The sequence below is a fragment of the Pseudomonas neustonica genome, assembly GCF_003797945.1.
Lineage (GTDB): Bacteria > Pseudomonadota > Gammaproteobacteria > Pseudomonadales > Pseudomonadaceae > Halopseudomonas > Halopseudomonas neustonica.
In genome coordinates this window covers 1-45,975 of record NZ_RKKU01000030.1, presented here as the reverse complement: position 1 = coordinate 45,975, position 45,975 = coordinate 1, and the positions used below count along the sequence as shown (strand labels likewise).

The window sequence follows — 45,975 nt, the reverse complement described above, 5'->3', positions numbered from 1 at the left end:
TTGCCGGACGCAAACCAGGGCGACTACGAAGAACTGCCCGATTATCTTAAACAGGGCATGACGATCCATTTCGCCACTCATTTCCGTGATGTAGCCAAGAAGCTTTTTGACTAAAGCGAAACGCAGGCACAAAAAAGGGCGATAATTATCGCCCTTTTTTACGTCCTGTTGGTGATCTCACAAGAGCCTTTAAAGGCACTCGACTCAGTCGTCTCGGCTGCCTCGAGGGGGGTCTGATGTCACACTGAAACGATGATCTTCATCAAGCTCTTCGATTACCGGAAATTCATGCAAACTGCTCTCGAAGTCGTCGTCGACCTCCTGCGGCTCAGCGGGCTTTTTGTCAGCTGACTTGCGAGCAGGTGTCGGCGATAGACCCTCAATCAGGTCCCAATCAGGATCCAGGGTAAAATCGTTGAGATTGAGTCGGGTGTCAGCCAAGGTTTCATCATCAGCCAGCACATCTTCAACCGTATCGACAGGTGCGGCTGCAAAACTATCCGCCTCGAGCTGCGGGAAACGCGCCTTCAACTGATCGACTCGGGCCATATCACCACCAAGCGACTCAATTACCCGCGCCTGCTCAGCAAAGCCGTCTGCATCACCCAACTCGCCCATAACGCGCGCCTGCTTGTAGCGCAGCTCCAAACGCTCGGGGTCTTGTGCGATGGCCTTATCCAGCATACTACGCGCCTCAGGGAAGCGGCCGTAGGTAATATAAAGCTCTACACCATCCATATCGTCCAGGCGATCAACCGGTGGCTCTGAGGCCTGCACCTCGGCGAGCGCCTGCTCTTTTTCGACCTTCTGCTCACGCGGTGATGCCATACCAACCGCACCCGCTACGACCGGCGTGGCTGGCTGCGGCTCATGGGCCTCACGCTTACCCATTGCACGCAAACGAGCAATAACCCAACCCAGCAGAAACGCCAGGGCAATCAGCGGCAGCGACCACCAGCTGAACCAGGAGCTGGACTGCGCAGAGCTTTCTGGCTGATCACTCGCCTCAGCAGGCAAGACGTCGGCAGATACCGCACCGGCAGCAGGCTCATCGCTGCCATTCGCCGATGCGTCCACGCCGCCATTACCCAACCCTATTGTTCCAACGGCAGCCGCACTGGCAACCGCTGCCTCATTCTCCGCCTCGCGCGCCGCACGCAGCACGTCAAGCTCGGCCTGCAGGCTGGCGATCTTACGATCGCGGTCATCCAGCTCACTCAGCATGACGTTGAAACGGCTTTCCAGTTCCGTCAACCTGCCGCGCATTTCGCCCGTTTCAGTCTGCGTCTCAGCAATATCAGTCTCTTCAATTCGCAGGCGTGCTTGCATACCGTCATTTGCAGCCACGGATGCTTGATCAGCCAACGCCTGCTCTTGCTCAGTGGCAGTATCTGCATCGGTCAGTGCGGCCTGATCCCGCGCAGCAGTCTGCGGCTGACGGACTACATCTTGTTCAGCAGCGCTCTGAGCCGCGCCTGGCGGACTCACTGACACGCCCAACTGCGCGGCCGTCGGCAGGATCAATGTTTGTCCCAGCTTTAGCCGATTTCGATCGCCGTTAATAAACGCTGCTCTGTTCAGCGCGTGAATGGCAATCATAGTGTCAGCAACACTGGCGCTTTCAGCCGGCCGGCTGCGATTAGCTATATCCCAGAGTGTATCGCCCGATACCGTGGTGTACTGTTTTGCGCCAGCTTGTGGCTGCAGGTCTGGCAGCGGCTGGGCGACCGGCGCCGCAACCGGAGCGGGCGCTCGGGCTGCCGATTGAACCCGTGCCGGCGGCGCGGCCTGCGGCATGCTTGGCGCGCGCGCGTTATTCCCGTAGAGCGGCGGATCAAGCAGCAAGGTGTACTCGCGCAACAGGCGCCCATTGGGACGACGCAGCTCTACCAGGAAGTTAAGGTAGGGCTCGCGCACGGGCTCGCTCGATTGCACCTGAATGGCTAGCTTATTACCCCGCAAGACGGGTTTGAAGCGCAAATCGGTCAGGAAGAAAGGTCGATTAATACCAGCATCATCAAATGTAGCGGCATCTGCCAGAGAAACCAGCACATCATCAGGCGACAGGCCCTCTGCACCCTGCAACACAATGATCGCGCTAAGTGGCTGATTAAGCGCAGAATTCAACTGCATCTCGCCTAGCCCCAGCGCACTGCTAACTCCTACGTAGAGTGCCGCCAAAGATGCGGCTCCCAGGACTATCTGGCGCTTAACAGCCATACCTTCTTCCTCATTTCCTGTGAGTTTCGACAGCCTGTTGCGACATCGAAAATCTGCTATCCGTTGCTTGTTATGATCACTCAAACAAAAAACACAATGGGTGCGCGACTAGCTGCCTGCGGTCATTATGCCATTACGAAAATTAAAAAAATAACCCGCAAAGAGTTTATGACAGAAAATAGACTCTAAAACCTCAATCACGGAACAAACAGTCATTAATTTGACCCATTTTTTGGGCGCGACGCATATCTGTTAGTCAAGCAATCACTTGCCATACCTGTCAAGGCGACGGAGTTACGCTAGAATAGCGCGCTCGTTTCTGTATTCGGAATATCGGCATGACCGACCTCGACAACCTCTTCGCCAGCCCTTTCAGTAAGGTGGCCGACTTCGCCTTTGACGAAAACGTAGCCCGCGTCTTTCCAGACATGATCAAGCGCTCGGTGCCAGGCTACCCCACCATTATTGAAAGTATTGGACTAATCGCAAACCAATACGCGCGTCCCAACTCAATCATCTACGATTTGGGCTGTTCACTCGGTGCGGCCACTCAGTCCATGCGCCGCCATGTCAGCAGCGAAGGCTGTCGAATCATCGCCATAGACAATGCGCAGGCCATGGTCGAGCGTTGCCGCGAGTATCTGGTGGCGCAGGACGCCATGATTGAGGAAGCCATTCCGGCTGAAGTCATTACCGGTGATATCGTCGACTACCCACTGCAGGCCTGTTCTGTGGTCGTACTCAACTTCACGCTGCAGTTCATCAAGCCAGGCGAGCGACTGGCCTTACTACGGGCTATTCGCCAAGCCCTATTGCCCGGTGGCGTGCTGATTCTGTCGGAAAAACTCAACTTTGCCGAGCCCAGCACTCAAAACAGTCTTGAAGAGCTGCATTACGCGTTTAAGCGTGCCAACGGGTACAGCGAACTGGAAATTGCACAAAAGCGCAGTGCAATCGAAAACGTTATGTTGCCCGACACCCTCGAGCAGCATCAGCAACGGCTACAGCAGGCTGGTTTTGAGCACAGCCATATCTGGTTTCAATGCCTCAACTTTTGCTCAATGATTGCTCGCACGTGATTGATTACACAGGCTTTCTCGACAGTTTGAAAAGCGGACCACTGGCCAAGTGGCGGCACCCCATCAGCCAAGGGCTGGAGCAGCGCCTGGATAGCCTGCAGCACGGCGACCTGGAACGCTGGCAGGCTAGTCTGGACAAGCTGCCGGCACTCACTCACGTTGAAGCCGACATGTCATCAGGCGTTTCTCTGCGAAGCGATCAGACACTCAGTGAGGAAGCTCAGGACAAGCTAACCGAAGGCCTGCAGGGACTTCACCCCTGGCGCAAGGGGCCATTCGACCTCTTTGGTGTGCATATCGACACCGAATGGCACTCCGACTGGAAGTGGCAGCGCGTCTCGCCGCATATTGATCTACGTGACCGTCGTGTGCTGGATATTGGCTGTGGCAACGGCTATTACATGTGGCGCATGTGGCAAGCGGGCGCCAGCATGGTGATAGGAGTAGATCCTAACCTGCTGTTTCTTAACCAGTTTGAAGCGGTCAAGCGCTACCTGCCGAGCGCGCCCGTATGGCAACTACCCTTCACCCTCGAAGCGCTGCCCGAACCCAGTGATGCCTTCGATACCGTCTTTTCGATGGGTGTGCTATACCACCGACGCTCACCTATTGATCACCTCTTGCAGCTCAAGGCCTGCTTGCGACCCGGCGGCGAGCTGGTGCTGGAAACCTTGGTAATTGAGGGTGATGAGAGTCGCTGCCTGCTACCAGAGGATCGCTACGCGCAAATGCGTAACGTCTGGTTTCTACCGTCAGTACCTATGCTGGAGCGTTTTCTGGCCCGTGCGGGCTTCAGTGATATTCGTTGCGTAGACCTCAATCGTACCAGTATCGAGGAACAGCGCAGCACCGACTGGATGCGTTTTCAATCCCTGCCGGACTTTCTTCAACCCGATGACGCAAGCAAGACATTGGAGGGACATCCTGCCCCCTTGCGCGCCACTCTCATCGCAGTGAAGCCTGGCCCTTAAACCCGGCCAGGCGGACGCCAGTATCAACCAAACACAGTAACCGTCTGGCGACTGATAGCGACCAGTTCACCCGACTGACTCCAGATCATTGCGGCGACATGACCATAGCCATCTCGCGCATGCTCAATACTGGCCTTGTACAAAAACCAGTTATCTTTGCCCAGTTCTGGCTGCGGCTGCACGAACTCAATAGTCCAGGTCAGCGAGCTCGCCGGGGCTCGCTCTTTCAGGTGCGGCAGTACCGCTGGTGGCCATACATCAACCAGTCCAACAAGATGCTCCGTATCAAAAGACGCCACAGTTTCATCAATACGCATCCAGCCGCCCATTTCCCGTTTGCGACTGTTGGTGCAGGGGTAATCACCGAAGGTCCAGCGCACATCAAAATAACGCATAAACGAAGGCATTACGCCTTCGATATAAGGCATACGCTCACACAGCTCTGGTGCCGGAACGGTTGGCGCAGGCTCTGCAGCCACATCCACAACGGACTCACGACCAGCGCCGAAACTACCCTGGATAATGCACATGGTTTGACCATTCTGCATGGCCCTGCCTAAAACCTGACTGACAGCCTTACCCTCTCGAAGTACTTCGGCTTCAACCGACATGCTCTCGCCCGGTGTTACCGGCCCAACAAAGGTTATTGCCAAGGATCGAACAGGGCGTCCGCTGGCAACTTTGGCACGCATGCCCGCGAAGACTAACGCCGCAACCAGTCCGCCATACCCGGCCCGCCCCTGCGCCCAACTGGTCGGAATGGTGAGGCTGTTATCGGGAGATGCAGCGAAGGCGTTTAGCAGTTCAGCAAATGTCATGTCAGTATCCTGAGAAAACCAGCCGAACATACTAATTTAAAGCGCTAGCGGATCACCAGCTGTAAACACGAAAAGTAGTAGCTTGAGTGCGAAGGCAGTCACTCAGCACGCGTTAGCCGTAAACCGCACAGCCAGCCTATGGCAAACCACGCCGGGGGCATATCAGGCCAGTCGGCGTCGTTGAGGTCTGTCAGGGTAAAATCAGCAACGCCCGCTCGGGCCATCAACCGCTCATACCACCACACCACATAATAGCCGTGGCCAGTGCTGTGCTTGTTGGCTAATTGGCTACGCAAACGCATGGGTAGCGAGGCAAACAGCAACTGATCCAGCGCGACAAAAATTCGCTTTTCATTTTCAAGATAGGCCGCCTCTGCCGCAACCTTGCATTCCATCTGGTTTGCCAGCACCACTAGCTGCGCGGCGTACTCCCAATGACTTTTCAACGGGTTCAATTGACTACGCCAGTCCAGCTGTTGGCGCTCCAAGGCATCAATTAATGTATTGCTACCCGCCATTGGCGCGCCCAGCAAAGCGGCTAGCCAGCGGCGCTGAAACAAGGGTAACTGATCTACCCAGAGCAATAGCTCGGCGCTACTGCTACCCGCCACGGGCTGCCATCCACCTACCTCACCGTCTGGAATATGGCCTGCCTGCGCCATGCGCTCAGGCCAACTCGCCGACACAAATTGCTGCTGAAACAGAGTCCATTTCCCGTTCAGAACGGCTTTGCGTTCTTTTAACCAGCGCTCGGCCAACCAACGTCGCCGCGATTTATAACTTGTCATCCGATGTACGTCCCAGCCGTTCCTTCATGGTTCTGATAATCCCTTTGTTATCTTCCAGCAATGCACCCGTTTCAGACAAGGGCACCGCACGACATAAGTCGAGGGTAAAGTGCCCCAAACGAGCGCTGTAAAGGCCGATCCCCATACCCTGCCCTATGCGCGCCGCCAGCTTTTCCAGCAAGCCTGACAACAGCGAGTCACTCAGCGCACCCATCGCCATCTCGGTACCGCCCGCGAGCGCTATATTACGCAATACGTGACGCGCCAAACGCCAGCGACTCAAGCGGCCAATGGGCAGTCCGTAACACACCGCGATGCGTTGCATCATGCGGATATTGCGCCACACCACCAGCATAAGGTCGACAGAGACCCACGGACTTGAGGCCACCAGCAGACCTGTACCCACTGACTCGTTGCGCACTATCTGCCGCGCCTGCTGGTCGATAGCCTGATAAAATTGCAGATTCAATCTGCGCGACACTTCTTCCGCATCGTGGGCCGCATCCAGGTCCGCGCAAGCAGCGCTGAGTCTTGCGGCCAGCGGTGTTGCCGCATAGACGTGGGCCAGCCGATCCAGCCAGTCTACCGCCAGGCGTTGGCTGGGATCTTTCAAAGCGGACTGCATTTCATGACGTAACTGCTCAAGCTCACTGAGCCGATGACGTTGACGGCGCAGATCACGCAGGGCAAACAAGCCCACAGCACCAAGCAACGCGCCCGCCCCCGCCACCAGGCCTCCAGCAACCGGGTGCCATTGCCAGCTCGCCCAAGCCCACTGACTCCACTGCAAAGCAGCGCCACCAAGCGCGACCATCACACCGAGTTTTAACAAACGGCTCGGCCACCGGCTTTGCGGCGGCGCGTTCAAGGTTCCCGGCAAAGGCACTTCGCTGGCCGTTGCCTGCATCTGTACGGCGTGAACGTCGCCCAGCAGCTCGGTTACTCGAGCCTCGCCGGTCTCATCCGGGATGTCCCAGCTGTCCAGGATGCGTGTTTTGTTTTCATCTTTCACAGGCGCTCTCCACCCAGTAACCAGGCTACCAGGTCGTCCATACGATAGTGCGGGAAAGGTTCATTGCGGTGCAGGCCAGGAGGCGGTCTTAACGGCAGCAGCTCGGGACTGTTAACCTCTAACGACTGCGGCAAGTGCGCGGGAATATCGCCCGGCTGGTAACGTATCCAACCGGTTTTACCCTGCAAACCAGCCACTAATGACTCGCCCTCTTGCCGGGTAGCACGAATAGCAGACAGCGGAATACCCTTGATCTCCACCCCGCCGTGCCGCACGTCCGCCAGACGATCTACCATAAGGTCTTCAAGGCACTGTTGTACCGCCCTCTGCTGACGCGGCCCCACCTTATCCACCTTGGTAGCGCACAGTGCCAGACGTCGAATACGCGGGCGAAAACGCAGCAAGCGAGCCAGAAGACCATTCTGACCATAATGAAAGCTTTCAAGCACCGCTTCCATGGCATCCTTCAAATCGGCCAAAGCAGCTTGACCGGCGTCCATCGGCCCCAGCATATCGACCAACAACACCTGCTGATCAAGATGCCTGAAATGTTCATCATAAAAACCACGTACGATAAAATCGCGGTAGTAATTAAAGCGCGCTTCACAGAGCGCCCACCAGGTACCAGCAGCAGCCTCGGTGTGCTGGTTGGCTTGCAGCAGGGGCACAAAGTGCAACATTTGCGCTGCCACATCGCTGCCAGGCTGCAGGAATCGCGCGGGTTGGTTGCGTGAAAGCCCCGCCTCAGTTCGGCAACGCTGCAGGAAAAGCGTCCAATCAGCCGCCAGCTGGGCCAAGCTTTCTGTATCAGCCAGCGCCGTCGGATCGATCGCCTGCAAGCGAGCGCGTAACTCGGCCGCCAACTCGTCACGCGGTGGGCGGTCAAGCCATTGCGCCATCTGCTCGCACCACTGACCGTAACTGAGGTTCAGCAAAGGCAAATCAAGCAGCCACTCTCCGGGATAATCAAGAATTTCGATACTGAGTTCGCGTGCGCCCTGAAGCTTGCCCAGCAGCCCCTGAGGTTTAAAACGCAGATCCAGAAGCACTCTCGAAAAGTCAGCGGTCGAGTCCGGCCAGGCCGCTGGCTCGGCTGACAACGCGGCAATGGAGTCCAGGTAGGGAAAGGGGCGTTCAACATCATCACGACGCCAACGCACTGACTCCAAACGATCAAAGGGCGCACGTTGAGCCAGCAGCCCTTTTCTATGATTCTCCAGCTGGTTAATCAAACTGGTAATAAAGGTGGTTTTACCCGCGCCACTAAGGCCGGTCACACCCACGCGCAAATGCGAGCGGCGCAACGGATTTCTGGCTTTTGCGGGTTGCTTGAACCAGTTCGCACTTTTATTTCCCACGGTGCGGGCACTCCCCAAATCATTTATGGTCTATGACGAGTATTACATAACCAACTGACGGAACGGAGGAGCACACCCCCATGGCCTATTCGGACACTCACAGCAAAGCTATCGGATATCTACTTTGGATATTCGGCTTTATGGGGGCTCATCGGTTTTATTACGGAAAGCCTATTACTGGCACGCTGTGGTTCTTCACGCTGGGGTTTTTCTTCATCGGTTGGATTGTCGACTTCTTCCTTATTCCTTCCATGGACCGTAGTGCCGACCGCCGGTTCCGTACCGGACCGATCAACTTTAACCTGACATGGATCCTGCTGACTTTTCTTGGCATTTTTGGCGCTCACCGCCTCTACATGGGCAAGTGGGTCACAGCCATCATCTACTTCTTTACCGTGGGTTTGTTTGGTGTCGGTATTCTTTATGACTACTGGACGCTAAACGAGCAGATTTCGGTCAAAAATATGCAGCGTGACTGGTAAGTACAGGACCCCTTCTGCGACTGGGGAAAGGTGGGGGAAAACCAGGGATCGCAGGGCACAGCAAGGCGTAAAACCAAGCCAGCTTAAAACCCAAAACCGGCGTCTACCGCCGGTATAGACCTTGCCGGTCAGACAGGATCGTTGCGAGTCAGCAACTCGTCAGGAAGATGCACAATATAATCGTCCTCCTGCGGTGGCATCTGCACGTGGTACCCCTGCTCCCGAAGATTGAGCAGCACCTTGCCGATATCTTCCTGGGCAAGCTTGCGCTCTTCAGTGAGCACCAGATCCATTGCGTGTTCGGCACGCCCGAACAAAGTCTTCAGCTCAGCGGGCACCTCCGCCAAGCCTTTTTCTCTGGGCACATACAAGTACATCCCCATTTTCTTGCTGCTACGGTAAATGGAGCAAAGCACCTTCATTGCGCTTCCTCAGTATGGTCGTTGGCAACCGCCAAGAGCGCGTCGCCCATTAGGTCCCTGCGCCAACCAGTGAGCTCTTCCGGCAACTGATATGGTCCGTTAGGAAAGCCCGTGCGCAGCATCGCTTCCAGTACTTTCTTGCGCAGTATGATCTCGGGAGCAATATTCAACCTGTCCGCCTCAGCCTGCCCTACTTTGCGCATCAGTTTTAACAGACGGTTAGCCGCTGCGGGCAAGGGTTCCGGCAAGCGCTCTGGGTAGTCTGTAGGATCGGCAGCCTGACCTTCACGAATAAGTCTAAGCAGCGTTTCGCCATCCTGGCGGACGGTTCGTGGGTGCATATCCTCGATCCGAGATAGCGCCTGCAGGTTATCAGGCTGCTGCTGCGCCAAAGGGCACAGTGCGCGCTCGCGCACCAGCCGGTTGCGTGCCTGGTCGCGCTGACGCGCCTCGGTTTCACGCCAAAACGCCAAGCGCTGCAAAATAGCCAGCTGCGGCGGATTAAGGCGCCAAGCCTGTTTTACCTGCTGATAAGCCAACTCAGGATTCGTCGTCTGACCGCTGGCAGCAACCTGGTCTGCAGTATCTGCAAACAACCATGCCTCAACACCTGCCTCGGCAATCCGCGGTGCGAGTATCTGATACACCTCCGCCAGGTGCTGAGCATCTCGCGCCGCATACTCGATTTGCGCTGCGCTAAGCGGTCGCTGGACCCAGTCCGAGCGGGTTTCCTCCTTGGGTAGGTCAATATTCAATAGCGCACTGACCAATCTCGAGTAACCCATCGAAAAATCCATACCCAAAAAGGCTGCTGCCAGCTGGGTATCAAACAGGGGCAATGGATGCACGCCACAAAGGCGAGAAAAGACCTCAAGGTCTTCGCTGCAGGCGTGCAGCACTTTAACTACATCAGGCGCCTGCAGCAGCTCAACCAATGGTGCCCAATCCGTTATTGCCAAGGGGTCAATCAGGTAAGCGCGCTCGCCATCACCGATCTGAATCAAACCGGCGATAGGATAGAAAGTCTCGGTACGAACAAACTCGGTATCAACGGCAACGTAGGGTAGTGTCAGCCAATGCGCGCACCAGGTTGCCAGCTCGGCATTTTGGTCGATCATCAGCGGTGGAACCAACGGGCTATTCATGGGAAGCCTTTTCAATAAATTGTCGCCAGTATAACTGATCTGTAACCGCTCTGCCCCGGCGACATTTTGCTGTAATGCACTATCAAGTTTGATCAGGATCAACCGATAAACAAAGAGTATTGATCATACTGTAAGCTGCTACGCACAAGCGCTGTCAGCCATCACCATCAACTGCAAATTTGGAGTATGCATGCAATTTCTTCAGCACCTGCCACTGAAGTACAAATTCTGGGCAGTCAATAGCGTCGCATTTATCTCAACGCTCTTGCTGGTTCTGGTGGCTGTAGGGATAGAGCAAGACAGCATTCAGACACACCGCATGCAGTTAGGCAAAGCGCTAATCACGCAAGAGACGCCTGAGCGCCCGGTACTGCCCGGTTTGCGCTGGGTAAACAACGCTGCGCTGGGCTCCGCTACCGGAGCATCGGCAACCTGGTATGCAGCAGCCGAGCTACCAGCAGGCCTTCCCGCTGACCTGCATGGCGTATGGGTGAAACAAGATCGTGCGCTGGGTATTGAAAGCCAGAACTACATTGATCTGCTGTTCCAACGCGCTCCCTTTTATGCTCTGGTGGTTTCCGTGCTGATGGTGCTGGTATTGGCCGTGTCGCAGCTGCTTATCCTGTTTATTACCCGGAATATTATCAGTTTGCGCGATACCATGACCCAAGTGCAAAACACGGGTGACCTGACTTTGCGCGCCAAGGCTACCAGCCGTGACGAAGTAGGCTCCATGGCAACCGCCTTCAATGCGATGCAGCAAGCACAACAACAAGTGGTGTCGGCTGTACGGCAGGCATCGCTTGAGCTTGACCAGGGTGCAAGCAACCTTGCCAACTTGATGAGTCAGGTACGCGATGGCATGGTGCAACAACAGGGGCAAACTGATCAGGTAGCCGCGGCCGTTAACGAAATGAGCGCCACCGTGCAGGACATCGCCGGTAATACCTCTACCACCCGCGATCAATCAACCCAGGCAGACACACTAGCCAGCGGCGGCCGTGATCAGGTCGAGCAGGTACGCCGAACTATCACCGGACTGGCCACCAGCATTGAGCGTTGCACACAGCATATGCAGACACTGGCGGAAAACAGCGAAGATATCAGCGGTGTTGTCCAGGTCATCCGCAGCATTGCCGAGCAAACCAATCTGTTGGCACTGAACGCCGCTATTGAGGCCGCTCGTGCGGGCGAGTCTGGGCGAGGTTTTGCTGTGGTAGCTGATGAAGTGCGCGCCCTGGCCCAACGGGTGCAAAACTCGACCGACGATATCCAGCGCATGATAGAAACGCTGCAGACCGGCACGCAGGTGGCCGTACAGGACATGCAAGCCAGTTCCGGCCTGACTCATGATTCCGTAGAACAGGTCGCTCAGGCAGGTGAGTCGCTACACGAGATCGCCAGTGCGGTGAGCCAGATCAGCCAGGGCAATAGCGAGATCGCTTCCGCGGTTGATCAGCAAAGCCAGGTGGCTGAAGCAATCACTCAGAGCATCGTAGAAATACGCGATGTGACCGAGCGCACCGTAGACCAAACCATGCAGAGCGCCGCCACAAGTGACCAGCTGGCGAAACTGGCGCACCAATTGAAGCTTTCAGTCAGCAAATTGAAATCATAAAAAACGGCCCTAAGGGCCGTTTCAATGAACAAGTGTGACTCACTCCAGCTCAATACGATCACTATTGTTGGCCAGTGTGCTCGGGCCTATACCCTTGACCGCAGTCAGACCTTCTACTGAAGTGAAGGCCCCATTCTGCTCACGGTAATCAACTATCGCCTGTGCTTTGGCAGCGCCCACACCCTGCATGACTTCGGCAATTTCATCAGCACTGGCTGTATTGATATTGACGCTGACCAACGGTTCCGTGGCCGCAGCCCCGGTTTCATCGGCGAATACCGGTGACATAAGACAGCAGGATAAAACCAGGCAGAACGCGGTAACGAGTTTACGCATGTGACTCTCCTTAGCATTGTTTGAATGTGCCGCACTGAAGGAACGCACTTCAGCAGCATTGCTCGCTGTCCCTGCGGCATCAAAAACACTAAAGCAAAGGCCGGCCGAGTAAAAACCCGGCCGGCCTTGAATGTGACACCAATCTCGTTTGCCTTGCTAATTAGTTCAACGCTGAGCGTCCAGGCCGCGCTGCAAGTCAGCCTTGAGATCTGCAACCTCTTCCAGACCAATAGCCAAACGAATCAACCCATCACCAATCCCGGCCGCTGAGCGCGCCTGCGGCGTCAGCCTGCCATGCGTGGTAGTTGCCGGATGCGTGATGGTGGTTTTGCTATCACCCAGATTCGCGGTAATTGACAGCAAGCGGGTAGCATCAATGAAGCGCCAGGCTGCATCACGGCCGCCTTTTAACTCGAAGCTGACAACCGCGCCAAAAGCGGACTGCTGCGCTTTAGCCAGCTCGTGCTGCGGATGGCTTGGCAAGCCAGCGTAATAAACGTGCTCAACTTCAGGCTGCTGATTCAACCATTCGGCAAGCGTCTGAGCAGACTCACAATGGGCACGCATGCGCAGGCGCAAGGTTTCCAGCCCCTTAAGAAATACCCAGGCATTGAACGGGCTGAGTGTCGGTCCTGCCGTACGCAAAAAGCCGACCAATTCCTGCATGTGCTCTTTTCGCCCACACACAACGCCGCCCAGGCAGCGGCCCTGCCCATCAATGTACTTGGTGGCTGAGTGCACGACGATATCGGCACCCAGGGTCAACGGCTTCTGCAATGCAGGCGTACAGAAACAATTATCTACCACCAACAACGCACCCTGCTGCTTGGCCACGCCAGAAAGCGCGCGGATGTCCGCCAATTCAGCCAGCGGATTGGACGGCGATTCAAGAAACAGCATCCGCGTATTGGGCTTGCATGCGCTTTGCCAGGCGCTCACATCCGACAGCGGGACGTAGTCCACCTCAACGCCAAAGCGCTTAAGATACTTTTCGCAGAGGGTTACCGTGGAGCCAAACACACTGCGCGAGACCAGGATATGATCACCCGCGGAGCAGAGGCTCATGACAGTCGCCAGAATAGCCGCCATTCCAGAGGCTGTCGCAACCGCTTGCTCAGCCTCTTCCATCAACGCAATGCGCTCCTCAAAGGTGCGCACTGTGGGATTCATGTAACGTGAATAGACGTTGCCATCCGACTCACCAGCAAAGCACGCAGCCGCTTCTGCGGCGCTGCGAAACACATAGCTGGACGTCAGGAACAAGGCCTCTCCGTGCTCGGCTTCAGGGCTACGGCGTTGCCCGGCGCGCACCGCCAATGTGTCAAAGCCGACCCCTTCCAGATCACTGTCGAGACGACCTGCCTGCCAATCTTGCGTCATGCTAAAAACCCCTTGTACTGCGCCTTGGAGCTAAAGCGCAGGCATTACTGTCAGTTGTTATGCAGATCGATGACTGCGTCCGCACTTTCAGCACTGGATTTAGCCGAATCGTTACGCGCCTGTTCAATCTTGCCGAGGTAGGCCTCACTCACATCGCCGGTCACGTATTCGCCGTTGAACACCGAGCAATCATAGCGCTTGATGTCCGGGTTGCCCTCAGACACAGCATCAATCAAGTCGTGAAGATCCTGATAAATCAGCCAGTCAGCGCCAATCAACTCAGCCACCTCTTCGGTGGTACGCCCATGGGCAATCAGCTCATGCGGTGTCGGCATGTCGATGCCGTAGACATTGGGGTATCTCACCGCAGGCGCGGCCGAGCAGAAATAGACACTAGCCGCACCGGCTTCGCGAGCCATCTGGATGATCTGCTTGCAAGTGGTCCCGCGCACAATGGAATCATCTACCAGCAAAACGTTTTTACCGCGGAACTCCAGATCGATCGCATTCAATTTCTGACGTACCGATTTCTTACGTGCGGCCTGCCCAGGCATGATAAAGGTTCGGCCAATATAGCGATTCTTGACAAAGCCTTCACGGAACTTGACGCCCAAGTGATTAGCCAGCTCCACTGCAGACGTACGACTGGTGTCCGGAATCGGGATAACCACATCGATACCGTGGTCAGGACGTTCGCGCTCAATCTTTTCAGCCAGCTTCTCGCCCATGCGCAAGCGCGCTTTGTAGACCAACACCTTGTCGATCATGGAGTCGGGGCGCGCGAGATAAACGTGCTCAAAAATGCACGGAGAGTATTCCTGGTGAGTAGAACACTGGCGGGTGAAAAGCTCGCCCTTGTCGGTGATGTACACCGCTTCACCGGGTCCCAGATCACGAATCAAGTCAAACCCGAGCACATCCAGAGACACGCTTTCTGATGCAATCATGTACTCAACGCCGTTCTCGGTTTCGCGCTTACCAAAAACGATAGGTCGAATAGCGTTTGGATCGCGGAAGCCGACGATCCCGTACCCGGTAACCATAGCCACCGCAGCATAACCACCACGACAGCGCTCATGCACTGCCCTTACCGCATTGAAGATGTCATCTTCGCTCGGCTGCAGCTTGCCGCCGCGCGCCAACTCGTGGGCGAACACGTTCAGCAAGACCTCAGAGTCAGACGTCGTATTCACGTGGCGCAAATCGGACTCGTAAATCTCACGAGATAGCTGCTCGACGTTGGTCAGATTGCCGTTGTGCGCCAGGGTTATACCGTAAGGCGAGTTAACATAAAACGGCTGAGCTTCAGCAGAGCTGGAGGAACCAGCGGTTGGGTAACGAACATGACCAATGCCCATGTTGCCGACCAGGCGCTGCATGTGACGCTGATGAAAAACATCGCGAACCAAACCATTATCCTTGCGCAGGAACAGACGTCCCCGATCGCAGGTCACAATGCCGGCGGCGTCCTGGCCGCGGTGCTGCAGGACGGTCAGGGCATCATAGAGCGCCTGATTGACGTTCGATTTGCCCACTATGCCAACAATGCCACACATGCCTAAACACCTTTTTCGTTGAGAAAATGAAAATCATCCAACGCTAGCGCCGGATCAGCGGCCAGCCAGTTGCAGAATAAAATTCTTGGACCAGTCGGCCACGAGTAAAAAGTGAGGAATCATGACTGACTCTCGCCACCAGGTATCACCGTCGACTGGGGCCAGGCTCAGCAGCCCCACCATCACCACGACCAGTAGGCCGCCGCGAGCGGCGCCAAATACCATTCCTAAAAAGCGATCAGTACCACTAAGACCTGTCGCCTTTACCAGTTGGCCGATCAAGTAATTGATCAAGCCACCCAGTAGCAAAGTCAGTATGAAGAGAATAGAACAGGCTGCGATGACACGCAGCGACGGGGTGTCAATATAGGGAGCCAGCAGCTCGGCGAGTGCACCGCCAAACAACCAGGCGACCAGGCCAGCCAGAACCCAGGTGACCAAGGACAGCGCTTCTTTAACGAAGCCTCTGGTCAAGCTGATCAGGGCCGATACAACAATGATGGCGATGATAGCCCAATCAACCCAGGTAAACGACACGGTCACGACACCCTGTTACGCAAAGAGCGGTATTCTAGCAGAGCAGTAAAGGCCATCGAAACAGCAATCTTGCCCTACTCTGCTTTTAGCTGGGTTGGCGAGCCAACCAGAACGCCTCAAAGGACCGAGTCAACCCCGACCGCTGTCCTTGTCATAGGCAACAACCAGCCCCTTGCTACCGCGCTTGCTCGCCAGTTCGTCACGCACGCGGTTAGCTGCATCGCGGCTCGCTAACGGCCCAACATAAACCCGGGTGATCGGCTTGCCTTGTATGGTTACCGAATAGGTATAAGAGTTGTAGCCTTGGCTGCGCAGCGTTTCACTCAAACCTTCGGCGTTACTGTTACTGGAGAAGCTGCCCAGCTGAATCACCCAGTCACCCGTCGCCTTGGGGGCTTCTTCTACCGGCGCAGGCTCAGGGGTGACTTCAACGACTTCGGGCTTCGCTTCCGGTTCCGGTGCCTTGGCCGCTTCAGCCTCTACTTGCTCCTGCGCGCGCTGCTCGGCAGCAGACTGTGGCGTTGGGATAGTGGGGACCTGGGGCGTGGCAGGCAGTACTACTGGCTCGGCAGGTGCGATAGGTTGCTGATTGAGAACCGGAGCCTCCGGCACATCAACCACCACCTCGACTGTTTCATCCTGCCCAGATAGCAGCATGGGCAAAAACACCACTGCCGCAATAACCAGCACGACCGCACCGATGATGCGCTGTTTCAGACCTTCATCCATCTATCAGTACTCCGGACGTCTCAGACAACCAGAGTATGGCGGCAGCGACAGAGAAAAACGACCCAAAAATAACAATTTCGGTCTGCGCATCAGAGTTATCCAGCGCTTGCGCTATGGCAGAGGCAATCGACGGGCATTCCTGCACACGCTCGCCCTGCCCGGCCAAATAACGGCAAAGATCGGCACTAGGTCGACTGCGCGGACTCTCGAGCGGCGCAACGTACCAGCACTCAAACAGCGCACCAAGCGGCGCATGAACGCCAGCAAGATCCTTGTCGGCCAGCAGCCCAAACACCGCCACCCTGCGGGCGTTGTGTCCAGCGAGCGCTGTTGCCATAAAGTTTGCCGCGTGCGGGTTGTGGCCAACATCCAGATAGAGGCAGCGGTCCTGTCCACGCCACACCAACTGTCGGCGCTCCAGCCTGCCAGGCGCCTTGGCGTCAACAAGCGCCTGCTTTACTTTTGCCTCGGATAACGCCAAATCAGCAAGCAAAAAAGCCTGCAACGCCGCGCTCAAGTTATCACGAGGCAAAGAGACGCTTGGAATTCCGGCGTATTCCACAAGCTGCGAGCCCACCCCGGCAAAGGCATCCCACTCGCTTCCAACCTGCGCATGCCAGCCAAAATCCCGCCCTCGCTGGTACAACCTGCAACCAAGAGCATCCACCTGACGCATAAAGCTTTCAGGCAGATCCTGTTCACCGCTAACGATCGGACGCCCTGAACGCAAAATGCCAGCCTTTTCAAAACCAACCGACTCCAACGTATCACCCAGGTATTCCTGGTGATCAAGGCCAATGCTGGTGACGACCGCTATATTGGCGTCCACTACGTTAACCGCATCAAGACGCCCACCCAACCCAACCTCAAGTACCACCGCGTCCAACTCCGCTGCGGCGAATAACCAGAGCGCAGCCAGGGTGCCAAACTCAAAATAGGTTAATGACACATCGCCGCGCGCTTCATCTACTACCGTAAAGGCCCGACAAAGCGCTTCATCGCTGACCATTTCGCCATTGATGCGCACTCTTTCGTTGTACTGAAGCAGGTGTGGCGAGGTGTAGCAGCCTGTCGCTTGACCCGCCGCCTGAAGTAACGACTCGAGCCCCGCACAAGTGGAGCCTTTGCCGTTGGTTCCCGTTACGGTAAAAACCAAGGGCGCAGGCTTGAGCACATCCAGTCGCTCGGCAACCTGGCGCACGCGCGCCAGGCCCATATCAATTTCTGTCGGATGCAGCCCCTCAAGCCGGGTCAACCACTCAGAAAGACTGCGCTTGGACATCAAGCCTCGCTTTGCTCAACCAGGTTTTCAACGGCTGGCGCCGGAGAGTTGGTAAAGATAGACAACATGCTACCCAGGCGATCACGCATCTCACTGCGGGCAATGATCATGTCGAGCGCACCGTGTGAAAGCAAAAATTCACTACGCTGAAATCCGGCAGGCAGCTTCTCACGGACGGTCTGCTCGATTACACGGGGGCCGGCGAAGCCGATAAGCGCATTAGGCTCAGCCACGTTGATATCACCCAACATCGCCAGGCTGGCAGACACACCGCCGTAGACTGGATCGGTCATGACCGAAACAAAGGGAATACCCTCTTCCTTCAGTCGAGCGAGGGCGGCACTGGTCTTGGCCATCTGCATCAGCGAAAACAAGGCTTCCTGCATGCGCGCGCCACCGGAGGCGGAGAAGCAAACATAAGGGATACGTTCACGCAATGCGATCTCGGCACCCCGAACAAAACGGGCCCCTACGACACTACCCATAGAACCGCCCATGAAATTAAACTCAAAGGCACTGGCTACAATCGGAGAGCCTTTGAGCTTGCCCTGCATAACGACCAGCGCATCTTTCTCACCGGTAGCTTTTTGCGCGGCAGTCAGGCGATCCTTGTATTTTTTGCTGTCACGAAACTTCAACCGATCAACCGGCTCAAGCTCGGCCGCGATCTCAGTGCGCTCTCCCTCGTCGAGAAAGATGTCCAGGCGCCGACGAGCGTTTATGCGCAGGTGATGACTGCACTTCGGGCAGACATCCAGGTTCTTTTCCAACTCGGGGCGGTACAGTACCGCTTCACATGAAGGGCACTTACGCCACAGTCCTTCAGGCACGCTACTCTTCTGTGCTTCCGAGCGCACGATGGAAGGAATCAGTTTATCCACCAGCCAATTGCTCATCGCCATTCCTTAATCTGTTTATCTGGTCACTCAGCCATCAGGGCCGCGTGATTAAATCTTTACCGGTCCATTGCTCCGCGCATTTCGCCAATAATAGCCGCGATACCTTTACGCGCGAGCTCTGGCTGAGACGCATGTTCGGCTATTTGATTAACCAATACCGACCCCACTACAACCCCGTCTGCCACGGCAGCAACGGCAGCAGCCGAAGCGCCATCACGGATACCAAAGCCAACACCAATCGGCAAATCAGTGACAGTGCGCAGCATATCCAACCGGTTTGCTACTTCGGTGACGTTCAAAGCACTGGACCCGGTCACACCTTTCAATGAAACATAATAGACATAACCACTTGCCTGCTCACAAATCAGCCGTGCGCGCTCTTTTGTCGTCGTCGGCGAAAGCAGGAAAATAGTGTCGAGTCCTTGTGCCTTGAACACCGGTGAGACGTCTGTGGCCTCTTCTGGCGGCAGGTCTACCGTCAACACGCCATCAACCCCAGCACTGGCCGCAGCCTCGGCAAATCGGGCATACCCCATACGTTCAATCGGGTTCAAGTACCCCATCAACACAACCGGCGTCTTATCATCATCCTCGCGGAAGCGCCGCACCATGTCCAGCACCTGAGCCAGGCTCACGTGATGAGCCAGTGCCCGCTCCATTGCCAATTGAATGACCGGACCATCAGCCATGGGGTCAGAAAATGGAATACCCAGCTCGATAATGTCTGCTCCGGCCGCAACCAGGTCATGCATCAGCGGCAAGGTCACCTCAGGCGCGGGATCACCAGCAGTAACATAAGGGATCAACGCCTTGCGACCTTTGGCCTGCAAGGCAGTAAAACAGTTTTTGATTCGGCTCATGTGACTCTCGTTAAATGCTGATGCCGTCAATGCCGGCGACCGTATGAATATCCTTGTCACCCCGACCAGACAGGTTGACCACCACAATTTCATCGGGGCGCATGGTTGCCGCTAATTTCATGGCGTAGGCAACCGCGTGACTGGACTCCAGTGCGGGCATGATGCCCTCAACCCGAGTCAGCTCACGAAAGGCTGTAAGTGCTTCTTCGTCGGTGGCGTCAACATACTCAACCCGACCGATATCCTTGAGCCAACTATGCTCAGGTCCAACACCGGGGTAATCCAAACCGGCAGAAACAGAATGTGTTTCAATAATCTGCCCAGCTTCATCCGACATCAGATAAGTGCGATTACCGTGCAGTACACCCGGTTGACCGGCGCTCAATGGCGCCGCGTGCTCACCCGTGGAGATGCCATGCCCACCAGCCTCGACACCATACATCTTGACGCTGTCATCATTGAGGAAGGGATGAAACAGGCCAATGGCATTGGAGCCACCGCCAACACAGGCCACCAACGCATCCGGTAAACGACCCGCCTGGATAAGGCATTGCTCGCGCGCCTCACGCCCGATCACGCACTGGAAGTCGCGAACCAGCTGAGGATACGGATGCGGACCTGCCACGGTACCAATGATGTAGAAGGTATCGTCGATATTGGTTACCCAATCACGCATTGCCTCGTTCATCGCGTCCTTCAGCGTCCTTGAACCTGAGGTTACCGGAATAACTTCGGCGCCCAGCAACTTCATACGATAGACGTTCAACGACTGGCGTTTGACGTCATCCGCTCCCATATAAACTTGGCATCTAAGGCCCAAACGAGCGGCGACGGTGGCTGTGGCGACGCCATGCTGGCCAGCGCCCGTTTCAGCGATCACCCGGGGTTTGCCCATGTGCTTCGCCAGCAAGGCCTGACCAACCGTGTTGTTTACCTTGTGAGCACCGGTATGGTTAAGGTCTTCACGCTTCAGGTAAATTTGTGCGCCACCCACCTTCGCGGTCAGCCGCTCGGCAAGATACAGCGGCGAAGGACGCCCTACGTAGTGCGCCAGGTCTCGATCGAACTCCGCCTGAAACGCAGGATCTGCGGACAGCGTACGGTAAAGTTTTTCCAGATCATCCAGCGCTTCCATCAGCGTTTCAGAGACAAATCGTCCGCCATAGGGACCAAAATGCCCACGCACATCGGGGACCGCAGAGTAATCGGTTTTGCTGAACTCAGACACGCTTCACCTCTTGAACAAAAGCGTTAATTTTCTCGACATCCTTGATGCCCTTGGCAGACTCGACGCCACCACTGACGTCCACAGCCCAAGGGGCGACTTCAGTAATAGCCTGCGCGACATTATCTACCGTCAAACCGCCGGCCAGCACCAGATTCCAGGGACGCTCGCCGGGCACCAAAGCCCAATCGAAAACCTCCCCTGTACCACCTGGCAAACCGGGTTTATAGCTGTCGAGCAGGATACCGTTAGCCTTTGGCCAGGCAGCGGCAACCGCAGACACATTCTGCTCAGGACGAACCCTGATTGCCTTCATATAGGGCCGGCTGAACTGGTCACAATAGGCTGCATCTTCGTTACCATGAAATTGCAGCAAGTCCAGCGGCACCTGTTGCAGAATCTCGCGCACGTATCCCGGATCAGCATCGACAAACAAGCCAACAGTGGTGATAAAAGGCGGTAAAGCGGCCACAATTTTAGCCGCTTGTTCAGCGTCAACAGCACGGGGGCTGGGCGCATAAAACACCAAGCCGATGGCATCTGCGCCTGAGTGAGCAGCAGCCAAAGCATCTTCAACACGAGTAATACCGCAGATTTTAATACGCGCCATAGGTGCGTTGGGACCTCTATTCGACAAGGGGACGATAGTAGCAGATAGCACTGCAGGCGTCAGTCAGCGACATCCGGCAGCGCTGACAGGAAGTGAGGACCCAGGTAACGCCGTGGTAATTCGAAGTGCTCAGGATAGGTCACATCTACCAGATATAAGCCATAGGCCGGCGCGGTAAGCCCGCCCTGCGCCCGATCGCGCGCCCGCAGCACCTCCGCAGCCCACTCAACCGGGCGCTCGCCGCAGCCTATCTGCATCAATACGCCGACGATATTGCGTACCATATGGTGCAAAAAGGCACTGGCCCGAATGTCCAGCACGATGAACTGACCATGACGCAACAGCTCAAGATGGTGAATGGTTTTGATCGGCGACTTTGCCTGACAGCCGACCGCGCGATAGGAGGTGAAGTCGTGCGTACCCAAGAGTGCCTGCGCTGCCTGACGCATCAGATCAATATCCAACGGACGGTAATTCCAGGTTACCTCCCGTGAAAGATGTGCTGGGCGCACTGGGTCGTTATAAATAACGTATCGATAGCGCCGAGCCATGGCAGAAAATCGAGCATGAAAATCGTCGCCCATCGGCTGTACCCAGCTGAGCGAAATATCTGCCGGCAGATTGGCATTTGCGCCATGGATCCAGTTGCGCGGTGAGCGCACGGCGTCGCTGTCAAAATGGATAATCTGACAAGAAGCATGCACGCCGGCATCCGTGCGACCGGCACAGAAAACCTGGACCGGATGATTGGCAACCCGGCTCAAGGCTTTTTCTACCGCTTCCTGAACGCTGGGCACGCCAGATTGCTGGCGCTGCCAGCCTCGATAAGCACTGCCGCGGTACTCGACACAAGCGGCCACCCTTGAAACAACAGCGGCCGCCTCAGGGGCGGCCGCTGGGTCCAGCTGATCAACATCCATCAATCGGTCAAGCGCTCCATCATCTCGCGAGCTTCCTGCTTCTGCTGCTCGTCACCTTCTTCAACCACTTCGTTGAGAATGTCACGAGCACCTTCACTGTCACCCATATCAATATAGGCACGAGCAAGATCAAGTTTGGTTGCAGACTCATCCGTTCCGGAAAGGAAATCAAATTCGTCGTCTTCGTCCAGATCACCAGCCACAGGCTCCTCCATCACATTATCGAGCGCCATCAACTCGTCATCTTTTTGCTCTTCATCTAACTCCAGCGAGTCCAGAGGCAGCGCAACATCTGCGTTCTCAGCGCTTCCGGCGACTTCATCAAGCTCAAGCTCGAAATCGGCAAGATCATCGTCAGAAAGACTAAAGTCTTCTTCTGCTGTCTTCTCAGTATTGGCTGTCTCATCCAACTCGAGGGACGCAAAATCATCTGCCGAGCCAGTTGACTGCAGATCATCAGTCAGCGACAGATCGAAGTCATCATCCAGGGTTATCTTGTCTTCAACAGCAGGCTCCAGACTCTCAACCTCGGTAAACTCAAGGGATTCGTCCAGCGACACGGCAGCGTCAGCAGCACTTGCACCGGGCTCGACAGCACCCTGCAGATCCTGATCACTCAAAGTGTCATCCAGATCAAAATCAAGATCAAAGTCCACTTCCTCTGGCTCTTCTGGCTCCAGCTTAGGTGCGTCTTCCGGCACAGCCGCTGCTGCAGGAGTATCGCCTAGTTCGAACTCGCTGAAATCGAAATCCATATCTTCTTCTGGAACTTCAGCTTCAGTAGTATCTGCCGGCATCTCAAAAGAGATGTCCTCGTCCGCACTGGCATCATAGGCAAGGCCAGCAGCCGCGCCTGCTACTGCAGCAGCCATCAACGGGAAGCGCGCATCCATTGCGTCAACCTGATCGTCTACGGTTCCAGCGGCACGCAGCGCCTCGTGCTGAGCACGATAACCCTCTGCGTTATCCAGCATACCTTCCACTTCCAGCAACTTGAGACGCAGGTCAGTGCGCTCTGGCTCGCTATTCAGGGCCTCGTTGAGGACCGCACGCGCCTCCTGTGGCTTACCATAAGCCAGCAGCCCCTCGGCTTCAGTCAGAGGGTCGACCGCAATACCGGAATCACCATCATCAAGCTCCGCTGCCAGGGCAACGTTGAAATCATCCGACTCTAGAGAAGAAGAATCACCATCTTGACCTTCGGCGGCATTGGCAATGAAGTTGTCGTTCATATCCGCTTCACGGCGCGCATTACGGCGAGACACTGCCATCAGCACCATCAATAGCAACAAGATCGCGACAACGCCACCACCAACCAAGAGCATCTGATTCTGCATCATGCGCTGCAACAGCGACTCTGCAGTCGCCATTTCCGGTTCTTCAGCGGGCTGAGCAACAGCTGCTTCAGACTCGGTTTCAGCCGCCTCAACCACTGGAGCAACGGGCTCCTCAAGGTCGACAGTCGCATCCTCTGCCTGCGGTTCTTCTGCGGCCAGATCTTCAGAAACCAGCTCCGGATCAACAGCCTCAACCTCTGGCTCAGTCGTTTCCATCACCTCAGCTGCTTCAGCCAGGGTCTCTTCGTTCGCAGCTAAACCATCCGCCTGTTCCTCAGCAATTGCAGCCTCAGAGGCCTGCTGCTCAAGCGCCGCAATTTCTTCCAGGTCAGCCTGAGGTTCGGCGGGCAGCTCACTATTCTGACCACTGGCGCTGATTTCTTGCTGTAGTGCTGCGAGCTGAGCATCCTTCAACTCCAGCAAGCGCTGCAATGTTTCCAGCTGGCCTTGAACGTCATCGAGGCGACCGACCATTTCAGCTTTTTCACGCTCGGCCGCGTCGAGTTGCTCCTTGGTCATATCCAGAGAGTCGCGCAGCTTGGCGGTGCTATTACCACCGGCCTCACCATCGCCAGCCCCTTCACTTACCTGCTCATCAGCACCGGACACCAGGCGCAGCGAGTCTTCGGCATCAACTTCTTCCGGCGCACTGCCAGCGCTTTCGCGTTGGCGTGCATCAAGTTGCGGTGCGGATGGCTCTTGCGGTGTCCTGGTAACAGGTGCCGAGCGGCCTTCTTGCCAAGCCCGATTTTGTTCCGCCACTTCCGCAACGGCCTGACTACCGCTGCGTTTGGTAGCCTGCTCACTGGTCGGTAGCTTTAAGGTTTGACCGGACTTGAGTTGATTTATATTGCCATTGATAAACGCGTCAGGATTCAGATCCAGAATCGCCAACATGGTCTGATGCACATTGGCACCAGAGGGACGTGACTTAAGGGCAACTTCCCATAAAGTGTCAGCGCGACTGGTACGCCACTCTGTCGAGCTGCGCTGCGGCGCGGCAGCTGGTGCCGATGGTTCCGCGTAAGGGCTTGCGCCTCTTGGTTGGGCTGGTGCAATGGTTGGCTGTGGTCGCGAAACAGGTGCCGCCGAACGCGGAGGCGTTACGGGCGTGCTGCTGACAGCAGAAGAAGGCTGATACAGAGGCGGATCAAGCAGTACGGTAAACTCACGCAGCACTTTGCCTGAAGGCCAACGCACTTCCATCAGGAAATTAAGATAGGGTTCGTTAACTGGCCGGTTTGAAGTAACGCGGATAACCGACTTGCCGTTGGGCTTAACTACCGGAGTGAACTTGAGATCAGTCAGAAAGAACGGGCGTTCAATACCTGCTCGCCCGAAATCGTCCGGCGAGGCCAGCATTGTGCGAATCTCTTCACTGCTGAGATCACGCACTTGTAGCAGATCAATCTCAGCATCCAGCGGCTGGTTTAACGACGAGCGCAGGTTAATGTCGCCTACTCCCAATGCTTGAACCATTCCCGTGGACATCAAGGCACTTGCTGCGGCAACAGCTATAACCAGTTTGCGAACCATAGCGAAAATCCTTTGCTTTTATCGTTTTCTCACGCTTCAACAGACCCTGCTGTGCTCAGACTGGCCTAAAACAAAAGCCCCCACCCAGTCTGGGAAAAAACAGCAACCGCCGAATCTAAACAGGGTTTGTATGCACAAACCTAAACCGCTTAGTACAGAAACACCAGCAAGTATCGATTACAAATAGTCTTTTATCAACAACTCGGCAAGCATAAGACTGTTAATTGCGACACCTTTCCGAAGATTATCAGAGACAATCCACATGTGAATAGTGTTCGGCTCAGTAGCATCTGCCCGGACACGCCCAACCCAAACGTTATCACTTCCAGTGGCGTCTGTTATGGGAGTGGGGAACCCACCAGCAGCTGGCTTATCCAGCACTTTGATACCCTTGGCGCGCCGCAGCATGTTAACAATGCGCTTAACGTCGGGCGCTTCAGCAAAAGTGACCTGCATCATTTGCGCACTACCGTAGAACAAAGGCACCATCACCGCATTGACCAAAACCGGCAGATCGGGAGCTTCGAGACAAGCCTGCACACCCGCAGTCAGCAATCGCTCTTCACGACTTGCGCCCGCCTCGTCCAGTTCGCTGACACAAGGCGACAGATTGAACGCGGCCTGCTTATCAAGCACGCCTTTATCTACTGGCTGGCCGTTAAGCAACTTACTGGTCTGCATTGCCAGAGCCTCGACTGCCGCTCGGCTATGGGTGGACATCGATTGATAGGTTGCAATACCCACACGCTGGATCGGCGCGATAGACGTTAGCGCCTTGAGGACGATCGCACTTTGTACAACCTGACTGTCCGGCGAGAACACCACGCCTTTCTCTTTCGACGAAGCCAGTGCGTGCGGATTAACCTCGGCAACCACAGCCTGACCACCCAGACTGCCACTGGTATCAACCAGCAACGCGCCAGCCGCACGAATCTTGGGCGCCCATTCCTGAACGAATGCGGCATCGCTCGCCATCACGACCACAGCGATCTGGCTGAAGTCAAAGCGCGAGATCGGCTCAACTCGCATACTTTGCCCTTTGATCATGCGCCGCTCACCGGCCTCATCATCGGCGTCCACCAAATGGAGATCGGTGAAGCTGAAGGTGTCGTCTTCCAGCACGCTGATCAGCATATCGCCTGCCAAGCCGCTTATACCAACAACCGCAACACCTGTTTTCTTACTCATAATCACCAACCAGTATTTGAATTCACTAAAAGACAAAGGGCACCCCTGACCAAGTCAGGGGTGCCCCGTATCAGTTCTTATCGAACTGAGCGGCCGTAAAAGCCTTAACCTTCTTGCAGGATACGCAGCATGCGACGCAGCGGTTCGGCCGCGCCCCACAATAGCTGATCACCTACAGTAAAGGCAGAAAGATACTGCGAGCCCATATTCAGCTTGCGCAGGCGCCCAACTGGCACATTCAGCGTACCGGTCACTGCGGTAGGCGTCAGTCCGGCCAAGGTCGCTTCCTTGGTGTTCGGAATGACCTGCGACCAGGGGTTATGCTCAGCCAGCAAGCCTTCGATATCGGCCAGCGGCACATCCTTGTTTAGCTTGATGGTCAATGCCTGGCTGTGGCAACGCATGGCACCCACGCGCACACAGATACCATCAACCGGAATAGGACGAGCGCTGCGACCAATAATCTTGTTGGTCTCAGCCTGCGCCTTCCACTCCTCACGACTCTGACCGTTAGGCAGCTGCTTATCAATCCAAGGAATCAGGCTACCCGCCAGCGGCACACCGAAATGCTCCGCTGGGAAAGCGTCGTCACGCAGCGTGGCCGCAACTTTGCGATCGATTTCCAGAATAGCACTGGCAGGGTCAGCCAACTGCTCGGCGACCGAGCCATGAATAGCACCCATCTGGTTAATGAGTTCGCGCATGTTCTGCGCACCAGAGCCGCTGGCTGCCTGATAGGTCATGGCACTCATCCACTCGACCATTCCCTGCTCAAACAGACCACCCAGCCCCATCAGCATCAAGCTAACAGTGCAGTTGCCACCCACGTAGGTTTTCACGCCATCACGCAGCGCCTGATCAATGTTGCGGCGATTAACCGGGTCCAACACGATCAGGGCCTCGTCTTCCATGCGCAGAGTGGAGGCGGCATCAATCCAATAGCCATTCCAGCCGTCAGCACGAAGCTTGGCATAGACTTCGCTGGTGTAATCCCCACCCTGACAGGTGATGATCACGTCCATGGGCTTGAGCGCTTCAAGGTCAAAGGCGTCTTTCAGCGCTGGGGTGTCCTTGCCAATATCCGGACCTTTGCCACCTACGTTCGAGGTGGTAAAAAACACCGGATCGATATCAGCAAAATCATTTTCGTCACGCATACGCTGCATCAGCACGGAACCAACCATGCCACGCCAACCAACTAGACCAACTCGCTTCATAACAACACCCCCGTGGGGTAACAAATTCAAAGAAGAAAGACGCCCGAGCAAAGTCGGGCGTTTTCGAATAATCGAACAGATTACAGGTTTTTGAGGGCCTCGGCCACGGCATCACCCATTTCAACGGTGCCTACCTTGCGGCATCCCTCAGAATATATGTCGCCGGTACGCAGGCCCTGATCCAGCACCAGGCTAACCGCTTGTTCAATGGCATCGGCCGCCTTTGTCTGCGCAAAGCTGTAACGCAGCATCATGGAAACAGACAGAATCGTCGCCAGTGGATTGGCGATACCCTGCCCGGCAATATCAGGCGCACTGCCGTGACATGGCTCGTACATACCCTTACCGTTCACATCCAGCGATGCCGAAGGCAGCATGCCGATGGAGCCAGTCAGCATCGACGCCTGATCAGACAGAATGTCACCGAACATGTTGTCAGTCACAATCACATCAAACTGCTTGGGCGCGCGCACCAGTTGCATGGCGCAGTTATCGACATACATGTGCGACAGCTCGACGTCCGGGTAGTCCTTGGCAACTTCTTCAACCACTTCACGCCACAACTGACTCGACGCCAGAACGTTAGCCTTATCAACTGAACACAGCTTCTTGTTGCGCACCATCGCCATATCGAAACCGACCTTGGCAATGCGGCGAATTTCGCTTTCGCTGTAGGGCAAGGTGTCGTAAGCCTGACGCTCACCATTCTCGAGCACGCGCTTCTCTCGCGGCTGGCCAAAGTAGATACCCCCGGTCAGCTCACGCACGATCAGAATATCCAGCCCCGAGACCACCTCAGGCTTGAGCGTGGATGAATCAGCCAGTTGCGGATAAAGAATCGCTGGCCGCAGATTACCGAACAGCCCCAACTCGGAGCGGATCTTCAACAGGCCGCGCTCAGGACGCAGGGCGGGATCAATCGTATCCCAGTTGGGGCCACCGACGGCGCCCAACAAGACTGCATCGGCCTTGCGTGCCCGTTCCAGCGTCTCATCGGCAAGGGGCACACCGTACTTATCATACGAAGCACCACCCAGCTCGCCAGACGACAGCTCAAAGCCCAAATCAAACTTTTGATTGGCCAGGTTCAACACCTTGACCGCCTCAGCCATGATTTCAGGACCAATACCGTCACCCTGAAGAATCAGAATCTGTTTAGTCATTCACTTCTCTCCATAAAGCGCCATTCAGGCACTAACAATACGGTTCAGCGACCGGCCCAGAGCACGATCACATCCGTGCTGAACGAGCCATCCGCGGTAATTTCAAAATAGCGCCGGACTTCTTCACCCATCGCCTGCTGCAGCGTTTTTATCGCCGTTTGCATCACCAACGGGGTACGCATGCGCTCTACCCAGGAAGTGAATTCGAGACGCAGGCGCTGTCGGCGCTGACGCTCAACCTGCAAACCCGCCTGGCTCATTTCCAGCAACCACTGCGCCGCCGAGTAATCACGTACATGGCTGGTATCACGCAGCACTTCAGCAGCCTGCAAGTAGGTATCGAGTTGCGGCAAACCGGGCGACATGACATCAACAAAAATCACCTGACCACCGGGCTTGAGCACCCGATGCACCTCGCGCAGAGCGCGTCCCAAATCCTGCCAGTGATGTGCCGAGTAACGACTAAAGACGAAATCGAAACTGGCATCCGCAAACGGCAAATATTCAGCAACGCCCTGCTGCAGCTTGATGTTATCCAGACCACGCTCAACCGCCGCCGCTTTAACCGTATCCAGCATCGCCTGGGATAGATCGTAAGCAACCACTTCGGCAAGCTGGCTGGCCACAAAAAAACTGACATGCCCGGCGCCACAACCCAAATCCAGCGCCCTGGCATGCGAGCACCCGGCGACCGCCTCATCCAGTGCAACAAACTCCTCGCCAGTGCTGTGCACCGTACTGGTGAGGTAAGCACTCGCCTGATCGCCAAACTGCCGCTCGACTACGCTGTTGTGCTCGCTTGTCATAAGGTGGCTCCTCGCCGGTTCAAGGCGTATCGGTTACGGCTGAATTGCACCGAACAGCCAAGGCTGACTCTGCTTGTGCTTCTGCTCAAACGCCGCAATGGCATCGGCGTCCTGCAACGTCAGGCCAATGTCGTCCAGACCATTAAGCAGGCAGTGCTTACGGAACGCGTCCACTTCAAAACTGTAGGTCCTGCCATCAGGGCAGATAACGGTCTGCGCCTCAAGATCAACCGTCAGCTCATAACCCTCTTGCGCTTCCGCCTGATCAAACAGATAGTCGATATCTTCTTCAGGCAAAACAATGGGTAACAAGCCATTCTTAAAGCTGTTGTTATAAAAAATATCGGCATAACTGGGCGCCAGAATGGTGCGAAAGCCGTATTCTTCCAAGGCCCATGGCGCATGCTCACGGCTCGAACCGCAGCCAAAGTTCTTACGCGCCAGCAGCACGCTAGCACCCTGATAGCGTGGCTGGTTAAGCACAAAATCGGTATTCAACGGACGGTTAGCACAGTCCTCACCCGGCTTGCCCTCATCCATATAGCGCCACTCATCAAACAGATTCTGGCCAAAGCCAGTGCGCTTGATCGACTTGAGAAACTGCTTGGGAATGATCTGATCGGTGTCTACGTTGGCACGATCCAGCGGCGCTACCAGGCCAGTGTGTTGAGTAAATGGCTTCATGCGCTCACCTCCTGATTCATCATTTCACGTACATCGACAAAGTGACCAGCGATCGCGGCGGCGGCGGCCATGGCAGGGCTGACCAAATGGGTACGCCCACCGTTGCCCTGACGCCCCTCAAAATTGCGGTTTGAGGTCGAAGCACAATGCTCACCCGACTCCAGTTTGTCTGGGTTCATAGCCAGGCACATGGAGCAGCCCGGATCACGCCACTCAAAACCGGCAGCCTTGAAGATCACATCCAGGCCTTCCTGTTCTGCCTGCTCCTTGACCAGACCAGAGCCGGGGACAACCATCGCCTGCTTGATGCTGGGCGCAACACTGCGACCCTTGGCAACGGCGGCAGCGGCGCGCAGGTCTTCAATGCGCGAGTTGGTGCAAGAGCCGATAAATACACGATCAAGCTGAATAGAAGTAATTGGCTGATTGGCCTCCAGGCCCATGTACTGCAGCGCGCGCTGATAGCCGCTGCGCTTGACCGAATCAGCTTCCTGAGCCGGATCCGGCACCAGTGCATCAACGGCGACGACCATTTCCGGGGAAGTACCCCAAGAGACCTGCGGCTTGATCTCCGCCGCGTTCAGGTCTACCACAGTGTCAAAATGCGCATCCGCATCGGAGACCAGATCTTGCCAGGACTCGACGGCCACTGCCCAGTCAGCACCCTTGGGCGCATAAGGACGACCCTTCACGTATTCGACGGTCTTCTCGTCGCACGCCACCAGGCCAACGCGCGCGCCCGCTTCAATCGCCATATTGCAGATAGTCATACGGCCTTCAACCGACAGGTCGCGAATGGCTGAACCGGCAAACTCAATGGCATGCCCGTTACCACCGGCAGTACCGATTTTGCCAATAACCGCCAGCACCACGTCTTTCGCCGTGACGCCAAAGCCCAGTTTGCCCTCAACGTTGACCAGCATGTTCTTCATTTTTTTGGCAACCAGGCACTGGGTAGCCAACACATGCTCGACTTCAGAGGTACCGATACCATGGGCCAAGGCAGCAAAAGCGCCGTGCGTCGCGGTATGCGAATCACCACAAACAATGGTCATACCTGGCAGTGTTGCGCCCTGCTCCGGCCCGACTACGTGAACAATACCCTGGCGGCGATCGGTCATCTGAAACTCGACAATACCGAACTCGTTACAGTTATCGTCGAGGGTGACGACCTGCAGCTTGGACACCGCATCATCAATGCCTGAGACACCCGCAGCCCGATTGGTGGTGGGCACGTTGTGATCCGGCGTCGCCAGGTTGGCGTCAATCCGCCATGGCTTGCGGCCAGCCAGGCGCAGGCCTTCAAACGCTTGTGGCGAAGTTACTTCGTGCAGCAACTGGCGATCTATATAGATCAATGCCGAACCATCATCGCGCTGCTTAACCAGATGGTTGTCCCACAGCTTGTCGTAAAGCGTTTTCGCAGACATGCGGTACTCCTCAAATCAGACTATGACCGCTATCGACCATCACCGGAGATGCCCGGGGCGCAGCGATTCTTTGAACGGGCCAAGGATAAAATTTAGCCAAAGATAAAACAAAGGAATATTATTTATTAAATAGATAACCAAAAGGAATTCGAGATGGATACCGCCAACCTTTCTGCCTTTCTCGCGGTAGCAACAACGGGTTCATTCTCGCGCGCAGCGGAACAACTCCATCTAACCCAACCGGCCGTCAGCAAGCGCATCGCCATGCTGGAGCAACAGCTGAACGCGCGTCTGTTTGATCGCATCGGCCGCAAAGTCGCCTTGACGGAAGCTGGGCGCGCACTCAAACCCAGAGCGCATGAGGTTTTGGGGTTGCTGAATGATACGCGCCGAGCGCTAAGCAATCTATCCGACAATGTACAAGGGCGTCTCAGCATGGCGACCAGTCATCACATTGGCCTGCACCGCTTGCCTCCGATCCTGCGCGAGTTCACCCGCGCCTACCCCAAGGTCGCACTGGACATTCAGTTCCTCGACTCGGAGATCGCCTACGAAAAGGTGTTGCACGGTGAGATTGAGCTAGCCGTCATCACCCTCGCCCCCGAGGTTGAAGCGCCCGTGGTATCGGAGCTTATCTGGCATGACCCACTGGATCTGGTCATTGCGCCCGAACACCCGCTGACGCAGTCAAGCCAACTGGAGCTGGCCCAGTTGGCGGAATATCCCGCCGTGTTCCCCGGCGTTAACACCTTCACGCACAGGATCGTCAGCACCTTGTTTGAGCTGCACAAGATCACCCCTAATATCAGCATGAGCACCAACTACATGGAAACCATCAAGATGATGGTTTCCATTGGCCTGGCCTGGAGTGTGCTGCCGCGCAGCATGCTCGACGAGCAGGTCAAGGCGCTGGCAATTCCCGGCATACAGATGCAGCGTGACCTTGGCTGCATTTGGCACAGCGGTCGCACCCGCTCCAATGCGGCGCTGGCACTCATTAAGCTTTTACAGCAGGCGGGAGATATAAAAGGTGAAAAAGCGTGAACCCTTGCTTGTTGCACCTAGCCACAGGGGCTATCTTGGAGAGAGACTAAGTTGCATTACGAACCCAGTCAGGCGAATCATCGCCATGCTGCGGCTTAAAAACGAAGGCAAAGAATGCCCTTGTGCCCGGCAACAAGAGGCCGAGAGTGCCGCATGCAAAAGCTTAAAAGCCCAGCCGTGCGAGGCTTCTTGATCTAAAGGATTAGTTAAGCCCGCGGAGAATCTATGTCACCTACCACCGGTGCATTTCCAGCCGACCTACTGGCTAATACAGGTAGTGCATTCGCTACTCTCTTTGCGACCATGCCGGCCGCCGGAATGCTGGTGGATGCCAGCAGTCAACGGGTAATCCAGGTCAACGACGCCTTTACGCAACTATTCGGCTGGCAGGCGCAGCGCATCGTCGGCCAACCAGCCAATAACTTTCCACTATGGTGCGGTAGCGATCGCTGGGACAACTTGCTGCGCAAGCTGGATCAGAACAAAACACTGAGGGGCGTGCGCCATGAAGTGTGCAGCCGCAACGGTAGCCTTCAACACTGCATACTGAACATAGAACCGATCAGCCCGGGATCGAGCTGCCTGTTGATAACCTTGCAGCAAGAGCGTCCGTCGGCGCCAGCTACCACCGGTATAGATGAACGACACCTAAAGATTTTCAACGCCACAGGCGAAGCACTGCTGCTGATCGACTCCGATGGCTACATTTTGGAGGTCAACAGCAAGTTCGAACGGCTCACGGGCCTGAGCAACAGTGATTGCGTCAATAAAAAGCTCAGCGCGATGCAGATACTCGATACCGAGACTGCTGCTCGCCTACTTTCGCAGCTGAAGCGTCGCGGACGCCTGGACAGTGAAGAGATCCGGGTTCAAATAAAACCAGGTAGTGAACCCTATGACGTACTAGTGCATGCAAAAACAGTGCAGCTAGCCGGTCGTACCTGCCTGGTTGTTACCGCACGGGACATTACCGCGCAAAAATTAAACGAGAAAGCCCTAAACGAAAGTCAGGAGCGCCTGAATCGAGCATTGGATGCCAGTGAAATGGGCGTATGGGACTGGCAAATAAGCAGTGGTGAGCTGCACTGCTCACCGCGTAGCGCCGAATTGAATGGACTTGCGGCAGACCATATTGAAGGCAATATTCGTAGTTTTACCCAGCATGTATTACCGATAGACCAACGCAGCTTAAGGCGCGCCTACCTATCTATCTGCCGCAGCCAGAACCGCTACCACAAGTTGACTTACCGCGTACTGAACAGCGATAGCAAAGAGCGCTGGATCGAAGCAACGGCCACACTGCATAGGAACGACGCTGGCAAACCGGTAAGACTGGTCGGCACATTGCTCGACATCACTGTGCGCCGAAAAAGTGAAAAAGCGCTGGTCGACAGCGAAGCCAAATTCGCAGCGCTATTTCAAGGCGCCCCGGACCCCTATTGCCTGGTGCACAGCCAGAGTCGCCGAATTATCGAGGTCAACCTCAGTTTTACCAGCACCTTTGGACATACGCCACAAAGTATCGTTGGTCACACGCCAGATGAGGCCGGCGTATGGAGCAAAGCGGAGATGCATGCCCCGCTAGACGACGCCATCCGCGGCAAGCGCGTGCTCAATGGGCTGATCGAAACCTTTGCCACTTATCAGGGCAAGCTATTGATCTGCGAAGTGTCCACCTCCAATCTCAGTATCAATCGCCAGCCCTGCGTGCTGTTCAGCTTTCGTGATATCACGGCGCGCAAGCAGGCCGAAGCCGCGTTGCGCGCCTCAGAAGATAAATTCGCGCGTGCTTTCAAGGGCAGCCCGGATAGCATTAGCATTACTGAAAAAATCAGCGGTAAGCACCTTGAAGTCAACGACGGCTTTACCCGCCTTACCGGCTACAGCGCGGAGGAGGTGATCGGCAAAACCGCACAAGAGTTAAATATCTGGGCGCAAGCATCGGACCGGCAGACACTGATAGACGAACTGGACCGGCATGGCCGCGTGCACCATCACGAAATGACGGTCAATACCCGCATGGGTACACAGATGCAGGTTGCCGTATCCGTGCAGCCACTAAATATCGATGGCATCGACTGTATCCTGCTTACCTCCAGGGATGTCACTGAGCAGAAACTGATCGAGGCCAAGGTAAAGCACCTTGCTTACCATGACGCGCTCACCAATTTACCCAACCGCCTCCTGCTGAGCGATCGCCTCAGTCAACTGAACGCACTCAATAACCGCCATAATATGCATGGCGCCTTGTTGTTCTTTGACCTTGATCACTTCAAGCATATCAATGATTCGCTGGGACACTCCTGCGGTGACGCCGTGCTTCAGGAAGTCACATCACGACTGCTCACCCTGGTACGCGCAGAGGATACCGTTGCTCGCTTGGGTGGCGACGAGTTTGTTGTGCTGCTCAGTGGGCTAGAGGCCAGCGGGCGGCAACTGGAACAGGAGGTTGAATGCACGGCTAGAAAGCTGCTCAATGCCATCTCCGACCCCATGCAGATTGACGGGCACACGCTACAGCTAAGCGCCAGTATTGGGGTGGCCTTGATGCCCGAGCATGGAAGCACGCCCGACGACCTGCTGAAACGGGCTGATATCGCGCTGTATAAAGTGAAAGAACTGGGCCGCAACGGCATCGCCTTTTTCGAGCAGACCATGCAGGTCGCTGCCAGCGAACGTCTAGCCATCGAATCCGAGCTACGCGGCGCACTGAAGGAAAAGGAGTTTGTGCTCTATTACCAACCGCAGATCAATCATCTTACCCGCGCAATCGAGGGCGCAGAGGCGCTAATACGCTGGCAGCATCCGCACAAGGGGACGGTAGTCCCGGGCGCCTTCATGCATGTACTGGAAGAGACCGGCCTTATACTGCCAGTTGGCGAATGGGTATTACTGGAAGCCTGTTGCTTTGTCTCACGCCTATTGCAGGAAGGCGCAATAGACGCCAACACCTTCAGTCTCAGCATCAATATTAGCCCCCGCCAGTTCCGTCAAAGTAGCTTTGTCAGCGACGTACTGCAGGCGATAGAGACCTATAGCATCCCCCCCCAATGCCTTAAACTGGAGATCATCGAAGGTATCGTCATTCAAAACGTAGCGGATACTATCGATAAAATGAATTTTCTGCGTGAGCGCGGCGTGCATTTTGCTATTGACGATTTTGGTACCGGCTACTCCTCACTCAGTTATCTGAAAAAACTCCCGGTTGACTTGCTCAAGATTGACCAGTCCTTCGTACGCGAGTGCACGAGCAACCCCAATGACGCCGAAATCATCCGCGCGATCATTGCTATCGCCTCCAGTCTGCGCATGGACTTGATCGCGGAAGGGGTAGAAACGACCGAGCAACTGATTTTTTTGCACGAGTTGGGCTGCGATCATTACCAAGGCTATTTATTTAGCCCACCGGTAGATGAGCACGCCTTTCGACTTTTGCTTAACTCACGGCAGCAAACCTGAAAAACGACCTCGCAATGCCTATCGCGTCACACATGCAAAACCAGCCCCTCGAAATACGCACCTGCGAATTGAACCTGTACAGTCAGTCTTAGTCTATATCTGCGTAGACCACGGCCGCTGCCGTGAATAAAAGAGAGAGCAGGAGTATTCATCATGAACAAGTCTATGTTGACCGGTGTTCTAATTGGAGCGGCAGTTGCCACAGCAGGCGGCGCTATTGCGGGCTATACCGCGTTCGCGGACAAAACGCCCGACCAGGCCAACGTTCTTGATGTTAGTGAGATCAAGGAAACCAAAAGTACCCCACGCGAAGTCTGTAACGATGTTGCCGTCACCCGGCAAAGACCCGTGCAGGATCAGCACCAGGTTCTCGGCTCGGTAGCAGGCGCCGTGATTGGTGGCGTATTGGGTAACCAGGTCGGTGGTGGTAACGGCAAGAAAATTGCCACGGTAGCAGGTGCTGCGGCAGGTGGTTATGCCGGCAATAAAACTCAGGAGCGAATGCAGGCCAACGACACTTACACCACCATGGAGCGTCGCTGCGACACTGTTTACGACAAGCACGATGAAGTGGTCGGCTACCAGGTAAAGTATGAAATTGGAGAGCAGACCGGCTCAGTGCGAATGGATCACGATCCGGGCGATAGCATTCCGCTGAAAGACGGCGAATTGGTACTCAGCCGTAACCAGCAATAGTTTTACCCTGCAGTCAGTGAAAAGGCATCCCTTAACCCGGATGCCTTTTTATTCGGCCGATTACCCAAGCAACCGCACTACTCCTCCAAACTGCTGCGACAAAGCTGTAACCAACGCTCGATACCTGCGCTACGAAATTTCTGCCGGTGCATCGCAAAGTAAAAGCGGCGATGAAAATTTCGCTGCGGTACCGGAAGCGGTACCAGACTGCCACGCCGAAAAGCGTCCACCAGCGTAATCTCTGATAGGCAACCCACCCCCAAACCCGCCTCCACTGCACGCTTGATCGCCTCGGTATGCTGCAGCTCCAGCTTGATCTGCAAGTGAGGCAGTAGCCCCTGCATTGCCCATTCAAAGTGCTGGCGCGTACCTGAGCCCTGCTCACGCACGATCCACTGCGCCTCCAGCAATTCGTCATCACTCAACCAGGGGCGTCCGGCCCATGGGTGATCCGGCGCGCAGAATACGGTCAACTCATCATCGCGCCAATGCAGTAACTCGAGCTCAGGGTGCCGCGTTTCACCCTCAATCAAGCCGATATCCAGCTCGAAATTCGCCACCTTGCGCACTATGGTCTCAGTGTTGGCTACTTCCAACTCGACGCGCGCGCCTTCCTGCTCACCCATGTAGCGCGCCATAATCTCGACAGCAAGATAGTTGCCAATACTCAGCGTAGCGCCCACCTTCAAGTGACCAATGTCCTGGTGTCTTGCCAGAGCGCTTTCCAGCCCCCTGGCTTGCTCCAACAGCGCCTGCGCCTTGGGTCTGATGCTCTGCCCCAGCTCATTAAGCTGCAGTCGCTTACCCACGCGATCGAACAACTGGACGTCAAACTGGCTCTCCAAATCTTTCAACGCGCTGCTCGCAGCAGATTGCGACATCGCAAGACTGGTCGCCGCACGCGTCAGGTTCTCGTGGTGGGCGGTTGCGAGAAAGACCTCAAGCTGACGCAGGGTATATTTCATAATCGGTTTTCCCGAATACAGTAATAACAATAATCCATTTATCCGATAGGTTAACGGGATGTAGACTCCACGCCAATACTTCATTCATGCCGGGAGGCGACATGGCGGGCTTCAATAACGAAACGGTACTCAGCGTTAATCACTGGACAGACAACCTGTTCAGCTTCAAGACGACCCGCGATCCGGGGTTCCGCTTCAAGAACGGCCACTTCATCATGATCGGCCTTGAGGTCGAAGGCCGCCCACTGATGCGCGCCTACAGCATCGCCAGCCCCAACTATGAAGAAACGCTGGAGTTCTTCAGCATCAAGGTGCCGGATGGCCCGCTGACCTCGCGCCTGCAGAACATCCAGCCCGGCGACCAGATCATGATCAGCCGCAAGCCCACCGGCACGCTGGTCCTGGATCACCTGCTGCCCGGCCGCAATCTGTATTTGCTCAGCACCGGCACCGGCCTGGCACCCTTTATCAGCATCATTCAAGACCCGGAAACCTACGAGCAATATGACAAGGTCATCATCACTCACGGCTGCCGTCACGTTCGCGAGCTGGCTTATGAAGACCTGATCACCAACGAGCTGCCAAACCACGAATACTTTGGCGACATGGTGCGCGACAAGCTGATCTATTACCCCACGGTCACCCGTGAGCCGTTTCGTAACGAAGGCCGGCTGACTGATCTGATGACCAGTGGCAAGCTATTTGACGATATCGGCCTGCCCCAGTTTGATCTCGAGCAAGACCGCTTCATGCTCTGCGGCAGCCCCAGCATGCTGAAAGACTGCTGTGAAATCCTCGACGCCAAAGGCTTTATGGAAGCCCGCCATGGCGACCAGGGGCACTACGTTATTGAGCGCGCTTTCGTAGAGAAGTAAGCGTACCTGAGTAACAAATAAAAAAAGCCCCGGCGTGTTGATCACGCCGGGGCTTTTTTGTGTCTATGGCACCGCTAAAAAACAGGTGTGCTGGCTACATTCTGGTACCACGGGGGCCGGCAACTTGGCTACCCATCAGATATCCAAAAGCTGCAACTCACTGAGCTTTGACTGTTTGGTATCAGAGTCGTTCAGCGCAGCTTCATCACTTGCCATACTGAGCCAGCGACAAGAGTGGCTAGGCGCGGGCACCAGCGCCCATTCCATACCAGCGGGAAGCCACAGCAGATCACCAACATGACAAGCCAATACCGAGGCCCGACCAGTGACGCCGCCAGCCTCACCAACGCAGAGCCTGGCCTGACCGGCGCAGAGCAGCAACCACTTGCCGGCCGAGCGCGTCACCTCCTCTGCCGCAAGCTGAGTCGGCACCTCGGCGTAGCCAGGAACACCATCGCGTTCATCCTTACGGCTTACCAGGGGCTCAGGCAAGCCCTTGGTAACAATCAAGGCGGCACACTGGTTCAGTAACTCGGCTGAGTCGGTAGCCAGTGGCGTAGCGAGCCGCATCAGCTCAACGCCCTGCTCGGCCAGAGCTGTCGTAATGTCGTCCAGATGGGTCAACACCCGCGCCGGGCAATGCCACTGCCCGCCTTCATACATCGCCAGAATACTCATCACTCGTTCCTTAGTCTCGCTGCAAACACAGCGCCAAAATGATTGCACCGGCCAGCGCCGCCAGCGACGCTATACCAAAGGTCCAGGCCGCTCCCAGACTATCCCAGACGTAGCCAGAGTAAAGTGCACCCAAAGCTCCGCCAACCCCGGCCAAGGTCGCATAGAATGCCTGCCCCTGCCCTTGCAGCCGTGCGCTGAATTTGTGCTGCACAAAATGAATGGCCGACACATGAAAAGCACCAAATGTAGCCGCGTGCAGGCACTGGGCCAACAGCAAGGTGAGCAGCGAGTCCGCCAGATTACCCAGCAGCACCCAGCGCATTGACGCCAGAGCAAAACTGGCTACCAACAATGACTTCAGGCTGAAACGTGCCAAAAGCGGTCGCATCAACAAAAAAAGCACAATTTCTGCCAACACACCCAATGCCCATAACAGGCCAATAACGCTGCGGCTGTAACCGAGGTCTTCCAGATGAATGCTCAGAAAGGTGTAATAAGGCCCATGCGACAACTGCATCAACGCGACGCAGAGAAAAAACGCCAGCACGCCAGGGCGGCGCAGCTGCGCCAGCAGACCATCTCCGACCACACGATTGATAGCAAATGAAGGCGGCGCCGGAATCAGCATGCTACAGCCGATAATCACGCACATGACCGCTAACAACACGCGCGGATAAGCCACCATCCCGAAGCGCTCCAGCACCTCACCCAGCAACACCACCGTGAGGATAAAGCCAACCGAGCCCCATAGCCGAACCTGGCTGTAGCGCGAGGCCTGCTCTTTTAAATGAGCCAGCGTGATAGCCTCAAACTGCGGCAGGATCGCGTGCCAGAAGAACGCGTGCAATGCCATCACAGCCGCCAACCACCAGTAGTCCTGGCGATAAAAAATAGCGGCGAAGCTTAGCGCAGTGAAGATGGCGCCCAGGCGCACAATCAGCAACCGCTGGCCGGTAGCGTCGCCAATCCATCCCCATAAATTGGGCGCAAGGCAACGCATCAGCATCGGAATAGCCACCAGCTCGCCAATGCGCGCAGCAGAAAAACCCAGGGATTCAAAATACAATGCAAGAAAGGGAGCTACCCCGCCCAAGAGGGCAAAATAGCTAAAGTAAAAACCAGAGAGGCGCCAGTAAGGCAAGGGCTGGCTGCCAACCCCTTCCTCTTGAAGCGCTGAGCTCAAAGCTGGCCCAGTACCGGCGTATTGACCTTAACGTCTGCATTCTGCGCGCGCTGGCGCAGCAGATGATCGATCAACACCAGCGCCATCATTGCCTCGGCAATGGGCGTGGCGCGAATGCCAACACAAGGATCATGGCGGCCCTTGGTGATCATATCGATCGCCTCGCCATTGACGTCAATCGAGCGGCCAGGCGTCGTTATGCTGGATGTCGGCTTGAGCGCCAGGCTGGCAACGATCGGCTGACCGGAAGAAATACCGCCCAATACACCGCCGGCGTGGTTGCTGACAAACCCCTCCGGGGTGAGTTCATCGCGATGTTCAGTGCCGCGCTGCGCCACCGAGGCAAAGCCTGCGCCCACCTCCACACCCTTAACCGCGTTGATGCTCATCAACGCGTATGCCAGCTCGGCGTCCAGGCGATCAAAAACCGGCTCACCCAAACCTGGCGGCACACCGTCGGCGACGACGGTGATCTTCGCGCCGACCGAATCCTGATCGCGACGAAGTTGATCCATGTAAGCTTCAAGCTCGGGGATCTTATCCGGGTCAGCGCTGAAAAACGCATTATCGTTAACCCCATCCCAGCTCTTGAATGGGATCTCGATAGGACCCAGTTGACTCATGTAGCCGCGGATCTGAATACCCTGCGCCGCCAGATACTTCTTGGCAATAGCACCCGCCGCAACCCGCATAGCGGTTTCACGCGCAGAAGAACGGCCGCCACCACGGTAATCGCGTACGCCGTACTTATGATGATAGGTATAGTCGGCATGCGCCGGCCGGAAAACATCTTTAATTGCGGAGTAGTCCTTGGACTTCTGATCCGTGTTGCGAATCAGCAACCCAATCGGGCAACCGGTGGTGACCCCCTCAAACACACCCGACAGAATCTCGACCTCGTCCGCTTCCTGACGCTGGGTAGTGTGTCGGCTGGTCCCGGGCTTGCGCCGATCAAGATCAAACTGCAGATCGGCGCTCGACAGTGCCAGTCCTGGCGGGCAACCATCAACAATGGCGACTAGAGCAGGACCATGACTTTCACCGGCGGTGGTGACGGTGAAGAGGGTTCCAAGGGTGTTTCCAGACATAAGACTAAACCTGATGTAAGCGAAGGCAGTTGGGCAGTATACCGTCCGCTCTGCGTGGGTGACAGCTTGAAATCAACCCGCTAGGCTAGCAGCCTGCCAACCTCACAGGATTCAGTATGCCAGGCTTTTTGGCGCAGTTGCTGCCCGAGCATTTCTCCCCCCTGCTGGCACTGGCATTGATTGTCTGCTCAGCCATTACCTCAATGATCACCGCCGCATTAGGCGCCGGCGGCGGCGTGATGCTGCTGGCGATCATGGCGCTGAGCATGCCAACCGCAGCGATCATACCGGTGCATGGCATGGTTCAGCTCGGCTCCAACGCCAATCGCGCGCTGATGACCTGGCGGCATATCAACCTTCGGGTCATCGCCTGGTTTCTGCCGGGTGTGATCCTTGGTGCCTGGCTGGCCAGCCGTCTTTTGATCAACTTGCCGCTGGGTGCCATCCAGCTCAGCATCGCCCTGTTTATCCTGCTGCTCTGCTGGGGACCAGCTATACCCAAGGTAGCTACCGGTAAAATAGGTACGCTACTGGCCTCTACGCTAACCAGCTTTCTCAGTCTCTTTGTGGGTGCCACCGGACCGCTCGTTGCGGCTTTCATCAAGCAACAACACGCCAACAATCGCATGCAAACCGTTGCCACCTTCGCTGCCGCCATGACGCTGCAACATGCCCCCAAATCCCTGGCCTTTGGTGCAGCGGGCTTTGTATTTCACAACTGGCTACCGCTCATTGCCGCCATGATAGCCGCCGGTGCCTTGGGCACCTGGCTAGGATTGCACATACTCTCGCGTATTAGTGATCGACACTTCACCCGACTGTTTAATCTGGCCCTCACCCTGCTTGCCATACGCCTGGCCTGGCAAGCCATCACCACAGGCTTTGCATGACTTTTGCAAAACATGCAGATAAATTACAGAAAAGACTGCGAACGCCGATAACTCTCGTGTGACCGCGGTACTAACCCAGGACCCGTAATGAGCGAAATAGACACCTCAACCTCAGAAGCCAGCCCGGAAGCGGAAGTCGCGCGTGACCCCTTTGCGCGTGCCAAACCGTCAGACTTCTACTGGGTTCAGCTCAAACCGGTGTTCAAAGCCAGGATACTGGTTCATCAGGAAAAGCTCGCCCAGATTGCCGTCACCCAGGAAAAGCTCGGCCTGCTGGAGCTATTGCGACTTCAGGTGCGGTTTGAAGGTGAAGCACTGCCCGCCTCTGGCAATCGCCTTGAAGTGCTGGTCGATCACAAACGGAAGCGAGTACGCTTCGGTCCTATCAGTGATCTCAGCATTCAGCCAGCACAACGCGGCCTGGGCATGTTCATGCTGGCGCAATTGATTCACTGGTGTCAGCGCTACTGTGGCGACTATGCAGTTACCCCAATCAGCCTGAACACCGAGAATTTCAGCAATAACGATGCCCGTACCGCGCTGGAGCAGATCCTCACGCGAGCGGGCTTCAGCATTAACACGCTGGATGAAGAAAGCAAAAACAGCGTTGCTATGGCTAATCGCGTGAACGATTTGATCGGCAGCTGGAACACCGAAAAGATTCAGCCCCTGCAGATCAACAGCTTACTCGGCCAGCTACGTGAACATGAAGCACTCAACCACAAGCAGACTGTGCAGCTTAACCAGCTGCAAAACATGATTGCCAACTATAAGCGCACCGATATAGGCAACCGCTTTGCTATCGGTTGCCTGATCGTATTCTGCATTTTTCAGGCGCTGATGCTGCTCTGGGTCGTACTACGTTAAACGCCGTTCGTGTTAGCGGCCACCAGCAAATAGCGGCTGAAAGTGACGGCATTGCTCGGCACTGAGTACAAAAACCCCATGCCCACCATGCGCGAACTTGACCCACTCAAAGTCAACTTCAGGCCACTCAGCCATCACGTGCACCATGCTGTTACCCACTTCGATTACCAACACACCCTCTTCGGTAAGGTAGTCGGCTGCTTCGGCCAGCATGCGCCTAACCAGGTCCAGACCATCATCACCGGCAGCCAAGCCCATTTCCGGCTCGTGGTGGTATTCATCCGGCAGGCCATCCATGTCTTCGGCATCCACATAAGGTGGATTACTCACAATCAGATCAAAGCGCTCGCCGGCCAAGCCATCAAAGCCGTCTGACCAACGCGCCTCGACACGCTCCGTCAGCCCGTGCATATCAATATTGGCTTCCGCGACAGCCAAGGCATCGGCAGACAGATCCGCCAACACCACCTCAGACTCGTCGAACGCGATAGCACAGGCAATACCGATGCAGCCACTGCCAGTGCACAAATCCAGAATTCGCTCCGGATCGCGTTCTAGCCAGGGAGCAAAGCGCGAATCAATTAACTCGGCAATGGGCGAGCGCGGTACCAGCACGCGGTCATCCACAATAAACTCCAGCCCGGCAAAGCGCGCATGGCCGGTGAGATACGCCGCCGGAATACGCAGGCGCACCCGTTCCAGCAACAGCCCTACCGCGGCCTCACGCTCCTCTTCGGTCACTCGACACTGCAAGTAGCTTTCTGGCGTTTCCCAGGGTAAATACAGCGCGTGCAATACCAGCAGGCGTGACTCATCCCAAGCGTTATCAGTACCGTGGCCAAAGTACAGCTCGGCCTGATGAAAGCGGCTGACGCCCCAACGTATCAAGTCCTGAACACTTTTCAGTGCAGCGTATTCACTCATGATGTAAATCCTTGTCCAGTCAGGCGTCCATTCTACGCTGCCGCGTGCCAGCGACTACTGGTACACTTCGTTTTTTTAGCAGCAGACTAGTGGACAATGTCTCAGGATAACGTCGGACCCGATGACGAAAACCTGTTCCAGCAGGCCATCAAAGGTGTCAAACCGCTCAAACAACAGCAAGCTGATGTTGGCAAAGCCAAAGCTGATCGCGCTCGAATTGCTGCCAGTCGCGCCCGCGCAACCCACAGCGCAACCCAGATCGTCATGGACGGCCTGTCAGATCAATTTGTGATTGATGTGGCGCCGGAAGAAGAGTTGATGTGGGGCGGCAATGGCGTGCAAATGAGCCAGCTACGCAAACTCAAGAGCGCGCAAATCCCCTTTGATGGCTCAATTGACCTGCATGGCATGACAGTCGAGCGCGCCCGCGAAGACCTCTGGGCATTCCTCGCCGAAGCGGTCAAGCAAGAGATTCGCTGCGTGCGCGTAACCCATGGCAAGGCGCAGCGCAAAGACGGCCGCACCCCTATCCTGAAAAGCCACGTCAACACTTGGCTGCGGCAACACACCAGCGTGCTGGCCTTTACCTCCTGCATCCCCCGCCACGGCGGCACAGGGTCGGTTTATGTACTGCTCAAGCGCACCATGCTGGAAGGTCGCGACGACTAAAACGGCGCAGCACCTTGCTAGGCCAAGGTACTGCTTCTGGACTCATTGCAAAGGCTATCGTGCAAGCGAATCACCGGCTCTGTGGAAAAATCCGAGCCCACCGATTGAATCAGCTTGACCACGCTATAGCGCGCAGATACCGCCGCGTATTCCTGCGCCCAATCCAGATACGCCTGAGTCTCACAATCCAGCGGACTTTTGATTTTGATCGTTTTGAACTTCATACGAAAAGGCTTGGGCGTGACACGGGCGCGATAGCAATTCTGCTTTTGCGACAAGACGATATACAGCCAATCAACCCGCAGCTTGCGCATTAACGCCGCATAACCCTTGCCAGAAGGCTCGATGTACTTCTTGCCAATTACCCGCACGCCCTTGGTCGTCTCATAGATACGAAAGTCAGTGCCCAGCTCCGGGTATTTGCTTAAGCGCTGCAAAAACTTGGCGACGATGCGTTCCTTCTTCGGCAGCTTGCGCAGTGACCTGAACATGTCCAGAAAATCGACAGGATAATCATCGAGATCAAGCACCGTGTACTGGCAGGTATTAAGGATCCTCGCACCGTAGCGACAGATGGTAATGATATTGGCATCATCCACCACCTCGTCCACGTGTTCCTTGATGGGCGCCTCGTAATCATCCTCCGGTGCCTCACCTTTAATTTTCTGCTCAACATAACGGGAACGCTTTGTCGCTTCACGCCTGGCGTCGTCTTTCGACTGGTTGGAGCCAGACAGAACAGTAACGAACTGCGCGAACTCACCAACCTGAATCTTGACCGACTCTTTAACCCAGAACTTATAGTATTTCACTTTGTTTTCCCTGTCGGTCTTCGTACATGGCTAGCGAGCGCTCGACCAGCAACCCAGCCAGATGCGCAAAACGAGATTCAAATAGCACGGTGAACCGCCCCGGGTTTCGCGGAGGCTTCAACTCCTGAGAAGATGAAGCCATGAACAAGACAAACAAGTTTTCCCCTGAAGTCCGTGAACGAGCCGTGCGGATGGTGCAAGAGCATCGCGGCGACTA

43 protein-coding genes are annotated in these 45,975 nt (G+C 55.8%); 12 read left to right on the top strand and 31 right to left on the bottom strand.

Annotated features, from left to right (window positions below; translation table 11 throughout):
- Positions 1–114: S16 family serine protease (locus EF096_RS21015; RefSeq protein WP_148082291.1), on the top strand; the 114-nt coding region annotated here is incomplete at its 5' end.
- 90 nt (positions 115–204) lie between these two features.
- Here the strand turns inward: EF096_RS21015 and EF096_RS17530 are convergent.
- Positions 205–2,220 carry a type IV pilus assembly protein FimV gene (locus EF096_RS17530; RefSeq protein WP_123891083.1) on the bottom strand — a complete coding sequence of 672 codons (2,016 nt, stop codon included), beginning with the start codon at positions 2,218–2,220 and terminating at the stop codon, positions 205–207.
- A 338-nt stretch (positions 2,221–2,558) separates the two neighbouring features.
- Between EF096_RS17530 and cmoA the strand changes: the two genes are divergently transcribed.
- On the top strand, positions 2,559–3,299 hold the full coding sequence (cmoA, locus tag EF096_RS17525; RefSeq protein ID WP_123891082.1) for a carboxy-S-adenosyl-L-methionine synthase CmoA: 741 nt from the start codon (positions 2,559–2,561) through the stop codon (positions 3,297–3,299).
- Positions 3,296–4,270 (top strand): tRNA 5-methoxyuridine(34)/uridine 5-oxyacetic acid(34) synthase CmoB, encoded by a 975-nt coding sequence (cmoB, locus tag EF096_RS17520; protein ID WP_256671314.1) that lies wholly within the window; start codon positions 3,296–3,298, stop codon positions 4,268–4,270. Before cmoA ends, cmoB begins: the two co-directional genes overlap by 4 nt.
- Before the next feature lie 23 nt (positions 4,271–4,293).
- Here cmoB and EF096_RS17515 read toward each other — a convergent pair whose 3' ends face one another.
- The 4 genes from EF096_RS17515 to EF096_RS17500 all read right to left on the bottom strand — a co-directional run bounded on the left by EF096_RS17515 (position 4,294) and on the right by EF096_RS17500 (position 8,246).
- The gene (locus tag EF096_RS17515; protein ID WP_123891080.1) at positions 4,294–5,088 is read right to left on the bottom strand and encodes an acyl-CoA thioesterase; all 795 of its coding nucleotides are present in this window, start codon (positions 5,086–5,088) and stop codon (positions 4,294–4,296) included.
- Between the two features lie 98 nt (positions 5,089–5,186).
- Positions 5,187–5,876, bottom strand: coding sequence for a hypothetical protein (locus EF096_RS17510; protein WP_123891079.1), 690 nt, complete (start codon positions 5,874–5,876; stop codon positions 5,187–5,189).
- Positions 5,863–6,888, bottom strand: coding sequence for a TIGR01620 family protein (locus EF096_RS17505; protein WP_123891078.1), 1,026 nt, complete (start codon positions 6,886–6,888; stop codon positions 5,863–5,865). The genes EF096_RS17510 and EF096_RS17505 overlap by 14 nt, the downstream gene beginning before the upstream one ends.
- Complete coding sequence (locus tag EF096_RS17500) at positions 6,885–8,246, bottom strand: YcjX family protein (RefSeq protein WP_158611311.1); 1,362 nt, start codon at positions 8,244–8,246, stop codon at positions 6,885–6,887. The genes EF096_RS17505 and EF096_RS17500 overlap by 4 nt, the downstream gene beginning before the upstream one ends.
- An 80-nt stretch (positions 8,247–8,326) precedes the next feature.
- Between EF096_RS17500 and EF096_RS17495 the strand changes: the two genes are divergently transcribed.
- Entirely contained in the window at positions 8,327–8,728 is a 402-nt protein-coding gene (locus EF096_RS17495; RefSeq protein ID WP_123891076.1) for an NINE protein, read from the top strand.
- Between the two features lie 128 nt (positions 8,729–8,856).
- Here EF096_RS17495 and EF096_RS17490 read toward each other — a convergent pair whose 3' ends face one another.
- Together EF096_RS17490 and rnd are read right to left on the bottom strand one after the other, a co-directional pair.
- A complete protein-coding gene (locus EF096_RS17490; protein WP_123891075.1) occupies positions 8,857–9,150 on the bottom strand; it encodes a YcgL domain-containing protein in 294 nt (97 codons plus the stop codon).
- On the bottom strand, positions 9,147–10,295 hold the full coding sequence (gene rnd / locus EF096_RS17485; RefSeq protein ID WP_235869784.1) for a ribonuclease D: 1,149 nt from the start codon (positions 10,293–10,295) through the stop codon (positions 9,147–9,149). Before rnd ends, EF096_RS17490 begins: the two co-directional genes overlap by 4 nt.
- A 190-nt stretch (positions 10,296–10,485) precedes the next feature.
- Here rnd and EF096_RS17480 point away from each other — a divergent pair, with 190 nt between their 5' ends.
- Positions 10,486–11,913, top strand: a complete 1,428-nt coding sequence (locus EF096_RS17480) for a methyl-accepting chemotaxis protein (protein WP_123891074.1) — start codon at positions 10,486–10,488, stop codon at positions 11,911–11,913.
- A gap of 39 nt (positions 11,914–11,952) precedes the next feature.
- On the opposite strand, the gene EF096_RS17475 is transcribed toward EF096_RS17480, so the two are convergent.
- From EF096_RS17475 to leuC, 18 genes are all read right to left on the bottom strand, one after another.
- Positions 11,953–12,249, bottom strand: a complete 297-nt coding sequence (locus EF096_RS17475) for a ComEA family DNA-binding protein (protein ID WP_123891073.1) — start codon at positions 12,247–12,249, stop codon at positions 11,953–11,955.
- A 165-nt stretch (positions 12,250–12,414) separates the two neighbouring features.
- Positions 12,415–13,629 carry an O-succinylhomoserine sulfhydrylase gene (locus tag EF096_RS17470; RefSeq protein ID WP_123891072.1) on the bottom strand — a complete coding sequence of 405 codons (1,215 nt, stop codon included), beginning with the start codon at positions 13,627–13,629 and terminating at the stop codon, positions 12,415–12,417.
- Between the two features lie 50 nt (positions 13,630–13,679).
- Positions 13,680–15,185: an amidophosphoribosyltransferase gene (gene purF / locus EF096_RS17465; protein WP_123891071.1), complete on the bottom strand. Its 1,506-nt coding sequence runs from the start codon at positions 15,183–15,185 to the stop codon at positions 13,680–13,682.
- A gap of 54 nt (positions 15,186–15,239) precedes the next feature.
- The gene (locus EF096_RS17460) at positions 15,240–15,722 is read right to left on the bottom strand and encodes a CvpA family protein (protein ID WP_123891070.1); all 483 of its coding nucleotides are present in this window, start codon (positions 15,720–15,722) and stop codon (positions 15,240–15,242) included.
- Positions 15,723–15,851: 129 nt separating this feature from the next.
- Positions 15,852–16,451, bottom strand: a complete 600-nt coding sequence (locus EF096_RS17455; protein ID WP_123891069.1) for an SPOR domain-containing protein — start codon at positions 16,449–16,451, stop codon at positions 15,852–15,854.
- Positions 16,444–17,733: a bifunctional tetrahydrofolate synthase/dihydrofolate synthase gene (folC, locus tag EF096_RS17450; protein WP_123891068.1), complete on the bottom strand. Its 1,290-nt coding sequence runs from the start codon at positions 17,731–17,733 to the stop codon at positions 16,444–16,446. The genes EF096_RS17455 and folC overlap by 8 nt, the downstream gene beginning before the upstream one ends.
- Positions 17,733–18,629 (bottom strand): acetyl-CoA carboxylase, carboxyltransferase subunit beta, encoded by an 897-nt coding sequence (accD, locus tag EF096_RS17445; RefSeq protein WP_123891067.1) that lies wholly within the window; start codon positions 18,627–18,629, stop codon positions 17,733–17,735. Before accD ends, folC begins: the two co-directional genes overlap by 1 nt.
- 59 nt (positions 18,630–18,688) lie before the next feature.
- Positions 18,689–19,492 (bottom strand): tryptophan synthase subunit alpha, encoded by an 804-nt coding sequence (gene trpA / locus EF096_RS17440; protein WP_123891066.1) that lies wholly within the window; start codon positions 19,490–19,492, stop codon positions 18,689–18,691.
- Positions 19,493–19,502: 10 nt separating this feature from the next.
- Complete coding sequence (gene trpB / locus EF096_RS17435) at positions 19,503–20,720, bottom strand: tryptophan synthase subunit beta (RefSeq protein ID WP_123891065.1); 1,218 nt, start codon at positions 20,718–20,720, stop codon at positions 19,503–19,505.
- Complete coding sequence (locus EF096_RS17430; RefSeq protein ID WP_123891064.1) at positions 20,713–21,327, bottom strand: phosphoribosylanthranilate isomerase; 615 nt, start codon at positions 21,325–21,327, stop codon at positions 20,713–20,715. The genes trpB and EF096_RS17430 overlap by 8 nt, the downstream gene beginning before the upstream one ends.
- A 59-nt stretch (positions 21,328–21,386) precedes the next feature.
- The gene (gene truA, locus EF096_RS17425) at positions 21,387–22,247 is read right to left on the bottom strand and encodes a tRNA pseudouridine(38-40) synthase TruA (RefSeq protein WP_123891063.1); all 861 of its coding nucleotides are present in this window, start codon (positions 22,245–22,247) and stop codon (positions 21,387–21,389) included.
- Positions 22,247–25,120 carry a FimV/HubP family polar landmark protein gene (locus tag EF096_RS17420; RefSeq protein ID WP_123891062.1) on the bottom strand — a complete coding sequence of 958 codons (2,874 nt, stop codon included), beginning with the start codon at positions 25,118–25,120 and terminating at the stop codon, positions 22,247–22,249. Before EF096_RS17420 ends, truA begins: the two co-directional genes overlap by 1 nt.
- A 177-nt stretch (positions 25,121–25,297) precedes the next feature.
- On the bottom strand, positions 25,298–26,308 hold the full coding sequence (locus EF096_RS17415) for an aspartate-semialdehyde dehydrogenase (RefSeq protein ID WP_123891061.1): 1,011 nt from the start codon (positions 26,306–26,308) through the stop codon (positions 25,298–25,300).
- A 104-nt stretch (positions 26,309–26,412) separates the two neighbouring features.
- A complete protein-coding gene (gene asd, locus EF096_RS17410) occupies positions 26,413–27,525 on the bottom strand; it encodes an aspartate-semialdehyde dehydrogenase (protein WP_123891060.1) in 1,113 nt (370 codons plus the stop codon).
- An 80-nt stretch (positions 27,526–27,605) separates the two neighbouring features.
- A complete protein-coding gene (leuB, locus tag EF096_RS17405) occupies positions 27,606–28,688 on the bottom strand; it encodes a 3-isopropylmalate dehydrogenase (RefSeq protein WP_123891059.1) in 1,083 nt (360 codons plus the stop codon).
- Between the two features lie 44 nt (positions 28,689–28,732).
- The gene (locus EF096_RS17400) at positions 28,733–29,494 is read right to left on the bottom strand and encodes a class I SAM-dependent methyltransferase (protein WP_123891058.1); all 762 of its coding nucleotides are present in this window, start codon (positions 29,492–29,494) and stop codon (positions 28,733–28,735) included.
- A 33-nt stretch (positions 29,495–29,527) separates the two neighbouring features.
- Positions 29,528–30,178 (bottom strand): 3-isopropylmalate dehydratase small subunit, encoded by a 651-nt coding sequence (gene leuD, locus EF096_RS17395; RefSeq protein ID WP_123891057.1) that lies wholly within the window; start codon positions 30,176–30,178, stop codon positions 29,528–29,530.
- Positions 30,175–31,608 carry a 3-isopropylmalate dehydratase large subunit gene (gene leuC, locus EF096_RS17390; RefSeq protein WP_123891056.1) on the bottom strand — a complete coding sequence of 478 codons (1,434 nt, stop codon included), beginning with the start codon at positions 31,606–31,608 and terminating at the stop codon, positions 30,175–30,177. Before leuC ends, leuD begins: the two co-directional genes overlap by 4 nt.
- A 153-nt stretch (positions 31,609–31,761) precedes the next feature.
- Between leuC and EF096_RS17385 the strand changes: the two genes are divergently transcribed.
- The 3 genes from EF096_RS17385 to EF096_RS17375 all read left to right on the top strand — a co-directional run bounded on the left by EF096_RS17385 (position 31,762) and on the right by EF096_RS17375 (position 36,807).
- Entirely contained in the window at positions 31,762–32,652 is an 891-nt protein-coding gene (locus tag EF096_RS17385) for a LysR family transcriptional regulator (RefSeq protein ID WP_123891055.1), read from the top strand.
- Positions 32,653–32,877: 225 nt separating this feature from the next.
- Positions 32,878–36,111 carry an EAL domain-containing protein gene (locus EF096_RS17380; protein ID WP_123891054.1) on the top strand — a complete coding sequence of 1,078 codons (3,234 nt, stop codon included), beginning with the start codon at positions 32,878–32,880 and terminating at the stop codon, positions 36,109–36,111.
- Between the two features lie 153 nt (positions 36,112–36,264).
- The gene (locus EF096_RS17375) at positions 36,265–36,807 is read left to right on the top strand and encodes a glycine zipper 2TM domain-containing protein (protein WP_123891053.1); all 543 of its coding nucleotides are present in this window, start codon (positions 36,265–36,267) and stop codon (positions 36,805–36,807) included.
- Positions 36,808–36,884: 77 nt separating this feature from the next.
- On the opposite strand, the gene EF096_RS17370 is transcribed toward EF096_RS17375, so the two are convergent.
- The gene (locus EF096_RS17370) at positions 36,885–37,772 is read right to left on the bottom strand and encodes a LysR family transcriptional regulator (protein WP_123891052.1); all 888 of its coding nucleotides are present in this window, start codon (positions 37,770–37,772) and stop codon (positions 36,885–36,887) included.
- Positions 37,773–37,873: 101 nt separating this feature from the next.
- On the opposite strand from EF096_RS17370, the gene EF096_RS17365 reads away from it, so the two are divergent.
- Complete coding sequence (locus EF096_RS17365) at positions 37,874–38,647, top strand: ferredoxin--NADP reductase (protein WP_123891051.1); 774 nt, start codon at positions 37,874–37,876, stop codon at positions 38,645–38,647.
- 135 nt (positions 38,648–38,782) lie between these two features.
- Here the strand turns inward: EF096_RS17365 and EF096_RS17360 are convergent, their stop codons facing one another.
- Genes EF096_RS17360 through aroC form a run of 3 tightly spaced genes read right to left on the bottom strand, consistent with a single transcriptional unit; the run spans position 38,783 to position 41,596 of the window.
- Positions 38,783–39,325: a hypothetical protein gene (locus tag EF096_RS17360; protein WP_123891050.1), complete on the bottom strand. Its 543-nt coding sequence runs from the start codon at positions 39,323–39,325 to the stop codon at positions 38,783–38,785.
- Between the two features lie 10 nt (positions 39,326–39,335).
- Positions 39,336–40,508, bottom strand: coding sequence for an MFS transporter (locus EF096_RS17355; RefSeq protein ID WP_235869783.1), 1,173 nt, complete (start codon positions 40,506–40,508; stop codon positions 39,336–39,338).
- Positions 40,505–41,596 carry a chorismate synthase gene (gene aroC / locus EF096_RS17350; RefSeq protein WP_123891049.1) on the bottom strand — a complete coding sequence of 364 codons (1,092 nt, stop codon included), beginning with the start codon at positions 41,594–41,596 and terminating at the stop codon, positions 40,505–40,507. The genes EF096_RS17355 and aroC overlap by 4 nt, the downstream gene beginning before the upstream one ends.
- A gap of 116 nt (positions 41,597–41,712) precedes the next feature.
- Here aroC and EF096_RS17345 point away from each other — a divergent pair, with 116 nt between their 5' ends.
- Together EF096_RS17345 and EF096_RS17340 are read left to right on the top strand one after the other, a co-directional pair.
- Positions 41,713–42,486: a sulfite exporter TauE/SafE family protein gene (locus EF096_RS17345; RefSeq protein ID WP_123891048.1), complete on the top strand. Its 774-nt coding sequence runs from the start codon at positions 41,713–41,715 to the stop codon at positions 42,484–42,486.
- Positions 42,487–42,573: 87 nt separating this feature from the next.
- A complete protein-coding gene (locus EF096_RS17340) occupies positions 42,574–43,353 on the top strand; it encodes a hypothetical protein (RefSeq protein ID WP_123891047.1) in 780 nt (259 codons plus the stop codon).
- 12 nt (positions 43,354–43,365) lie between these two features.
- Here the strand turns inward: EF096_RS17340 and prmB are convergent, their stop codons facing one another.
- The gene (gene prmB / locus EF096_RS17335) at positions 43,366–44,277 is read right to left on the bottom strand and encodes a 50S ribosomal protein L3 N(5)-glutamine methyltransferase (RefSeq protein ID WP_123891046.1); all 912 of its coding nucleotides are present in this window, start codon (positions 44,275–44,277) and stop codon (positions 43,366–43,368) included.
- Between the two features lie 96 nt (positions 44,278–44,373).
- Between prmB and EF096_RS17330 the strand changes: the two genes are divergently transcribed.
- The gene (locus EF096_RS17330; protein ID WP_123891045.1) at positions 44,374–44,946 is read left to right on the top strand and encodes a Smr/MutS family protein; all 573 of its coding nucleotides are present in this window, start codon (positions 44,374–44,376) and stop codon (positions 44,944–44,946) included.
- A gap of 17 nt (positions 44,947–44,963) precedes the next feature.
- Here EF096_RS17330 and EF096_RS17325 read toward each other — a convergent pair whose 3' ends face one another.
- Positions 44,964–45,758: a hypothetical protein gene (locus EF096_RS17325; protein WP_123891044.1), complete on the bottom strand. Its 795-nt coding sequence runs from the start codon at positions 45,756–45,758 to the stop codon at positions 44,964–44,966.
- Positions 45,759–45,975: the final 217 nt, after the last annotated feature.

Coding starts and splice junctions, on each gene's coding strand:
- EF096_RS17530 (WP_123891083.1), bottom strand. CDS start 2,220: ATGGCTGTTAAGCGCCAGATAGTCCTGGGAGCCGCATCTTTGGCGGCA.
- cmoA (WP_123891082.1), top strand. CDS start 2,559: ATGACCGACCTCGACAACCTCTTCGCCAGCCCTTTCAGTAAGGTGGCC.
- EF096_RS17515 (WP_123891080.1), bottom strand. CDS start 5,088: ATGACATTTGCTGAACTGCTAAACGCCTTCGCTGCATCTCCCGATAAC.
- EF096_RS17510 (WP_123891079.1), bottom strand. CDS start 5,876: ATGACAAGTTATAAATCGCGGCGACGTTGGTTGGCCGAGCGCTGGTTA.
- EF096_RS17495 (WP_123891076.1), top strand. CDS start 8,327: ATGGCCTATTCGGACACTCACAGCAAAGCTATCGGATATCTACTTTGG.
- EF096_RS17490 (WP_123891075.1), bottom strand. CDS start 9,150: ATGAAGGTGCTTTGCTCCATTTACCGTAGCAGCAAGAAAATGGGGATG.
- rnd (WP_235869784.1), bottom strand. CDS start 10,295: ATGAATAGCCCGTTGGTTCCACCGCTGATGATCGACCAAAATGCCGAG.
- EF096_RS17480 (WP_123891074.1), top strand. CDS start 10,486: ATGCAATTTCTTCAGCACCTGCCACTGAAGTACAAATTCTGGGCAGTC.
- EF096_RS17475 (WP_123891073.1), bottom strand. CDS start 12,249: ATGCGTAAACTCGTTACCGCGTTCTGCCTGGTTTTATCCTGCTGTCTT.
- EF096_RS17470 (WP_123891072.1), bottom strand. CDS start 13,629: ATGACGCAAGATTGGCAGGCAGGTCGTCTCGACAGTGATCTGGAAGGG.
- purF (WP_123891071.1), bottom strand. CDS start 15,185: ATGTGTGGCATTGTTGGCATAGTGGGCAAATCGAACGTCAATCAGGCG.
- EF096_RS17455 (WP_123891069.1), bottom strand. CDS start 16,451: ATGGATGAAGGTCTGAAACAGCGCATCATCGGTGCGGTCGTGCTGGTT.
- folC (WP_123891068.1), bottom strand. CDS start 17,733: ATGTCCAAGCGCAGTCTTTCTGAGTGGTTGACCCGGCTTGAGGGGCTG.
- accD (WP_123891067.1), bottom strand. CDS start 18,629: ATGAGCAATTGGCTGGTGGATAAACTGATTCCTTCCATCGTGCGCTCG.
- trpA (WP_123891066.1), bottom strand. CDS start 19,492: ATGAGCCGAATCAAAAACTGTTTTACTGCCTTGCAGGCCAAAGGTCGC.
- EF096_RS17430 (WP_123891064.1), bottom strand. CDS start 21,327: ATGGCGCGTATTAAAATCTGCGGTATTACTCGTGTTGAAGATGCTTTG.
- truA (WP_123891063.1), bottom strand. CDS start 22,247: ATGGATGTTGATCAGCTGGACCCAGCGGCCGCCCCTGAGGCGGCCGCT.
- EF096_RS17420 (WP_123891062.1), bottom strand. CDS start 25,120: ATGGTTCGCAAACTGGTTATAGCTGTTGCCGCAGCAAGTGCCTTGATG.
- EF096_RS17415 (WP_123891061.1), bottom strand. CDS start 26,308: ATGAGTAAGAAAACAGGTGTTGCGGTTGTTGGTATAAGCGGCTTGGCA.
- asd (WP_123891060.1), bottom strand. CDS start 27,525: ATGAAGCGAGTTGGTCTAGTTGGTTGGCGTGGCATGGTTGGTTCCGTG.
- leuB (WP_123891059.1), bottom strand. CDS start 28,688: ATGACTAAACAGATTCTGATTCTTCAGGGTGACGGTATTGGTCCTGAA.
- EF096_RS17400 (WP_123891058.1), bottom strand. CDS start 29,494: ATGACAAGCGAGCACAACAGCGTAGTCGAGCGGCAGTTTGGCGATCAG.
- leuD (WP_123891057.1), bottom strand. CDS start 30,178: ATGAAGCCATTTACTCAACACACTGGCCTGGTAGCGCCGCTGGATCGT.
- leuC (WP_123891056.1), bottom strand. CDS start 31,608: ATGTCTGCGAAAACGCTTTACGACAAGCTGTGGGACAACCATCTGGTT.
- EF096_RS17385 (WP_123891055.1), top strand. CDS start 31,762: ATGGATACCGCCAACCTTTCTGCCTTTCTCGCGGTAGCAACAACGGGT.
- EF096_RS17380 (WP_123891054.1), top strand. CDS start 32,878: ATGTCACCTACCACCGGTGCATTTCCAGCCGACCTACTGGCTAATACA.
- EF096_RS17375 (WP_123891053.1), top strand. CDS start 36,265: ATGAACAAGTCTATGTTGACCGGTGTTCTAATTGGAGCGGCAGTTGCC.
- EF096_RS17370 (WP_123891052.1), bottom strand. CDS start 37,772: ATGAAATATACCCTGCGTCAGCTTGAGGTCTTTCTCGCAACCGCCCAC.
- EF096_RS17365 (WP_123891051.1), top strand. CDS start 37,874: ATGGCGGGCTTCAATAACGAAACGGTACTCAGCGTTAATCACTGGACA.
- EF096_RS17360 (WP_123891050.1), bottom strand. CDS start 39,325: ATGAGTATTCTGGCGATGTATGAAGGCGGGCAGTGGCATTGCCCGGCG.
- aroC (WP_123891049.1), bottom strand. CDS start 41,596: ATGTCTGGAAACACCCTTGGAACCCTCTTCACCGTCACCACCGCCGGT.
- EF096_RS17345 (WP_123891048.1), top strand. CDS start 41,713: ATGCCAGGCTTTTTGGCGCAGTTGCTGCCCGAGCATTTCTCCCCCCTG.
- EF096_RS17340 (WP_123891047.1), top strand. CDS start 42,574: ATGAGCGAAATAGACACCTCAACCTCAGAAGCCAGCCCGGAAGCGGAA.
- prmB (WP_123891046.1), bottom strand. CDS start 44,277: ATGAGTGAATACGCTGCACTGAAAAGTGTTCAGGACTTGATACGTTGG.
- EF096_RS17330 (WP_123891045.1), top strand. CDS start 44,374: ATGTCTCAGGATAACGTCGGACCCGATGACGAAAACCTGTTCCAGCAG.